Annotated in this window: 43 protein-coding genes, 4 tRNA genes and 2 riboswitches (2 of these 49 running past the window's edge); of the genes, 32 read left to right on the forward strand and 15 right to left on the reverse strand. The window is 38.2% G+C overall.

Going from position 1 to position 57,671, the window contains the following annotated elements; all coding sequences use genetic code 11:
• From thrS to KGF34_RS00560, 6 genes are all read left to right on the forward strand, one after another.
• A protein-coding gene (thrS, locus tag KGF34_RS00535; protein WP_252559466.1) for a threonine--tRNA ligase crosses the window boundary here: on the forward strand, positions 1-1,673 show its 3' portion. The gene continues 271 nt to the left of window position 1, outside the view; only the last 1,673 of its 1,944 coding nucleotides appear in the window; the start codon falls outside the window, past its left edge; it ends in the stop codon at positions 1,671-1,673.
• Positions 1,674-1,841: 168 nt separating this feature from the next.
• A complete protein-coding gene (rpmE, locus tag KGF34_RS00540) occupies positions 1,842-2,045 on the forward strand; it encodes a 50S ribosomal protein L31 (RefSeq protein WP_022235323.1) in 204 nt (67 codons plus the stop codon).
• A gap of 383 nt (positions 2,046-2,428) precedes the next feature.
• Positions 2,429-3,064: a YigZ family protein gene (locus KGF34_RS00545; protein WP_186935079.1), complete on the forward strand. Its 636-nt coding sequence runs from the start codon at positions 2,429-2,431 to the stop codon at positions 3,062-3,064.
• A gap of 91 nt (positions 3,065-3,155) precedes the next feature.
• The gene (gene dnaG, locus KGF34_RS00550; protein WP_252559468.1) at positions 3,156-4,922 is read left to right on the forward strand and encodes a DNA primase; all 1,767 of its coding nucleotides are present in this window, start codon (positions 3,156-3,158) and stop codon (positions 4,920-4,922) included.
• A gap of 59 nt (positions 4,923-4,981) precedes the next feature.
• Entirely contained in the window at positions 4,982-6,067 is a 1,086-nt protein-coding gene (gene rpoD, locus KGF34_RS00555) for an RNA polymerase sigma factor RpoD (RefSeq protein WP_252559469.1), read from the forward strand.
• A 13-nt stretch (positions 6,068-6,080) separates the two neighbouring features.
• Complete coding sequence (locus KGF34_RS00560) at positions 6,081-6,458, forward strand: metallopeptidase family protein (RefSeq protein WP_249376508.1); 378 nt, start codon at positions 6,081-6,083, stop codon at positions 6,456-6,458.
• 186 nt (positions 6,459-6,644) lie between these two features.
• Here KGF34_RS00560 and KGF34_RS00565 read toward each other — a convergent pair whose 3' ends face one another.
• On the reverse strand, positions 6,645-6,950 hold the full coding sequence (locus KGF34_RS00565; protein ID WP_022235328.1) for a LysM peptidoglycan-binding domain-containing protein: 306 nt from the start codon (positions 6,948-6,950) through the stop codon (positions 6,645-6,647).
• Positions 6,951-7,058: 108 nt separating this feature from the next.
• Here KGF34_RS00565 and eno point away from each other — a divergent pair, with 108 nt between their 5' ends.
• The 3 genes from eno to pulA (KGF34_RS00580) all read left to right on the forward strand — a co-directional run bounded on the left by eno (position 7,059) and on the right by pulA (KGF34_RS00580) (position 14,823).
• Positions 7,059-8,315: a phosphopyruvate hydratase gene (gene eno / locus KGF34_RS00570; protein WP_252559471.1), complete on the forward strand. Its 1,257-nt coding sequence runs from the start codon at positions 7,059-7,061 to the stop codon at positions 8,313-8,315.
• Positions 8,316-8,719: 404 nt separating this feature from the next.
• Positions 8,720-11,593 carry a type I pullulanase gene (gene pulA, locus KGF34_RS00575; protein ID WP_252559473.1) on the forward strand — a complete coding sequence of 958 codons (2,874 nt, stop codon included), beginning with the start codon at positions 8,720-8,722 and terminating at the stop codon, positions 11,591-11,593.
• A gap of 59 nt (positions 11,594-11,652) precedes the next feature.
• Positions 11,653-14,823: a type I pullulanase gene (gene pulA, locus KGF34_RS00580; RefSeq protein ID WP_252559475.1), complete on the forward strand. Its 3,171-nt coding sequence runs from the start codon at positions 11,653-11,655 to the stop codon at positions 14,821-14,823.
• A gap of 731 nt (positions 14,824-15,554) precedes the next feature.
• On the opposite strand, the gene KGF34_RS00585 is transcribed toward pulA (KGF34_RS00580), so the two are convergent.
• Together KGF34_RS00585 and gltB are read right to left on the reverse strand one after the other, a co-directional pair.
• Complete coding sequence (locus KGF34_RS00585) at positions 15,555-17,039, reverse strand: glutamate synthase subunit beta (RefSeq protein WP_252559477.1); 1,485 nt, start codon at positions 17,037-17,039, stop codon at positions 15,555-15,557.
• Between the two features lie 15 nt (positions 17,040-17,054).
• Positions 17,055-21,593 (reverse strand): glutamate synthase large subunit, encoded by a 4,539-nt coding sequence (gene gltB, locus KGF34_RS00590; RefSeq protein WP_354667452.1) that lies wholly within the window; start codon positions 21,591-21,593, stop codon positions 17,055-17,057.
• 229 nt (positions 21,594-21,822) lie between these two features.
• On the opposite strand from gltB, the gene KGF34_RS00595 reads away from it, so the two are divergent.
• The 3 genes from KGF34_RS00595 to KGF34_RS00605 all read left to right on the forward strand — a co-directional run bounded on the left by KGF34_RS00595 (position 21,823) and on the right by KGF34_RS00605 (position 26,023).
• On the forward strand, positions 21,823-22,086 hold the full coding sequence (locus KGF34_RS00595; RefSeq protein ID WP_252559481.1) for a hypothetical protein: 264 nt from the start codon (positions 21,823-21,825) through the stop codon (positions 22,084-22,086).
• 30 nt (positions 22,087-22,116) lie between these two features.
• Complete coding sequence (locus KGF34_RS00600) at positions 22,117-24,210, forward strand: glutamine synthetase III (RefSeq protein ID WP_022233938.1); 2,094 nt, start codon at positions 22,117-22,119, stop codon at positions 24,208-24,210.
• A 112-nt stretch (positions 24,211-24,322) separates the two neighbouring features.
• On the forward strand, positions 24,323-26,023 hold the full coding sequence (locus tag KGF34_RS00605) for an ammonium transporter (RefSeq protein ID WP_022233937.1): 1,701 nt from the start codon (positions 24,323-24,325) through the stop codon (positions 26,021-26,023).
• Positions 26,024-26,219: 196 nt separating this feature from the next.
• Here the strand turns inward: KGF34_RS00605 and KGF34_RS00610 are convergent, their stop codons facing one another.
• Positions 26,220-27,200, reverse strand: a complete 981-nt coding sequence (locus KGF34_RS00610) for an asparaginase domain-containing protein (RefSeq protein WP_252559483.1) — start codon at positions 27,198-27,200, stop codon at positions 26,220-26,222.
• 39 nt (positions 27,201-27,239) lie between these two features.
• Complete coding sequence (locus KGF34_RS00615; protein WP_252559485.1) at positions 27,240-28,463, reverse strand: chloride channel protein; 1,224 nt, start codon at positions 28,461-28,463, stop codon at positions 27,240-27,242.
• A 54-nt stretch (positions 28,464-28,517) separates the two neighbouring features.
• A riboswitch (Fluoride riboswitch) is annotated at positions 28,518-28,588 on the reverse strand.
• A gap of 268 nt (positions 28,589-28,856) precedes the next feature.
• On the opposite strand from KGF34_RS00615, the gene KGF34_RS00620 reads away from it, so the two are divergent.
• Both KGF34_RS00620 and KGF34_RS00625 read left to right on the forward strand, forming a co-directional pair.
• Positions 28,857-29,402: a DUF3793 family protein gene (locus KGF34_RS00620; RefSeq protein ID WP_252559487.1), complete on the forward strand. Its 546-nt coding sequence runs from the start codon at positions 28,857-28,859 to the stop codon at positions 29,400-29,402.
• Between the two features lie 23 nt (positions 29,403-29,425).
• Positions 29,426-29,851 carry a flavodoxin gene (locus KGF34_RS00625; protein ID WP_252559489.1) on the forward strand — a complete coding sequence of 142 codons (426 nt, stop codon included), beginning with the start codon at positions 29,426-29,428 and terminating at the stop codon, positions 29,849-29,851.
• Positions 29,852-30,253: 402 nt separating this feature from the next.
• On the opposite strand, the gene KGF34_RS00630 is transcribed toward KGF34_RS00625, so the two are convergent.
• The gene (locus KGF34_RS00630) at positions 30,254-30,796 is read right to left on the reverse strand and encodes a stage V sporulation T C-terminal domain-containing protein (RefSeq protein WP_186935064.1); all 543 of its coding nucleotides are present in this window, start codon (positions 30,794-30,796) and stop codon (positions 30,254-30,256) included.
• Positions 30,797-31,016: 220 nt separating this feature from the next.
• Between KGF34_RS00630 and KGF34_RS00635 the strand changes: the two genes are divergently transcribed.
• The 18 genes from KGF34_RS00635 (at position 31,017) to KGF34_RS00720 (ending at position 47,281) form a co-directional block, all read left to right on the forward strand.
• Positions 31,017-31,286, forward strand: a complete 270-nt coding sequence (locus KGF34_RS00635) for a transposase (RefSeq protein WP_252559496.1) — start codon at positions 31,017-31,019, stop codon at positions 31,284-31,286.
• A 306-nt stretch (positions 31,287-31,592) separates the two neighbouring features.
• Positions 31,593-32,222: a class I SAM-dependent methyltransferase gene (locus KGF34_RS00640; RefSeq protein ID WP_252559498.1), complete on the forward strand. Its 630-nt coding sequence runs from the start codon at positions 31,593-31,595 to the stop codon at positions 32,220-32,222.
• Positions 32,223-32,240: 18 nt separating this feature from the next.
• Complete coding sequence (locus tag KGF34_RS00645) at positions 32,241-33,044, forward strand: SDR family oxidoreductase (protein WP_249376487.1); 804 nt, start codon at positions 32,241-32,243, stop codon at positions 33,042-33,044.
• Positions 33,045-33,061: 17 nt separating this feature from the next.
• Entirely contained in the window at positions 33,062-33,784 is a 723-nt protein-coding gene (locus KGF34_RS00650; RefSeq protein ID WP_252559500.1) for a cohesin domain-containing protein, read from the forward strand.
• Between the two features lie 37 nt (positions 33,785-33,821).
• A riboswitch (cobalamin riboswitch) is annotated at positions 33,822-34,005 on the forward strand.
• Between the two features lie 100 nt (positions 34,006-34,105).
• Positions 34,106-35,572 (forward strand): DUF4430 domain-containing protein, encoded by a 1,467-nt coding sequence (locus KGF34_RS00655; protein WP_252559501.1) that lies wholly within the window; start codon positions 34,106-34,108, stop codon positions 35,570-35,572.
• Positions 35,573-35,593: 21 nt separating this feature from the next.
• Positions 35,594-37,006 (forward strand): hypothetical protein, encoded by a 1,413-nt coding sequence (locus KGF34_RS00660; RefSeq protein ID WP_252559502.1) that lies wholly within the window; start codon positions 35,594-35,596, stop codon positions 37,004-37,006.
• Complete coding sequence (locus KGF34_RS00665; RefSeq protein WP_022235100.1) at positions 37,006-37,518, forward strand: DUF4430 domain-containing protein; 513 nt, start codon at positions 37,006-37,008, stop codon at positions 37,516-37,518. The genes KGF34_RS00660 and KGF34_RS00665 overlap by 1 nt, the downstream gene beginning before the upstream one ends.
• Positions 37,518-38,381, forward strand: a complete 864-nt coding sequence (locus KGF34_RS00670) for an energy-coupling factor transporter transmembrane component T (protein WP_252559503.1) — start codon at positions 37,518-37,520, stop codon at positions 38,379-38,381. The genes KGF34_RS00665 and KGF34_RS00670 overlap by 1 nt, the downstream gene beginning before the upstream one ends.
• Entirely contained in the window at positions 38,354-39,952 is a 1,599-nt protein-coding gene (locus tag KGF34_RS00675) for an ABC transporter ATP-binding protein (protein WP_252559504.1), read from the forward strand. The genes KGF34_RS00670 and KGF34_RS00675 overlap by 28 nt, the downstream gene beginning before the upstream one ends.
• A 1-nt stretch (position 39,953) precedes the next feature.
• On the forward strand, positions 39,954-40,637 hold the full coding sequence (locus KGF34_RS00680) for an ECF transporter S component (RefSeq protein ID WP_195410819.1): 684 nt from the start codon (positions 39,954-39,956) through the stop codon (positions 40,635-40,637).
• 154 nt (positions 40,638-40,791) lie between these two features.
• Positions 40,792-43,347, forward strand: a complete 2,556-nt coding sequence (locus KGF34_RS00685) for an InlB B-repeat-containing protein (protein WP_252559505.1) — start codon at positions 40,792-40,794, stop codon at positions 43,345-43,347.
• A gap of 103 nt (positions 43,348-43,450) precedes the next feature.
• Entirely contained in the window at positions 43,451-44,560 is a 1,110-nt protein-coding gene (locus KGF34_RS00690; RefSeq protein ID WP_252559506.1) for an AAA family ATPase, read from the forward strand.
• 215 nt (positions 44,561-44,775) lie between these two features.
• Positions 44,776-44,852, forward strand: a tRNA-Arg gene (locus KGF34_RS00695).
• A gap of 4 nt (positions 44,853-44,856) precedes the next feature.
• Positions 44,857-44,933 (forward strand) — tRNA-His (locus KGF34_RS00700).
• 3 nt (positions 44,934-44,936) lie between these two features.
• A tRNA-Lys gene (locus KGF34_RS00705) sits at positions 44,937-45,012 on the forward strand.
• Between the two features lie 64 nt (positions 45,013-45,076).
• Positions 45,077-45,151 (forward strand) — tRNA-Gln (locus tag KGF34_RS00710).
• 532 nt (positions 45,152-45,683) lie between these two features.
• Positions 45,684-46,325 (forward strand): hypothetical protein, encoded by a 642-nt coding sequence (locus tag KGF34_RS00715; RefSeq protein ID WP_117704815.1) that lies wholly within the window; start codon positions 45,684-45,686, stop codon positions 46,323-46,325.
• A gap of 377 nt (positions 46,326-46,702) precedes the next feature.
• The gene (locus KGF34_RS00720; RefSeq protein ID WP_243240603.1) at positions 46,703-47,281 is read left to right on the forward strand and encodes a type III toxin-antitoxin system ToxN/AbiQ family toxin; all 579 of its coding nucleotides are present in this window, start codon (positions 46,703-46,705) and stop codon (positions 47,279-47,281) included.
• A 217-nt stretch (positions 47,282-47,498) separates the two neighbouring features.
• On the opposite strand, the gene KGF34_RS00725 is transcribed toward KGF34_RS00720, so the two are convergent.
• The 9 genes from KGF34_RS00725 to mobP3 all read right to left on the reverse strand — a co-directional run.
• Positions 47,499-48,050: a hypothetical protein gene (locus tag KGF34_RS00725; protein WP_195410814.1), complete on the reverse strand. Its 552-nt coding sequence runs from the start codon at positions 48,048-48,050 to the stop codon at positions 47,499-47,501.
• A 287-nt stretch (positions 48,051-48,337) separates the two neighbouring features.
• Complete coding sequence (locus tag KGF34_RS00730) at positions 48,338-48,976, reverse strand: hypothetical protein (RefSeq protein ID WP_243240602.1); 639 nt, start codon at positions 48,974-48,976, stop codon at positions 48,338-48,340.
• Positions 48,969-50,249: an ATP-binding protein gene (locus KGF34_RS00735; RefSeq protein WP_195410812.1), complete on the reverse strand. Its 1,281-nt coding sequence runs from the start codon at positions 50,247-50,249 to the stop codon at positions 48,969-48,971. The genes KGF34_RS00730 and KGF34_RS00735 overlap by 8 nt, the downstream gene beginning before the upstream one ends.
• A gap of 144 nt (positions 50,250-50,393) precedes the next feature.
• Complete coding sequence (locus tag KGF34_RS00740; RefSeq protein ID WP_252559507.1) at positions 50,394-50,825, reverse strand: single-stranded DNA-binding protein; 432 nt, start codon at positions 50,823-50,825, stop codon at positions 50,394-50,396.
• A gap of 434 nt (positions 50,826-51,259) precedes the next feature.
• Complete coding sequence (locus tag KGF34_RS00745; RefSeq protein ID WP_252559508.1) at positions 51,260-51,463, reverse strand: hypothetical protein; 204 nt, start codon at positions 51,461-51,463, stop codon at positions 51,260-51,262.
• A 166-nt stretch (positions 51,464-51,629) separates the two neighbouring features.
• Positions 51,630-52,970 carry a helix-turn-helix domain-containing protein gene (locus tag KGF34_RS00750; RefSeq protein ID WP_252559509.1) on the reverse strand — a complete coding sequence of 447 codons (1,341 nt, stop codon included), beginning with the start codon at positions 52,968-52,970 and terminating at the stop codon, positions 51,630-51,632.
• A 109-nt stretch (positions 52,971-53,079) separates the two neighbouring features.
• Positions 53,080-54,888 (reverse strand): type IV secretory system conjugative DNA transfer family protein, encoded by a 1,809-nt coding sequence (locus KGF34_RS00755; protein ID WP_252559510.1) that lies wholly within the window; start codon positions 54,886-54,888, stop codon positions 53,080-53,082.
• Positions 54,878-55,816: a DUF3991 and toprim domain-containing protein gene (locus tag KGF34_RS00760; RefSeq protein ID WP_252559511.1), complete on the reverse strand. Its 939-nt coding sequence runs from the start codon at positions 55,814-55,816 to the stop codon at positions 54,878-54,880. The genes KGF34_RS00755 and KGF34_RS00760 overlap by 11 nt, the downstream gene beginning before the upstream one ends.
• Before the next feature lie 12 nt (positions 55,817-55,828).
• Positions 55,829-57,671: the final stretch of a MobP3 family relaxase gene (gene mobP3 / locus KGF34_RS00765; RefSeq protein WP_252559512.1), read on the reverse strand. The gene runs 2,171 nt beyond the window's last position; only the last 1,843 of its 4,014 coding nucleotides appear in the window; the start codon falls outside the window, past its right edge; its stop codon occupies positions 55,829-55,831.

Genomic DNA, 57,671 nt, shown 5'->3' on the forward strand with positions numbered 1-57,671 from the left:
AGTGCGCTATCGGTCCTGCCGTTGACAACGGTTTTTACTATGATTTTGAAGTTGAAAAGCCGTTTACATCCGAAGACCTTGAGAAAATCAAGGAAGAGATGAAGAAAATCGTTAAGTCGGGTATTGAGATTGAGCGTTTTGAGCTTGCTCCCGACGAGGCGGTAAAAATGCTTGAAGAGATGAACGAGCCTTACAAGGTTGAACTTGCTAAGGAACATTCCGATAACGGCGAACACATCAGCTTTTATAAGCAGGGTGATTTTACAGACCTTTGCGCAGGTCCTCACCTTATGAGCGTTGCACCTATTAAGGCTGTTGAACTTACAAACTGCACAGGCGCATACTGGAGAGGCGACGCTAACAACCATCAGCTTTGCAGAGTTTACGGTGTAGCGTTCCCTAAAGCATCTATGCTTGAGGAACACCTCACAATGCTTGCAGAGGCAAGAAGCCGTGACCATAACAAACTCGGCAGAGAGCTTGAGCTTTTCACAACATCAGATGTAATCGGTCAGGGTCTTCCTATCCTTCTTCCAAAGGGCGCAAGAATCGTTCAGCTTTTACAGAGATTTGTAGAAGACGAGGAACAGCGTCGTGGCTGGTTACTTACAAAAACACCTTTTATGGCTAAGAGCGACCTTTACAAAATCAGCGGTCACTGGGACCACTATATGGACGGTATGTTTGTACTCGGTGATCCTGAAAAAGATGATGAAGTATTTGCACTTCGTCCTATGACTTGCCCGTTCCAGTATCAGGCTTATCTTAATCGTCAGCGTTCATACAGAGATCTTCCGCTCCGTTACAATGAAACTTCAACACTTTTCAGAAATGAAGCAAGCGGCGAGATGCACGGACTTATCAGAGTTCGTCAGTTCACAATTTCCGAAGGTCATCTTATGTGCTTGCCTGAACAGCTTGAGGACGAGTTCAGAAACTGTCTTGAGCTTGCTATTTATATGCTTAAAACACTCGGTCTTTATGAAGATGTATCTTACAGATTCTCACAGTGGGATCCTAAGGACAGAGATAAGTATATCGGTACTGCCGAGCAGTGGGACGAAGCACAGGGCATTATGCAGAAAATCCTTGACCACCTTGAAATTCCTTATGCTATCGGCGTAGGTGAGGCTGCTTTCTACGGCCCTAAACTTGATATTCAGATTAAGAATGTTTACGGCAAGGAAGATACACTTATTACAATTCAGATTGACCAGATGCTTGCAGAAAAATTCGGTATGGAGTATGTAGATAAGGACGGCTCAAAGAAAAATCCTTATATTATTCACAGAACTTCAATCGGTTGTTACGAGAGAACGCTTGCACTTCTTATTGAGAAATATGCCGGTGCATTCCCGATGTGGCTTGCTCCTGTTCAGGTTAAACTTCTTCCTGTTGCAGACAGACACCTTGACTATGTTTACGAAATCAAAAAGGCTCTTGACGCTTGCGGTATGCGTGTTGAGGTTGACTCAAGAAGTGAGAAAATCGGATATAAGATTCGTGAGGCACAGCTTGAGAAAGTTCCTTATATGTTCATTATCGGCGACAAGGATGTAGAGGCTAATACTGTTTCTGTTCGTCACAGAAAAGAGGGCGACCTCGGCGCAATGAAACTTGAGGACTTTATTGCAATGGCACAGAAAGAAATTTCTACAAAGGAAATTAAATAACTTGTAATAAGAATTATTTGATTTGTAAATATTATTTAAAAACTACAAAAGTAAGGAAAATAAAAAATATTGCGAAATTTTGAAAAAAGTTTTGAAAAACACTTGCATTTTGCTTATTTTTGTTGTATAATCTATCTGTTATTATGCAGAGTCAGGCAGGTGAGGAAAATGAAAGAGAACATCCATCCAGATTATCAGCAGACAACAATTACATGTGCTTGCGGTAATGTTATTGAAACAGGTTCAACAAAGAAGGACATTCGTGTTGAAGTTTGTTCAAAATGCCACCCATTCTTCACAGGAAAGCAGAAATTGGTTGATACCGGCGGACGCGTTGACAGATTCAAGAAGCGTTTCGGTATGAGCAAATAATTTTTTATATCGTAATTGTTGAGGCGGCACTTAGTGCCGCCTTTTTGACTGTTATCCCAAAAAGACGGTTATTTTTCAATAGTTGGGGTGAATTGTGGTTTAGCAAATTGATTTGCCAATCAATTATAAAAGTTTGGTCAACCTTTTCAAAGGTTGTGGGTGTGGGCAAAGCCCACAAATACTTTTCGCTTACGCAATCTAACGATAGCCAAACAGCTTGCTGTTTGGCGGCTTGAACACAACGGCGTTAGCCTTTAAAAAGGCTTGACCTAAATTTTTAAATTATTTTGCTTAACCCGTGTGTTAAACCACAATTTTATTATTTTTACCCCAAATATTTATAATAGAACCTTAATTAATAACATAAAACGGAGGTGTACTTGTTGGCAAAGGATTACAAAACCGTGCTTGAAAATGCAAGCGATGAATTTGTGGAAAAGCGTTCTCGGTTTATCGGATATTGCAAACCTGTTAAAACGGAGCAGGAGGCAATCGATTTTATTAATGAAAAGCGCAGTGAACATTGGAATGCTACACATAATGTATATGCCTATTCATTGAGAGAGGGCAACATAAAGCGCTACAGCGACGACGGAGAACCCTCAGGTACAGCCGGTATGCCTGTGCTTGATGTTATAGTAAAAAATGAAATTTTTGATGTCGTGGTTGTGGTTACACGATATTTCGGCGGTGTACTCCTTGGTACGGGCGGTCTTGTGCGTGCGTACTCTCACGGTTCAAAAATCGCAGTCGAGGCGGCAAAGCCTGTAATTATGCAGAATTGCCTTGTATGCGAGGCAAGATGCGCTTATAACCAATACGGCAAGGTATCATCTCTGATAATAGGTGTGGGTGCTGCCGTTGACGATACCGTATATGAAAGCGATGTACTTGTAAAATTTCACATTAAACCCGATTTGCTCGGTACGCTGAATAAAAAACTTGCGGACGCAACATCGGGTGAAGTTACGGTTGAACAGAAAGACGAACAGTATTTTGCTGTGCAGATAAATGAATAATACAAAATATTTAAAATTTTTTTGAAATAAAAAAGGAATATTTGCGAAAAAATCGTAAATAGCTAATAGGAAACAGAAAAGGGGGAGTTTTGTGCCTTTTCCGGACAGTTTTTTGCAGGAATTAAAGCTTAGAAGCGATATAACGGAAATTGCTTCGTCATATGTAAATCTTAAGCGCCACGGCAGAAATATGGTTGGATTGTGCCCGTTTCACGGCGAGAAAACTCCGTCTTTCAACATTTACACCGAAAGCGGCTCGTTTTATTGCTTTGGCTGCGGTGCCGGCGGAGATGTCATTACCTTTATAATGAAGATTGAAAATCTTGATTATGTCGAGGCGGTAAAGTTTCTTGCACAAAGGGCAGGTATGGAAATGCCTGAAAATACCTATGATGACAGCCTAAGTAAATTAAGAATGAGAATTTATGAGGCAAACCGTGAGGCGGCGAGGTTTTTTCACGCAACGCTGCTTTCACAAAGAGGGCAGAGCGGACTGAATTATCTTAGAGGCAGAGCTTTATCTGACCGTACGATAAGACATTTCGGACTCGGCTTTGCCGATGACGATTGGAACTCGCTTTGTAATCATCTGAAAAACAAAGGCTTTTCGGAATATGAAATTTACTCCGCAAACCTTGCTTTCAAAAGAAAAAACGGTAACGGAATTTATGACCGCTTTGTAAACAGAGTAATGTTTCCGATTATAGATTTGCGCGGAAATGTTATAGCTTTCGGCGGCAGAATTATGACCGACGAAAAGCCTAAGTATCTCAATACTTCCGATACTCCTGTATTTAAAAAGAGCGAAAACTTGTTTTCTCTTAACAATGCCAAAAGCTCGGGTACACGCACGCTGATTCTGTGCGAGGGATATATGGATGTTATTGCGCTTAATCAGGCGGGTTTTACGAATGCGGTCGCAACACTCGGCACTGCTCTTACAAATGAGCAGGCAGTCCTTATGAAACGTTATGCCGATGAGGTTATAATTTGTTATGACGCTGACGGCGCAGGTCAAAAAGCTACAGCAAGAGCAATAGACATCTTGCGAAACGCAGGACTTCCGATTAAAATTCTCACTGTGCCGAGCGGTAAAGACCCTGACGAGTTTATCCGTTCAAAAGGTGAAAACGGCCCTGCGGCATTTAAACTTTTAATAGAAAAATGCGGCAACGATATTGAATATCGACTTATGAAATTAAAAGAAAATTACAATCTCAACACAACTGACGGCAAGGTAGCTTTTTTAAACGAAGCTGTAAAAATAGTTGCGACAATTGAAAGCCCGATTGAAAGAGATGTTTTTGCATCGAAACTTTGCGCCGAACTTGAGATTGATAAAAATGCTTTTCTCGAGCAGATTTCAAAGGTCAAAAGGCGGGACAGACGGGAGAATATTAAAAAGGAAACCCGTCAGATACAGGCAGAACTTAACGGTCAGAGTGACAAGATAAACAGAGAGCACTACAAAAAACCGAGAAGTTCAAGTGCCGAAGAGGCTCTGCTCGTTTATTTAATCAATAATCCCGATTACGCAAACAGCATTTCGGAAAGGGTTACACCCGATAAATTTTCAAATTCGCTTATAAAACGCTATTATGAGTATGTACTTAGCAAAATAAAAAGCGGATACGAGCCGCTTACAAGCGTATCTTCGGATTTTAATTCCGACGAAGTTTCGTATCTTTATAAGCTGATTTCCACCACAATTCCCGCCGCATCCACAAGAGAGGCGGTAGAGGAATATATTAATGTAATTAATGAAGAGAGTAACAAGCTGACTTCGGACAAGCTTGCCGATATGTCGGCAGATGACATTAACGATTACATAATGAAGCTGAAACAAAATAAAAAATAGGAATATTTATTTTGTCTTTTAATATATAATCTTTTGTACATTCAGAAAGGAAAATGAGTATGAACGCACCTCAGGACAAAAAAGCAGTTGTAAAAGAGCTTTTAGAGCTTGGCAAACAAAAGGGACAGCTTAACAATCAGGATATTCTTGATGCTATCGGTGAGATTGACTTTGACCCCGAACAGCTCGAAAAACTTTATGACAACCTTGAACAGCAGGGTATTGAAATCGTTGAGGATATGGGCGACATCAAGATTGATGATATTGACCTCGGCGATGGCAAGGATTCTGATTTTGTTGCAGACGGTGCTGTCACCGTTGACGATCCTGTTAAAGTATATTTGAAAGAAATCGGCAGAGTACCGCTCCTTTCATCCGAAGAAGAAATTGACCTTGCCATCAGAATTGCCAACGGCGATGTACAGGCAAAACAGCGACTTTCAGAGGCAAACCTTCGTCTTGTTGTAAGCATTGCAAAGCGTTACCTTGGCAGAGGTATGCAGTTTCTCGACCTTATTCAGGAGGGCAACCTCGGTCTTATCAAGGCGGTTGACAAGTTTGATTATACAAAGGGATTTAAGTTCTCAACATATGCCACATGGTGGATCAGACAGGCAATAACAAGAGCCATTGCCGACCAGGCAAGAACAATTCGTATTCCTGTTCATATGGTTGAAACTATCAATAAGGTAAAAAAAGTTCAGAGCCAGCTTTTGCACCAGAACGGTCATGAGCCTACCCCCGATGAAATTGCAGACGAGCTTGACTTGCCAGTTGATAAGGTAAGAGAAATTATGCGTGTGGCTCAAGAACCTGTATCTCTCGAAACACCTATCGGTGAAGAGGAAGACAGCCACCTCGGCGATTTTATCCCGGATGACGGTGCACCCGCACCTGCCGATGCCGCTTCACACACAATGTTAAGAGAACAGCTTTCTGATGTTCTTTCAACTCTTACTCCGAGAGAGGAAAAGGTTTTAAGACTTCGTTTCGGTCTTGAAGACGGCAGAAGCAGAACGCTTGAAGAGGTAGGCAAAGAGTTTAATGTAACCCGTGAGCGTATCCGTCAGATTGAGGCAAAGGCATTAAGAAAGCTAAGACATCCGTCAAGAAGCAGAAAACTTAAGGATTATCTTGATTATTAATTAGGTATTGATTATGGTTACTTTTGAAGAATGTGCTCAAATGCTTGATGAAATTGCAGACTCAATGCCGCAGGAACTTTTCCGTGACCTTAATGCGGGAATGTCGCTTGAACCGCAAGCAAAGTTACATCCGCAAAGCGTGAGGGGAGAGCTGTATATCCTCGGAGAGTATGTAAGAAATTCAATAGGCAACTCAATTGTGTTTTACTACGGCAGTATTATGAAGGTGTACGGAGGTTTGTCAAATGACAAGCTGTACACGGAGCTTGAGAAAATAATGCACCACGAAGTAAAGCATCATAACGAACATCTTGCAGGTTGTGATGACCTCGGAATCTGCGATGATGAACAGATAGAATCATATCTTAGAAGTAACGGTATAACCGGATAATACATAAAAGCTGTATCGAATTTATCGGTACAGCTTTTGCTTTTTGTAAAGTGTTGTGGTGAGTTATGGTTTGGCAAAAAGTTTGTGTTAAATAATTTGAAAATTTAGGTCAAATCTTTTTAAATGTTGACCAAATTTTTATAATTGTTTGGTAATATATTTTTTTAAAAGCTAATTTAATAATATTTACACATTCAATATTTGTCCCGGATAGAGAACATTGGGATTGCCGAGATTGTTTTTATTCATAAGATCCTCTACCGTCATATTGTACATTTTTGAGATATACCAAAGGGATTCTCCCGGTCTTACAATATGTGTGCGTGGCGATTGTGAAGTTCCTGCCGGAATTGCCAGAGTTTCACCTACATAAATTCTGTTTGCGTCAGCAATGTTGTTGTATCTTAAAATGTCGTTTACCGTAGTTTGAAAAAATTGCGCAATGCCAAACAAAGTATTTCCCGGTCTGACAGTATAGTAAACAATATCCAAATTATTTCCTCCTTTGCTTTTTTTAATATAATATGCTTTTTTTACCTCTGTGCCACTGCTCTGAATATTTTTTGACAGTTACGGCAAAATATATTTGGAGGTAATAAAATGAAAATAACCATTAATTCTGTAGTCGGCAGAGAAATTATTGATTCAAGAGGTAATCCTACCGTAGAGGCTACCGTAGGACTGACAGACGGAACTTTTGCAAATGCGGCAGTACCGTCGGGAGCATCAACAGGTGCTTATGAAGCTGTTGAACTGCGTGACGGCGGTGATAGATTTAACGGCAAGGGAGTAAAAAAAGCAGTTGCAAATATCAGCAAAATTATTTCACCCGAAATTTGCGGTATGTCGCCGTTTGACCAATGTGCAGTCGATAACAAATTATCAGAGCTTGACGGGAGCAAAAACAAGAAAAATCTTGGTGCAAATGCGATACTTGCCGTGTCAGTCGCAGTTGCAAAGGCAGCGGCAAAATCGCTAAGACTTCCGCTTTACCGTTATCTCGGAGGTATTTATTCGGTAAAACTTCCCGTGCCTATGATGAATATTCTCAACGGCGGCGCTCATGCAGCAAATAACATTGATATACAGGAATTTATGATTATGCCTGTAGGTGCGAATACTTTTTCCGACGGTTTGCAGCAATGCTGTGAAATATACCACAGTCTTGGTAAAATTCTTTCACAGAAAGGTATGGCTACTTCTGTTGGCGACGAGGGCGGTTTTGCACCGAATCTTGAGACCGACGAAGAGGCAATTGAGTTGATTATTCAGGCGGTTTGTGATGCGGGATACAATACAGAGAATACTAAGATTGCTATTGATGCGGCGGCATCCGAATGGTTTAACGACGGCGTTTATCACTTGCCGAAAAGAAAATCCGTACTCAAGACAAGTGACCTTATTAATTATTTTGAAAAACTTTGCGACAAATATCCGATATTCTCAATCGAAGACCCTCTTTCGGAATACGATTGGGAGGGGTGGAAAGAAATCACGGATCGCATCGGCAAAAAAGTTCAGCTTGTAGGCGACGATTTATTTGTTACAAATTCAGAAAGACTTTACAAGGGCATTTGTGTCGGCGCAGGTAATTCTATTTTGATAAAAATGAATCAAATAGGAACTCTTACAGAAACTTTTGGGGCGATTGATATGGCACAAAAGGCGGGTTATACAACGGTGATTTCGCATAGAAGCGGTGAAACAGAGGACACTACAATTGCGGATATTGCGGTTGCGGTAAATGCCGGGCAGATAAAAACGGGAGCACCTTGCCGTACCGACCGAGTATGTAAATATAACAGATTATTAAGAATTGAAAGTCTATTTAAAGGTTCGTCCGTATATGGGCTTTAAAATATAATAATTGTCAAAATTTTGTCAATATTAAAAGGTTATTCGATTATTGTACGAATCGAATGACCTTTTTTGTCTTTATTTTGTTATTTGGGACTTTATTTGAAAAAATGCATAAAAATCTGAGCTGATATGTAGCAAGTTGCACAATAAAAGCGTTTAAAATTCTACATCGTGAATCCTCATATTTAAAATATAATTCTTTAAAAGATATAAAATCGCTTGGAAATTATGTTAAAATTATATAAAAGAAAATATAATTATTTATTATGTTCAATACTGTTCGTATATTAAACAGTATGATTTCGGTCAATACTAAAACTGAATATTTTGTTTCTGATGGCGGCTTGGTAAGCAGACAAGAATTCTGAAAGGTATTGCCGCAGAGTCAGGAGGCATTTTTATTGTTATTAAAAAGATTAATTACAGGAGTATTAACGGCAATGATTATGGCAGGCATGTGCGCATCGGCAATCAGTGCGGCGGAAGAAAAGAAAGTTGAAAACAAAAAGGTTAATTATCAGACTTATGCAGCCGAACTTGATAAAACAGCTTATTCGGGCAGTGACCTCGGTGCGGTTTGGTCTGAAGATTCAACTACTTTTAAAGTTTGGGCGCCTAAGGCTGCTACGGTAAAGTTAAATCTTTACGAGCACGGCAGTGACGAAGAGGGCGACGGCGGTTCTATTGCCACAAAAACAATGGAGCTTGACAAAAAAACAGGCGTATGGAGCATAAAAGTAAGCGGTAATCTTGCGGGAAAGTATTATACTTACAGCGTTAAAAACGGCGATACGGTTACCGAAACAGGAGATGTTTATGCAAAAGCCTGCGGTGTAAACGGCAAGCGCAGTATGGTAGTAAACCTTAACAGTACAAATCCGGATGGTTGGGAAAACGATGTTCATGTAACTGTTTCAAATCCTACCGAGGCATCTGTATGGGAAGTTTCCGTTGCCGATTTTTCATCTTCGGAATCAAGCGGCGTATCTAAATCAAACAGAGGTAAATTCCTTGCTTTTACAGAGGAAGGTACAACTGTAAACGGTATTCAGGGCGGTACACCGACATGCATTGATTACCTAAAAAGACTCGGTGTTAAGTATGTTCAGATTATGCCTTTCTGCGATTTTGGCTCTGTTGACGAATCAAAAGACATTATGTCGCAATACAATTGGGGCTATGACCCTGTAAACTATAACTGTCCCGAGGGTTCGTATTCTACAAATCCTTATGACGGTAATGTTCGTATCAAAGAATGTAAGCAGATGATACAGGCACTTCATAATGCAGGTATCGGCGTAATTATGGATGTTGTTTACAATCATACTTATTCAACGGATTCCGTATTCCAAAATACAGTTCCTAACTATTATTACAGAATGAACGAGGACGGTACATTCTCAAACGGTTCGGGCTGCGGCAACGATACTGCATCCGAACACAAGATGTTCCGCAAGTATATGATTGATTCTGTTACTTATTGGGCAAAGGAATATCATATTGACGGTTTCCGTTTTGACCTTATGGGTCTTCACGATGTTGAAACACTTAATCAGGTAAGAGATGCGCTTGACAAACTCTATGACAACGACATCGGCAAAAAGATTATTATGTACGGTGAGGCTTGGAATATGCCGACTGCTTGCAATGAAGGCACGGTAATGGCTAATCAGGGTAACCTCAAGCAGCTTAACGACCGTATAGGTGCTTTTGACGATACTATCCGTGATGCAATCAAGGGCAGTACGGGCGGTACAGACGGCGCTTTCGTACAGGAGGCAAGCAAAAAATCTAACCTTAAGATTGGCATATCGGGTCAGTCCGACCGTACTTCGGGTTGGGCAAATGTTCCGTCACAGTGTGTAACATATGCGTCTTGTCATGATAACCTTTGTCTTTATGATAAACTTGTTGATTCGGTTTACGGCAGAGATTCCGAATACAGAAAGCGTTATGAAGATTTGGTGGCAATGAATAAACTTTCAGCCGCTATTGTAATGACATCTCAAGGTATTCCGTTTATGCTTGCCGGTGAGGAATTTGCAAGAAGCAAAGACGGTGACGAAAATTCCTATGCTTCAAGCCGTGAAAAAAATATGCTTGATTGGAACAATATCAATGAATACAGCGATATTGTTGAGTATTACAGAGGTTTAATGCAAATCAGAGAAGAATTTGCGGCATTTAAAGATTGCACGACACAGAGTGCAAATGCAATTGATTATTTAAACGACTTGCCAAAAACAGTTGTAGGTTACAAACTTAACAATACAGAGCAGGGCAAATGGAATCAAGTTTGCGTTCTCTTTAACGGCGGTGATGAGTCACAGAATGTTAAAGTTGACGGCAAGTGGGTAATCGTTGCGGACAACGAAACAGCAGGATTAAGAAACCTCGGCGAAGTTGACGGCAGTGTAGAGGTTAAAGCTCATTCGGCTGTTGTTATGGCTGATAAGCAGGGCTTTGACAATGCACAGCTTACAATCCGTGAGGGTGCGGTAGTTGTAAATTATTATGACAATAAAACACATGACCTTATTTCTACCCAAACCGTAACAGGCGGTATCGGTAAGGCTTATGACCTTGCTGAAAATGCTTTTACTCTTAACTATGACATAAAGAAAACCGACGGTGACGCAAAAGGGTTCTTTACAGACGGAGTTCTTCACGCTAAGGTTTATGTTGAAAAGTACGATGGCACTTTTTCAACAGTTACTTACCACTTTGTAGATAAAGAGAGCGGTAAAGATTTAGTTGACAGCTATTCAATTAAAAACAGAACAGGGGTTGAGTATTACACTCCCGAAATTCCCGGTATTGAAAATTACAGACTTATACTCGACGAACTTCCGAACAATGCTTCCGGTGTTCTTCCTAACAAAGATTTTGATGTAACCTTTAAATACGAAAAGATTGCGGATGATGACAAGTCAAAGGACGAATGCAGAGTAAATGTAATTTATATGGACGGCAGCGGTAAGGTTGTTGAAAAGACAACTCTTACAGGTGCAGAAGGAGAGGCTTATACAGCAGAAGAAAAAGAATTTGAAGATATGACATTAAGATTTGTTCCGTCAAATGCGAACGGTAATTTTACAAAAACAGAAATTAATGTAATTTATTCATATTCAAACGACCCTGACCCCCTTAAGTCGGTTATGGTTGTTGTATATATTGCCGCAGGTCTAATTCTTGCAGGATGCGTTGCAAGCACTCTTTATACAAATATTAAAAGGAAAAAGGCTTTTGCCGAGTCTATGGATATAGACGAATGATTTTAGGTAGTTATTCCCACAAGGGATAGATTATAAAAATAAAAGGAGGAAATAAAACTATGAAAAATACAAAGAAATTTGTATCTGTTGTTCTTGCATTTTGTATGCTCGGTACAACAACAGCAGTTACTTCAATGGCTGCAACAACCGATGCGGAAACAGTATCAGGCGGTTCTGTAGCAGTAGATACAACTGCTACAAAAGCACTCGAAGAACTTGACGCAAATTACAGATATGATGGAGATGACCTCGGCGTTACATACACTAAAGATGCCACAACTTTCAAAGTTTGGTCACCTACAGCAACTGAAATTAAGGTAAATATTTTTACAAAAGGTTCAGACGATGAACAGGGAGCAAGTAAGGTAGCCTCTTACCGGCTTGAGAAAGAAGACGCTACAGGCATTTGGAAGATTAAGCTTACTGGCGAATGGAAAGACTACTACTACACCTACACAATCACAGTAGTTAATCCTACAACAGGCGAAACAACAACAAGTGAAACACAGGATGTATACTCAAAGGCAGTCGGTGTAAACGGTAACCGTTCAATGATTGTTGATCTCGACTCTACAGACCCTGACGGTTGGGACAAGGACACTCATGTATTCCAGAATGAGGTTACAGACAGCACTGTTTGGGAACTCCATGTAAAGGACTTCTCATATGACGCTTCTTCAGGTGTTTCTGAGGCAAATCGTGGTAAATTCCTCGCATTTACAGAAAACGGCACAACACTTAACGGTGAGGGCAACATTTCTACATGTATTGACTATCTAAAAGAACTTGGTGTTAATACAGTACAGCTCAATCCATTCTATGACTATGCTTCAGTAAACGAGGCAGGCAACGATGAGCAGTTTAACTGGGGCTATGACCCACAGAACTACAATGTTCCTGAAGGCTCTTATTCTTCAAATCCATATGACGGTAATGTAAGAATTAAGGAATGTAAGGAAATGATTCAGGCACTCCATGATGCAGGCATCAGCGTTGTAATGGATGTTGTTTACAACCATACATATTCAACAGACTCTTGCTTCCAAAAGACTGTTCCTAACTATTACTACAGACTTAACAGAAGAGGCAAATTCTCAAACGGATCGGGTTGCGGCAACGAGTGTGCAACAGAGCGTGCAATGTACAGAAACTATGTTATTCAGTCTTGCCTCTACTGGGTAAATGAGTACCATGTTGACGGCTTCCGTTATGACCTTATGGGTATTATGGATGTTGAAACAATGAATCAGATCAGAGATGCTCTTGATAAGGTTGATAATAGGGTTACAATGTGGGGCGAAGCATGGACAGGCGGCGATTCATACCACCCAACAAACACTTGTGACGGTACAAAGTTTATACCGGCTATTCAGTCAAACGCAGGCTCACTTAGCGAGAGAATCGGTATCTTCAATGACTCTGTTCGTGACGCTATCAAGGGCGGTGCTATGAGCATTGCAAACACAGGTTTTGTTCAGGGCTCAAAGGGTGCTGCTAAGGGTATTTCTTTCGGCTTGTTCGCTAACTCAAACGGTAACTACAAGTGGAAAGCTAAAGCTCCTTCACAGTCAGTTACATACGCTGACTGCCACGACAACGCTGCTCTTTACGATCAGCTCGTTGCTTCTACAGTTTCAGGTGACTACGGCAACCGTTACGAAGACCTCGTTAAGATGAATAAAATGGCAGGTGCTATTGTAAATACTTCACAGGGTATTTCATTTATGCTTGCAGGTCAGGAAATGGCTCGTACAAAGTACGGCGATACAAACAGCTACAAGTCTTCACCTGAAATCAACAAGATTAACTGGAACAACATTCTGGAGTATCAGGATCTTGTATCTTACTACAAGGGACTTTACGAAATCAGAAAGAACTTTACACCATTCACAGCAATGGATAAGTCATATTCATCAGCTTACACACTTAACAAGTCAATGGGCAGTGCATTCTCTAACCAGGTAGCGTTTACTGTTAAGAATGATCAGCCTGACGAGTGGCAGACAATGGCTGTTATCCACAACTCAGCTAAAAAAGCAGAAGAAGTTAAGCTCAAGGATGAAAGCTGCACAGAGTGGGTAATTATTGCTAACGATAAGACAGCCGGCTTAAAGAACCTTGGTGAGGTTTCGGGTTCAACATTTACAGTGCCTGCAATTTCAACAGTAATTGCTGTTGACAAGGCAAGCTTTGATAAGCTCGCTCTTGACGACGGTATGGGTCAGGTAACTGTAAACTATGTTTACAAACCAACAGGTGAAAACCTTGTTGATCCTGAAGTTATTCAGGGTACAATCGGTACAGGTTATACAACAGCCGAAAACTCAAGCATTAGTAATACATATATATTGAGCAAGGTTGAGGGCCCTGCAACAGGCACTTATTCAGAAACACCGGCAGTTGTAACATACTACTATGATGACTATGTTCCTGAATCATTCAAGAACGCAGACTTTAATAATGACGGTGCTATTGATGTTCGTGATGTAACATTAATGCAGTCTATTATTACAGATCCTGCAAGTGTAGATGCTGACACATATGCAAAGATAGATGTAAACTACGATACAAGGAAAGATGTAAATGATGTTACAGCTCTTCAGACTTATACTACCGGTAAGCCGGTATCATCGGGCAGTGTTACAGTAAACCATTTCTACACAGCTGAGGACGGCACAGTCGAAAAGATTACTCCTTCAACAGTAATTTCGGGCAGAGTAGGCGATGAATACACAACAACAAGCTACCGTACAATCGGTTATACTGTTGATACAACAAAAACACCTAAAAATGTAAACGGTCACATTCCTTATGGTGTAGATATGAGCGTTGATTACTACTATGTAGCGTCAAGTATGGATGTTAAACTCCATGTTAAGCACAATGGTTCACTTACTTGGAATCCGTCACTTTGGCTCTGGGGTTCAGATACAAACGGTGTTGATGCTGACAACTACACAACATCAGGTGAATGGCCGGGCGATACACTTACAGAAATGGATGAAAACGGTTGGTATGTTAAAGACTTCACTTGTACAAAGGCAGGTTCTTACAATATAATTGTTTCTGACACAGGTACAAATCAGACAATTGACTATAAGGGCTTTATTGACAACGAGCTTTGGATTGTAATCGATGACTCTAATGTAATGGGTGGTACATACCTCACATTCTATACAGAGAATCCGGATAATAACCCAAATGCACCAATCGCAGTTCCGATCGCTTAATCTAAAATAATTCAAGCCGGCCTCGTAAGGGGTCGGCTTTTGCTTTTGGTGTATTTTAAATTAGGAACACGCTTTGTTCTTATTTTTGTCAAACAATTATGTCTATTTATAAAAAAGTTTTTGGAAAAATTATGGTTTAGCAAATTGTTTCGACAGGTAATTATAAAAGTTTGGTCGACCTTTTCAAAGGTCGTGGGTGTGGCCAAAGCCCACAAATACTTTCTGCTTACGCAATCTGACGATAGCCGAACAGCTCGCTGTTTGGCGGCTTGAACACAACGGCGTTAGCCTTTAAAAGTTGCGATAGCAACAAGAAAGCCATTCATTAAACAATAAATAAGTAAATTCTTTTCTAAAAGGCTACCGCCTGTTTTTTCAAACTCGGTGCAAGCACGCAAACAGCGTGGCTGTTTGCACCTGATAAATTGTTGTATCGGAAGATTTTATGGGCGCTGCCCAAACCCGCAATTTTTGAAAAAATTGAGTAAACTTTTTTGTTTTTGGGTGGATAATTTAGCGTTAGCTAAATTTCAATGCCCGACCGACACTCCGCTAAACCATAATTTACCCCAACTTTTGATAAAGAACCTTTATAATCACTTAGCAAAGTAGTTTGCTAAAAACTAAAGATAATCAATGTTTCACTCTTATAATCATAAAAAGCAAATGCACAACGATTAAAAACCGTTGTGCATTTTTTTAGATAATGGAAGATTTAATTATTATTAAAATTAAAGATTTGTGTAACCTATAAGGCTTAAATCAACCTCTTTGGCAACATCTCTGCCTTCACGAATTGCCCATACTACAAGTGACTGTCCTCTGTGCATATCTCCGGCTGTAAATACATTTTTAACATTTGTTGCGTGAGAGCCTTCTGCGGTTGCTACATTTGTTCTTGCGTTTACTTCAACGCCAAATGCTTTTGTAACATAACTTTCCGAACCTAAGAAACCTGCCGCAATGAGTACAAGCTCAACATCAACAGTGTATTCCGAACCCTCGACTTCTTTCATCATAAGTCTGCCTGTCTTTTCGTCCTTTTCAGGCTTTAACTTAACAAGAACAGCACCCTTAAGGTTGCCCTTGTCATCGGAGATAAATTCTTTTACCGTTGTCTGATAAACTCTTGGGTCATGACCGAATACCTCAATAGCCTCTTCCTGACCGTAGTCTGTTTTACAAACTCTCGGCCACTGCGGCCATGGATTGTCGGCAGTACGCTTGTCGGGTAATTTTGGCATCATCTCAAGCTGGAGAACTGATTTAGCGCCGTGACGAATACTTGTTCCGACACAGTCGTTACCTGTATCACCACCGCCGATAACCATAACATTTTTTCCTTTAGCGGAAATATAAGTGCCGTCCTTTAAGCCGTTGTCAAGCAATGCTTTAGTAGTTGATTTAAGAAAATCAACAGCAAAGTAAATGCCTTTAGCTTCTCTGCCTTTAACCTTAATATCTCTTGGGTTGGATGCGCCGCAGCAGAGTATAACTCTGTCGTATTCGTCAAGCAATTTTTTAGCTTTTACATCTTTGCCTACATTGACGCCTGTTTTAAATTCAACGCCCTCTTCTTTCATAATAGAAATTTTACGGTCTATAACTTCTTTTTCAAGTTTCATATTCGGAATACCGTACATAAGCAAACCGCCTACACGGTCGGAACGCTCGAATACAGTAACAGAGTGACCTCTCTGATTGAGCTGGTCAGCGGCGGCAAGTCCCGAAGGACCTGAGCCGATGATTGCAATTTTTTTACCTGTTCTTACCTTTGGAGGATTTGCCTCTGCAAGTCCCTGTTCGTAAGCATTTTCGATAATGCCGTACTCGTTTGCTCTTACGGTAACAGCATCACCGTTAGCGCCGCAAGTGCAAGCCTTTTCGCAAAGGGCAGGGCAGACACGGGAGGTAAACTCCGGGAAGTTATTTGTAATTTTAAGTCTGTTATATGCCTGTTCCCAACAACCTTTGAAAATAAGGTCATTCCATTCAGGGATAAGATTGTTAAGAGGACAGCCGGAGAATGTATTGCCAATCTGCATACCTGCCTGACAGAACGGAACACCGCACTCCATACATCTTGCACCCTGCTTTTCCTGATCCTTTTTGCTTAAAGGTGTGTGAAATTCATTATAGTTTTGTATTCTTTCTTTGACTGAAAATGCCTCGGCATCTTCACGATTGTAATCCATAAAACCTGTTGGCTTTCCCATTATTGTGTGCCCTCCTTACTTATTGTTGATAATCTGATAGAATGCTTCAATTTGAGCCTGTTCACTGCTAAGACCTTTTTCTTCCATAGAAGCAATCGCAGACATCATTTCTTTGTAATCGTGAGGAACTATTTTCTTGAACTTTGGAAGATACTCGTCAAAGTTATCAAGAATTTCTTTACCCTTAGTTGAGCCTGTTGCGGCTGTGTGTTCCTCAATGAGGGATTTAAGCTCTATAATATCGTACTTTTCTTTAACTTCGGAGAAGAGTACCATTTCTTTGTTAAGCTTTGTATAAAGATCTCTGTCCTCGTCAAGTACATAAGCTACACCGCCCGACATACCTGCGGCGAAGTTTTTACCTGTTTTACCTATAACTACAACTCTGCCGCCTGTCATATATTCACAGCCGTGGTCGCCTACACCCTCAACAACTGCTACGGCACCGGAGTTTCTTACACAGAAACGCTCACCTGCAACACCGTTGATAAATGCTTTACCGCTTGTAGCACCGTAGAAAGCAACATTACCGATAATGATATTATTTTCAGCCTTAAAGGTTGAACCCTTTGGAGGATATACAATAAGTTTACCGCCTGACAAACCTTTACCAAAGTAGTCGTTGCTGTCGCCGACAAGCTCAAGTGTAAGTCCCTTTGGAATGAAAGCACCAAAACTCTGTCCGCCAGAACCGTTACAGATAATCTTAAATGTATCGTCTTCAAGCTTATCGTCAAATGCTTTCGTAATTTCAGAACCGAGAATTGTACCGAATGAACGGTCTGTGTTCTTAACATCAACAGTAATTGTCTTGCTCTTACCGTTTGCAAGGTTAGACTTAAATTCCTTTAAGAGTACCTTTTCATCGAGAGTTGCGTCAAGCTTAAAGTCATAAAGATTCTTTTTCTTGTATTCAATCTTATTTGAAACAAAGTCAGTGTTGAGAATATTTGAAAGGTCAACTTCGGCAGCCTGTCCCTCAATATTGTCTTTTCTCTTGATAAGGTCAATTCTGCCGACAAGCTCGTCAATAGTTTTTACGCCGAGCTTAGACATATACTCTCTAAGCTCCTGAGCAACAAAACGCATAAAGTTCATTACATATTCAGGCTTACCCATAAATCTCTTTCTGAGTTCAGGGTTCTGGGTAGCCACGCCGAACGGGCAAGTATCAAGATTACATACTCTCATCATAGCACAACCGAGTGTTATGAGCGGAGCGGTAGCAAAGCCGTATTCCTCAGCACCGAGAATTGCGGCAATCGCAACATCTCTGCCGTTCATAAGCTTACCGTCTGTTTCGATAACAACCTTGTTTCTAAGGTCATTCATAATAAGAGTCTGATGAGCCTCGGCAAGACCAAGCTCCCATGGAAGACCAGCATTATAGATTGAACTTCTCGGAGCAGCACCTGTACCGCCGTCATAACCCGAAATAAGGATAACGCCTGCGCCTGCTTTTGCAACACCTGCTGCAACTGTACCTACACCACATTCAGAAACAAGTTTTACGGAAATTCTTGCGTCTGTGTTAGCATTTTTAAGGTCATAAATAAGCTGTGCAAGGTCTTCGATTGAATAAATATCATGATGAGGAGGAGGGGAGATAAGTGATACACCCGGAGTTGAGTGTCTTGTCTTTGCAATCCAAGGATATACCTTTTTGCCCGGAAGATGTCCACCCTCGCCCGGCTTAGCACCCTGTGCCATTTTAATCTGAATTTCGTCGGCAGATGTGAGGTACTTTGAAGTTACACCGAATCTGCCCGACGCAACCTGCTTGATAGCTGAGCAACGGTTGTCGGCTGTGCCCTTTGTGAGAAGTCTTTCAAGGCTTTCGCCGCCCTCACCCGAGTTTGATTTGCCGTGTAATCTGTTCATTGCAATAGCAAGAGCCTCGTGTGCTTCCTGTGAAATTGAACCGTATGACATAGCGCCTGTTTTAAATCTGCGAACAATTGAATCAACGCTTTCAACTTCATCAATCGGAACAGGAGTTTCGGCATAGTTAAAATCGAAAAGTCCTCTGATATTAACAGGGTCCATTTCCTCTGAAATCATATGCGAATATTTCTTATAAAGCTCATAGTCGCCTGTTCTTGTTGACTGCTGGAGCATATAAATTGTCTGCGGGTTGTAGAGGTGTTCTTCCTTACCGCTTCTGAACTTATGACTGCCTCTTGATTCGAGTTCAGGGTTTGTGTTAAGTCCGAGTGGGTCAAATGCGGAAGTATGAAGTCTGTCAACATTCTTTTCGATATCTTTTAATGTGATACCGCCGATTCTGCTGACTGTACCTGTAAAGTAGTTATCAATAACATCCTTGCCGATACCGATTGCCTCGAAAATTTGTGAGCCATGGTATGACTGGATTGTTGAAATACCCATTTTAGATGCAATCTTAACTATGCCATGAAGAATAGCGTCATTGTAGTCATTAACAGCCGCATAGTAATCCTTGTCGAGAAGGTCATCTGCGATAAGCTCGTGGATAGTTTCCTGCGCAAGGTATGGGTTAATAGCACTTGCACCGTAGCCGAGAAGTGTAGCAAAATGATGTACCTCTCGTGGCTCGCCACTTTCAAGAATGATAGCGCATGATGTTCTTTTCTTGGTAACAACTAGGTGCTGGTGAACTGCCGAAACCGCAAGCAATGACGGAATAGCAAGGTGGTTTTCGTCAACGCCACGGTCCGAGAGGATGATGATGTTTGCACCCTCGCTGAAAGCCTTGTCTGTTTCAATGAAAAGTCTGTTGATAGCCTTTTTAAGGCTTGTGTTTTTATAATAAAGAATCGGAACGGTGGCAACCTTAAAGCCGTTGATATGCATATTTTTGATTTTAAGAATATCCGTAGAAGTAAGAATTGGATTATGAATCTTAATTACCTTACAGTTTTCCGGCTTTTCTTCAAGAATATTGCCGTCCTCGCCGATATAAATTGTTGTTGATGTTACAACTTCCTCACGAATTGCGTCAATAGGTGGGTTTGTAACCTGTGCGAAAAGCTGCTTAAAGTAATTGAAAAGCGGCTGCGGCTCTTTTGAAAGTACGGCAAGAGGACTGTCTGTACCCATTGCCGAAATCGGCTCGCTTGCATTTTTAGCCATAGGGAGGATAGATGTCATAACCTCTTCATATGTATAGCCAAATGCTTTCTGGAGGCGTTGTCTTTCGTCATAAGAATGTTCCTCAACCTTTACATTAGGAATCTTGAGGTCTTTAAGACGAACAAGGTTGCTGTCGAGCCATTCGCCGTACGGCTGTTTTGATGCATAATATTCCTTAAGCTCGTCATCGTCGATAAGTTTGCCCTGTACAGTATCTACAAGGAGCATTTTACCGGGACGAAGTCTTTCCTTAGTGACAATCTTTGCGGGGTCAATAGGAAGTGCACCGACTTCTGATGAAAGAATAAGGTTGTTGTCATCTGTAATGTAGTATCTTGACGGACGAAGACCGTTTCTGTCAAGAACCGCACCCATAATATCACCGTCAGAGAAAAGAATTGATGCAGGGCCGTCCCATGGTTCCATCATTGTAGCGTAGTACTGGTAAAAATCTTTCTTTTTCTGAGAAATTGTGTGGTTTCTGTCCCAAGGCTCAGGAATTGTAATCATAACGGCAAGAGGAAGCTCCATACCGCTCATTACTAAAAATTCAAGAGTGTTATCGAGCATTGCGGAGTCCGAACCCTCGGTATTTACAACAGGGATAACCTTGTCGAGGTCGCCTTTGAGGTGCTCCGACTTCATTGTTTCTTCACGGGCAAGCATTTTGTCTGCGTTGCCTCTGATTGTATTGATTTCACCGTTGTGAACAATCATTCTGTTTGGATGCGCTCTCTGCCAGCTTGGGTTTGTATTGGTAGAGAATCTTGAGTGAACCATAGCGATTGCAGATTCATAATCAGGATCCTGCAAGTCTGTAAAGAATCTTCTTAACTCGCCTACAAGGAACATACCTTTATATACAATAGTTCTGCTTGAGAGAGAAACTACATATGTATCCTCGTTACTCTGCTCAAATACTCGTCTTGCAACATAGAGCTTGCGGTCGAAAGGCAATCCTTTTTTAACACCCTTAGGGCGCTTGATAAAGCATTGCATAATATGAGGCATACATTCTACTGCTCGTTTGCCGAGTATATCAGGGTTTGAAGGAACATTTCTCCAGCCGAGAATCTCAAGTCCCTCTTTTTCCGCAATAATTTCAAACATTTTTTTAGCCTGATTTCTTGCAAGCTCGTTTTGAGGGAAGAAGAACATACCTACAGCATAATCTCTCTCCGCAAGAAGCTTGATTCCGAGATCTCTCTGGGCTACTTTTTTGAAAAACTTGTGTGAAATCTGGAGCAAAATACCTACGCCGTCACCTGTTTTTCCTTCGGCGTCTTTACCTGCTCTGTGCTCAAGGGTTTCTACTATAGTAAGAGCATTTGCAACAGTATCGTGAGTTTTGATACCGTTAATGTTTACAACCGCACCTATACCGCAGTTGTCGTGCTCAAACTGAGGAGAGTAAAGTCCCTTAAAGTCTTGTCTGTTTGAGATTTGTTCCAATTTAATTCACCCTTTCCCGCTCAATTCTTCAACATTTGTTCTACACAGCATACTATATAATATAGTATAGTAAATGGAGTACGATAAATGGATTGAGCTGTTAAATACATTTTATATTTTTGCTAAAACATATTAATTATATGTAAAATGTATGCTTTGAAATATTCTGTCGCAAAACAGCACATTTGCAATAACTTTATTATATAGCCTGTTACTATAGTTGTCAATAGAAAAATGCAACTTTTTTATAACAAACTTTCATATTTTGCAAGAAACCCGACGAAAAATCAATAAACTAATGTTTAAAAGTAAAATAAGTGCAGGAAAATTACTTAAACTTGCAAAAGCTGAGATATTTTTTGAAAAAATTTTAAAAAAGCTATTGACAAATAACGCAAAAGGGTTTATACTACAGTCAATGACAAACAGCAAGGGCGCTGTGAGCCGAAAGGTTCGCAGTGCCTTTTTGTTTTCTAAAAAATGATTTCATTAAAAACGGATAGGAGAGATTAAAATGGCAAAAGTTCCTGAATTATTTGGCAGTATGGTATTTAACGATCAAATGATGCTTGAGCGTCTTCCTAAGGCTACTTACAAGGCACTTAAGAAAACAATCCAGAATGGTGAGCCTCTCGACGAGAGCGTAGCTAATGTAGTTGCAAGCGCAATGAAAGATTGGGCTATCGAAAAGGGCTGCACACACTATACACACTGGTTCCAGCCAATGACAGGTATCACAGCAGAAAAGCATGACAGCTTTATCACACCGAACGGTGACGGTCAGGTTATCATGGAGTTTTCAGGTAAAGAGCTTGTAAAGGGCGAGCCTGATGCATCTTCTTTCCCAAGCGGCGGTATTCGTGCTACTTTTGAGGCAAGAGGTTATACAACTTGGGACCCGACTTCATATGCTTTTGCTAAGGACGGTACACTTTACATTCCAACAGCATTCTGTTCATACACAGGTGAGGTCCTCGATAAGAAAACACCTCTTCTTCGTTCAATGGAGAGAATCAGCACAGAGGCTTGCAAAGTTCTTAATCTTCTCGGCAAAACAGATGTTACGAGAGTTACAACAACAGTAGGTCCTGAGCAGGAATACTTCCTTATAGATAAAGATGTTTATGACCAGAGAAAAGACCTTATCTACACAGGCAGAACACTCTTTGGTGCAAAAGCTCCTAAAGGACAGGAACTTGACGACCATTACTTCGGCGCAATCAAGACAAGAGTTGCAGCTTTCATGGCTGACCTTGATAATGAGCTTTGGAAACTCGGTATTCTTGCTAAGACAAAGCACAACGAGGTTGCTCCTTCTCAGCACGAGCTTGCTCCTATTTTTACAACTACAAATATCGCAACCGACCACAACGAACTTACAATGGAAGTTATGAAGAAGATTGCTGAAAAGCACGGTCTTGTTTGCCTCCTTCACGAAAAGCCTTTTGCAGGTGTAAACGGTTCAGGTAAACACAACAACTGGTCAATTTCTACTAATACAGGTGAAAATCTCCTTGATCCGGGTAAAACACCTGAAAACAATATTCAGTTCCAGCTCTTCCTTGCAGCTATCGTAAAGGCTGTACACGAGTATCAGGATCTTTTAAGAATCTCTGTTGCATCGGCAGGTAACGACCATCGTCTTGGCGCTAACGAAGCACCGCCTGCAATCATTTCAATGTATCTCGGTGATGACCTCGGCGCATTGGTTGAATCAATCATCAACGGTACAGAGTATATAAGCAAGGGCAAGGTTAAGATGTCAACAGGTGTTGATGTTCTTCCTGACTTCAAGAAAGACACATCAGACCGTAACAGAACATCACCGTTTGCTTTCACAGGTAACAAGTTTGAGTTCAGAGCACTCGGTTCGGCTCTCAACATTGCTTGTCCTAACATAATGCTTAACACAATGGTTGCCGAGGAACTTTCAGAGTTCTATGATGAGTTGAAAGACGCATCCGATCTTGACGCAGCGGTTAAGGCTCTTATTAAAAAGACATTTACAGAGCATCAGGCAATTATCTTCAACGGCAACAACTATGCACCTGAATGGGTTGAAGAGGCAGAGAAGAGAGGTCTTCTTAACCTTAAATCACTTCCTGATGCAGTTGAGCATTACATTGATCAGAAGAATATTGACCTCTTTACAAAGAACAAGATTTATTCTGTAGATGAAATTCATGCAAGATATGAGATTGAGCTTGAAAACTATGCTAAGATTATCAATATCGAAGCACTTACAATGATTGATATGGCTAAAAAAGATATGATTCCTGCCGTTACTTCATATGTAAGAGAGCTTACAGATACAGCGCTTGCTAAGAAAGCTCTTTCAGACGCAATCCCAACATCAGTTGAGGAAGACCTCATTACAAGTCTTTCAAACAAACTTGTTTGCTTCAGCAAAAAGACAGCAGAGCTTGAGAACGCTGTTATCGGCGCAAGCGAATATGAGGGCGATGTTCTTGCTTATGCTAAGTATTACAGAGAGAGCGTATTCTCGGTAATGACTGAACTTCGTGCAATCGGCGACGCTATGGAAACAGAAACAGCCGCTGATTACTGGCCATATCCTTCATACGGCGAAATGCTTTACGGTGTATGATCGATTGACTGATTTTTAAATTTTAAATTTGGTGACACAATGGCGTGTAACGAACAGACAAAAACTGTTTGGTACACGCCATTTTTGTTATTTAAAAAAAGGGGAGATCTATATGGCAGAAATGATTTTTGGCAGTACAGGCGTATGGTATATGATAGGCGCCTTGCTCGTATTCTTTATGCAATGTGGTTTTGCGATGGTAGAAACCGGTTTTACAAGAGCGAAAAACGCCGGTAATATCATTATGAAAAACCTGATGGACTTCTGTATCGGTACAGTAGTATTCAGTTTGCTTGGTTTTGGACTTATGATGTCGGAAAACTATATTGCAGGTTTCATCGGCGTTCCTAATCTTACAATGTTTACAGATTGGGCAAGCTTTGATTGGAACTCATTTGTATTCCAGCTTGTATTCTGTGCTACAGCCGCAACAATTGTTTCCGGTTCTATGGCAGAGCGTACAAAGTTCTCTGCATACTGTGTTTACAGTGCAGTAATTTCATTGGTTGTTTATCCTATCGAGGCAGGTTGGGTATGGAACGGTCAGGGTTGGCTTGCACAGCTCGGTTGTATTGACTTTGCAGGTTCAATCGTAATTCATATGGTTGGCGGTATCTCTGCTCTTGTAGGCGCAATCATCCTCGGACCTCGTATCGGTAAGTATGGCAAAAACGGTAAGGTAAACGCTATCCCGGGTCACAGCATCACACTCGGTGCTTTAGGTGTATTCATTCTTTGGTTTGCTTGGTACGGCTTTAACGGTGCTGCTGCAGAAGACGGTTCAAGACTCGGTCAGATCCTTCTTACAACAACAATCGCTCCGGCTGTTGCTACAGTAACATGTATGCTCTTTACTTGGATTAAGAACGGTAAGCCTGATGTTTCAATGTGTCTTAACGCTTCACTTGCAGGTCTTGTTGCAGTAACAGCAGGTTGTGCAGATGTTGATGCTATCGGTTCTGCAATCATCGGTATTGTTTCAGGTATCCTTGTAGTAGTTGCAGTAGAATTTGTTGATATTAAACTCAAGATAGATGACCCGGTTGGTGCATTCTCAGTACATGGCGTAAACGGTATGTGGGGCGGTCTTGCAGTAGGTCTTTTTGCAACAGGCAACGGTCAGGACGGTATCACAGGTCTTTTCTACGGCGGCGGTTTTGCACAGCTCGGTAAGCAGGCTCTTGGTATCCTTTGCGTAGCATCTTGGACAATCGTTTGTATGATTATCGTATTTACAATCATCAAAAAGACAATCGGTCTTCGTGTAACTAAGGAAGAAGAAATGAAGGGTCTTGATATTTGCGAGCACGGTCTTGTAAGCGCATATGCAGACTTTATGCCAATCGGTGTTGGTACAGCTTCACTTGACGAAACATTTGATGTTGAGGGCAATGTTCCTGTAACTAAGGCAGTTCCTGTTCAGCTTGCAGGCAAGTATGATATGGCTACCGACGGTACAAAGATTACTAAGATTGATATTCTCCTTAAGCAGTCAAAACTTGAGGCACTCAAGGAAGAAATGGATAAACTCGGTATTACAGGTATGACAGTATCACAGGTACTCGGTTGCGGCGCTCAAAAGGGTAAGGCAGAGTATTACCGTGGTGTTGCTATTGAAAGTAATCTCCTTCCTAAGATGAAGGTAGAAATCGTAGTTTGCAAAGTTCCTGTAAAGGCTGTTGTAGATGCCGCTGTAAAGGCACTCTATACAGGTCATATCGGTGACGGCAAGATCTTCATTTATGATGTTGAAGATGTTGTAAAAGTAAGAACCGGTGAAACTGGTTACGATGCAATGCAGGATATTGAGTAATCCTATTAAAATTACCTATCCTTTTTAATTCACATAAACCGAGAGGGTCGACACGAGAAATTGTGTCGGCCCTTTTGGCATAACGCACATCAAAACAGCACCGCTTTTTTGAGTTGTCCCCAAAAAGTCAGACTAAGAATCTAACGGTTTGGAGGTCACATCACTTTGTCGGTGCTGTAGTTTTATGTTTATAGATTTATAATATATCTCCGCCGATGGATTTTGAAAAGGCTTTATAAATGTCTTTTTCATTGTTTTCGCATAATATCCATAGCTTAATATAAGCAGAAATCGGAGTGACAGTAGGGAGTACCTGAATGCCTAATTTTGAATAAAGTTCTTTGCTTTCGTAAAAAAATCCTGTCTCACTGCCTGTTAAAAATACAGGAATGTTAAATTGTATGGCTGTATTGCAGAATTTCTCCAAATCTTTGCTTGCGGTATTTACAGTTCCCGAATGATAGCTTTCCATCAATACGGCTTTAATATTTTTATTAAGCTGCGGATAAGCCATTCCCACATACGGTGTAATTTTAAGTACAGGGGAAGTTGACTTGAAAACAGGCATATTCTCAAATTTTATTTCATCTTGCTTTTCTGTATAATTGATATTTTTAATAAAATTGCCGTTAATGATTTCACCGTAGTAAATATTATTAACGCTTTCGATTTTATCCGAATAAGCAAGGTGTTTTTGCAGGCGAGAGGCACGGTGAATGTTTGTATGCTCGCCGTTATTTTTGTATGCGACAAATACGCCTTTATTATTGCCTGATTTAATGAAATCCACGGCAGCGGAAAAATTCTCGAGTCCGTTTGATTTTTTGCTCTCGAGCGGATAATTTGCAGACACAAGCACAATAGGAGTATTACACAAGCCGAACATATAAGAAAGCACAGCGGAAGTGTATTGCAGTGTATCTGTACCATGGGTAACAATGATGCCGTCATAATTATTTATATTTTCTTTGACGGAATTATAAAGTAAATTAAAATACTCGCCGTTTAAGTTTTCGCTAAGTACCGTGTAAGGAGAGATCGCATCGAATTCAGCATAACCTCCGTTTTGTTTGTACATTTCGATTAACTTGTAACGGGTACTTGAATCGGGAGAAATTACACCGTCATTGTAGCAGCTGCCTATAGTTCCGCCTGTAAAAACAACTAAAATTTTCATACAGCACCTCCGATTATTTCTTTTTATATTGTACCATATTTATTCGGAAAAATCAGCCTTTGCTGAAAACAGACTTTTACTTAGCTTTCTTTCCTGTGAAGAGTAAATTCCAGATTTGCCCGACGCTATAAAACTTATCAGACTTGCAAATACAAAATAAGGCGCGGCTTCGGCGCCGAAAAGCTCAATACCGAGCATAATTGTGGTAATCGGTGTGTTTGCGGCAGAACCGAACACGCAGATTAAGCCAATTGCCGCAAGAAAACTCGGTTCAATGCCGAATAAATTTGCATACCAGCCGCCGAATGACGCCCCTATGTCAAACAACGGAGTTACTTCACCGCCTTGAAATCCTGCTCCGAGTGTGAACGCTGTCAAAATGAATTTTACGGGCATATCGTACCAATTTGCATTGCCCTCGAATGCGGTTGTTTGCTGCCAAGTGCTAAGTCCTTCATATTTGTTGAGATTTAATAAAATGATTAGCAATGTGACAACAACAGAGCCTGCCAATGCAGAGAGAACGGTATTTTTAAAAATTTTTGCGTATAATAATTTTAAATATTTGACCGCAAGAGCAAATAATTTTCCGAGAAGTCCGAAAAATACAGATGCGGAAACAAATATCAATATAAGTTTAAAATCAAAGTTAGGAATGCTTGCGATAGTATGGACTTCGTGTGTTGCGCCGAGCAAAAGCGTAACAGCATTTGCCAGATAAGATGATAAAAAGCATGGAATAACAGCGCTTGCGGAAAGCTGACCTATGCAGCAAACTTCCATACCGAAGAATGCACCTGCAAGCGGAGTGCCGAATACGGAGCCGAATGCCGAACTTAATCCGCTTAAAATGATAGTTTTTCTGTCCTCTTTTTTAAATCCGAACTTGTCGGCAACATTGCTTGTAAGAGCGCCGCCGATTTGAACGGCAGTGCCCTCTCTGCCTGCCGAGCCGCCCGAAAAGTGTGTCAGCAGTGTAAAGAAGAATGTAAGAACTGCAAGCCTTTTAGGTACTTTTACACCCTCGTTTGCACTCTGAATTATAAGATTGTTGCCTTTTGAGGACTCACCGCCGTATTTCTTATATACAAAAGCGGTAAGTATACCCGAAAGTGGCAAAAACCATATGCAATAAGGAAAAGACTCCCTGAATACGGACGATAATCCGAGCATTTTTAAAAACGCGAAAGAAATTACGCCCATAACAACGGCACAGCAAAGAGATGCCGTCAATACCTTGAAATCAACAAACTTTCTTTTCATAATTCACCTCAAAATTTTGTAATAAAAATGGCATAAAAAAAGCCAATGCCCCTGTATAAAACAGAAGTCATCAGCAAAAGCGGTTTCGGAAAAATCCGTGGGAGAACCTCATTCCCATACATATATTATGCATTTATGGATATAGTATATACTGTACCGACAAAAAATGCAAGAGCAAAAAATAAATTTAAAAAATTTAAAAATAGGTGTTGACAAATAGAGAAAGATGTTGTATTATAATTATGCAAAAGGTTAGTGACAACTAACTTAAAGCAAGAATCTTTCCATTATTGTAATTGTGCCTCTATAATTACAGAAATAAATGTAAATCAACGCCTGTAAGGGCGTTAATTATGAAATAATAGTTAGTTAAAGCTAACTAAAAGGAGTATTATGTCTGAAGAAATTTTAGTCCGCCACTGCTCACCGACATTGGCGAATATAAAAACAGGAAATTTGGTTAATTGCCGAATTGACAGCATATATAGGCTGAAAAAAGATATTATCTCCCTAAACTCTGTTCTCAACGCAAAAGGTGTGTCAATCCGTGTACTGTACTGTTCGTCCGAAAGAGCGTTGATTTATGTTTATCGTCCGGAAAAATTAAACGCAGATATGCAAAACGGCAAAAACAAAAAGTTTTTAAATTCAATAGGGTATAGAGGAACTACCAATGATGAGCTTATAAACGAGCTTTCGGCAAGAGTTTATTCTTGCGGCGGATTTCCTCACGAGATAGGATTGTTTTTAGGCTATCCGATTGACGATGTAATAAGTTTTATTGAAAATAAAGGAAAAAACTTTAAATGCTGCGGATGTTGGAAAGTATATCACGATGAAGATAATGCTAAAAAGACATTTGAAAAGTACAAAAAATGTACTAATATATACTGCAAAAAATATTTGCAGGGTTCGTCGCTTAAACGACTTACCGTATAAATTTACAAAGGAGTAATTAATTTATGAGTAAAATAGCAGTAGTGTTCTGGAGTGGAACAGGCAACACAGAGGCAATGGCTGACGCTGTTGCAGAGGGCGCAAAAGGCGCAGGCGCAGAGGTTTCTGTATTTAATGTAACAGATTTTTCTGCAGATAAAGTAGACGGATTTGACGCAATTGCATTTGGTTGCCCGGCAATGGGTGCCGAAACACTCGAGGACAGCGAGTTTGAGCCTGTTTTCAATGAATGTGAACCAAAGCTCAACGGTAAGAAAATTGCCCTCTTCGGCTCATACGGCTGGGGTGACGGCGAATGGATGAGAACATGGGAGGAAACCTGTAATTCGGCAGGCGCAGTTCTCACAGCAGAAAGTGTTATCTGCAATGATGCTCCCGATGACGAAGCCACGGCAAACTGTAATGCACTCGGTGCAGCACTTGCAGGCTGATAAATTAACCAATCCCTTATACATTTCATATTTTTTCTTAAAGACTGCCGCTTGTAATGAGCGGCAGTTTTTAATTGTAAAAAGTTTATTTAATAGGGTAATTAGGGTTTAACAGAATACTTCGTCAGTCAATTATAAAAGTTTGGTCAACCTTTTCAAAGGTTGTGGGTGTGGGCAAAGCCCACAAATACTTTCCGTTTATGCAATCTAACGATAGCTGAACAGCCACACTGTTTGTGCCCGATAAATTGTAATATCGGAAGATATTATGGGTTTTGTTTAAACCTGCAAGTCTTTAAAAAGCCTTGACCTAAATTTTTTATTATTTCACTTAACTCGTGTGATAAACCATAATTTCATATAATAAGGGTTGTCACACAAGCCTGTGGCAACCCTTATATTTTATTCTTCCATTTGTTTTCCTAAAAAAGCGGCCGCTGAATGAGCAAGTTTAACCTCTGTTTCAGTAGGAACTTTATTATCTTCGCCCATCAGCATTACAACTGCACCCGTAACATCGCCTGCGGCAATAATAGGGTATATGACTGCCGCTCTGTGTTCCACACCTTCAACCGGTTGAATATCACCGACCGTAGCCTGTGTTGCAGTATAACTTTTACGGCTTTCCATATAATTTTCAAGAACAGGTGAAACCCGTCGTTCAAGTAATTCTCTTTTAGATACTCCCGATGCGGCAATAACATGGTCTTTGTCGCAAATAATAACGGGTAAACCGCTTACTCTTGAGAGAACTTCCGCATATTGTGAGGCAAATGCCGATAATTCTCCTACAGGTGAATATTTTTTAAATATAACTTCGCCGTCGGTAGCAGTATATATCTCAAGCGGGTCGCCCTCACGAATACGCAGGGTGCGACGAATTTCTTTTGGTATAACAACACGACCGAGGTCGTCAATTCTTCTGACAATACCTGTTGCCTTCATATCAAAACTCCCCTGAATTTGTAATATTTGCAAAATATTGCATTAATATTGTTTGACTTGTAATCTCTTTTATTCCGCTTTTTTACAAAATAAAGCCGTTTTGATTTTGTTAATTTATGGGAAAATAAAAGTGTAGAATTTTTATTGCTACACCTGAGCTTGTAAAATAAAGTGTGTAAGTTAGAAAAATAACTAGCACACTTTTTGCAATTGGGAAAAAGTGTGCTACAATGAAAGAAAGGAAAAAGGAATGAACGAAATGGCAAAAAAGAGAGAAAGCACACCGGGCGAGAACCTCGCAAAGCAAATTATTGAACAGTACAATCCAAAAAGCGTAGCCGATATCTCAGATGACACCGACAAGCTCGAAGACTTCAACAACAACATCAAGGTCGCTAAACGAATCGGCTACGGTTACCTTGATTCGCTATCTTTCTATTCCTTCTGTCCGTTCACCATTCCACCAAAAATCTTGATGAGGGATTATTAATTAATTCGGAAAATGATAATAAAGCGGTTTCGGTTGAATGGGACGGAAAGAACATAGTATTGTAAAATTAAATATGATTTTGGCTTTTGACAATAAAACCTAAAAGGGTATATCGGATATGTATTGTATGAGTGACGATTATTTGGTGCAGGAACTTATTGATGAACAAAAATCAAATAAAATAAATCAATAAGTAATTGTAAAATGTATAAATATGTGTTATAATCGATAGCACAATAATGAGTTTAAAGCAAAATTAATATATTTGATAAAGTTAATATGTGTTTTACGGAAAGGAAGATTCTTGTGAAATATCATAAGCTGTTGGAAAATGCCAAGAAGCCGAAGGGCTTTTGGGGCAAAAAAATGATTAGTTCCATGAATGAAGGACATTACGAGCTTACCGGTTGGGCGCTTGATCATATAAATTTTGAAAGACATTATCGTGTGCTTGATGTTGGCTGTGGCGGCGGTCTTACCGTGTCGAGAATAGCAGAGAGAATCGGTAACGGCAAGGTTTACGGAATAGATTATTCTGCGCTTTGTATCAAACATTCAAAGGCACAGAACAGAAAAAACATTCTCTGTAATAAGGTTAAAATCGTACTTGCCTCGGTTTCGTCTTTGCCGTTTGAGGATTGCAGCTTTGATGTTGTAATTGCGGTAGAAACCTATTACTTCTGGCCGGACAAACTTAATGATTTAAAAGAAATTTATAGAGTGTTAAAGCAAAACGGCAGGATTATGCTTGTATTTGAAATGCTGAAAACTCCCGAAGAACCTGATAAATGGAAGGCTGTAGAGGACAAGGTAGGCATAAAAACAGTGACAGAGGAGGAGATACGGGAAATGCTTGCAAAGGCAGGCTTTGAAGACATTGAAACCCATAAAAAGGACGGCACTACATGGCTTTGTGCCATCGGTGTCAAAAAATAAATAAAAGCAGGTGAATATATGAAGGCTTTAATTACAGGAGCAAGTTCGGGGATTGGTAAGGAAATTGCGAGAATCTTGGCTGCAATGGGGTATGATTTGATAGTTGCGTCAAGAAACTATGATAAGCTGACAGAGCTTAAGGCTGAACTTAAAAATGTAAATGTCAGAGTAATCACCATTGATTTGTCACGGGAACAAGACGCTATTGATTTGTATGAGCATTTAAAAGACGAGGATATAGATTTTCTCGTCAATAATGCAGGCTTTGGCGCATATGGCAGATTTTTGGATGTACCGCTGAAAAAAGAGCTTGATTTAATTCACACAAATATAAGTGCAGTGCATATTCTGACAAAATGCTTTTTGCAGGATATGGTTAAGAAAAATAAAGGCTACATTCTTAATGTAGGCTCGTCAGCGGGCTTTTTGGCGGGTCCGACTTTTTCAAGTTATTATGCATCAAAAAATTATGTTGTAAGGCTTACAGAGGCTGTTCACGAAGAACTGAGGCGACAGGGCAGTAATGTTAAAATTTCCGTGCTTTGTCCCGGTCCTGTGAATACTAATTTTAATAATGTTGCGGATGTAAAGTTTTGCCTTAACGGACTTTCGCCGGATTTTGTTGCTAAGTATGCGATTGAGAAAACTATGAAAGGCAAAATGGTTATTATTCCCGGCTTTACAATGAAAGTAGCAAAAGTTGCTCAACGGTTTGTGAGTGAAAATATGCTTACACGCATTTCCTACAATGTGCAGAGCAAAAAAGAGGGACAAAGGTCAGATACCGAACAAAAAAATTTTAATAAAGCAGAACACGCTTAAAAAGGAGCGGAGAAAATATGAAAAGATTTGTATTATTAATGTTTACGGTTCTTTTCATAATTTTCTCCGCTGTTTCTGTTTTTGCCGCCGATACAAACGGCGTAGCTTTCAAAACAGAAGATATAAATTGTGATAAAGGCAGAATTTTTAAGGTTGATGTAAAGGCAAAATCGTCCGAAAAAATCTCTGCCGTATTATTAAAATTTACTTATGACAGAAATATAATAGAATACCGTTCAATCAGTTCCGATTCGGACAGTCTGGCTTATGCTTATGATAACGGAAGTACATTAAATGTATCTTACCTTTGCAAAGACGGCAAAAATATTGATAATGACACGGTAATACTTACTTTAGAATTTAAGGCAACAGCCGAAGGTCAGAGTAATTTGCAATATACAGCCTATGATTGTGTTAATTCTTCGGCAGAAAGCGTTGAAATTTCGCAATGTTCAAGCGGTAAGGTAAGTGTTACAAAACAAGGCAGTGAAAAATCAAATGATAATGAAAAATCGGATACAACGGAATATAAATCCGAAAGCAATGAAAGTACAGGAAATTCAGAAAAAAGCAGTATTGACGAACTCGGTTCATTAAACGGCAAATTTTCAGACAACACTGTATTTATGCTTATAGTTGGAGTTATTTGCGGACTTGCTGTCGGTGTTTTGTGTTTTATGCTGTATTTATCTGTGATAAAGCGGAAAAATAAGGCAAAAGAGGAAAAAGACAGGCATTAACTTGACATAACACCGATTATGCTATAAAATTTAATTTGAACTTAATATTTGTTATGGTTTATTCATTTAATTAATAGGGAAGACGGTGCAAGTCCGTCACAACCGCCATTACTGTAAACAGTTATAGCCTTGGCTCATGCCATTGGGAAACCGAGAAGGCGCCTTGGCTGCTTTAACGCAGACTGTAAGTCAGGAGACCTGCCATAACATAGTTTGAAAAACTTTCTTGGGCAGTGGGAGAATAGTTATTGGGTAAATTATTACCCTTTATATAGCTATGCCTCTTTTAAGGGGCTATTTTTTTATTTAAGGAGAATGTTTATGAAAACAACAGCAAAATTTATTTCTGCTTCACTTGCTACTTTGCTTGTTTCTGCATCTGCAGTTACGGCATTTGCGGCAGAAACAAAAGACATTACAGTTTCACTCCGTATTGAGGGTGTGAATTCTTGTGTGCTTTATGACAATTATGAAATTCCACAGGGTAGTACGGCAGCTGACTTAATTCAGTATGCAGACAAGCTTTCTGATGATGTTACGGTAACAGGCGCCGAAAATAATTACATAACAGATGTAAACGGCGAAACAGCAGGCAAATTCGGCGGCTGGGACGGCTGGCAGTATATTGTAAATTCAGTTTCACCAAATGTTGGCGTAGGTGATTACACACTTAGCGACAATGATACAGTTGTTCTTTATTACGGTGATTTTCCTTGTCTTCTTCCGCAGATTGACACTTCGGCATTAAACAGTGACGGAAAAATCAGTTTTAATGCAGAGTCAACTACATATGACAGCGACTGGAATCCGACCGTAAGCACAGTTGCTATTGCAGATATGACAGTAACTTTTGACGGTCATACTTATACAACAGATGAAAACGGTACAATTTCACTTAGCAAGGCTGATTTTACATCAGGTGAGCACAGTGTTCAGGTTGAAAAGAAAAATTCAAACGGTGCTCCTGCCGTACTTCGTTATGCTGACGACTTTACAGTTAATATTGCAAGAGAAAACACAATTAATGTAAATCTCAGAATTGAAGGTCCGGAGGCTTGCTACCTTAAAGACACATTTGAAATTGCAAAGGACAGCAATGTCGGTCAGCTTATCTCATATGCAGACGAAGTTTCTGATAATATCGAAGTAGTAGGTGCAGATGCAGGCTATATTTCAGAGGTAAACGGCATTGCAGCAGGTTCATTCGGCGGCTGGGACGGCTGGTATTATGCTGTAAACAGCGTAGTTCCTAATGTAGGAGTAAACGATTATACACTTAATAATAATGATACAGTAGTTCTTTATTACGGTGAGTATCCATGCTACCTCCCGATTGCAGATACTTCATTGCTTACAAGCGAGGGTAAAATTACATTTACAGCAAAGGCTACATTCGGTGACGCTGTTCTTCCGATTGATAATATGACAGTATATTTTGACGGCAAAGAATACACAACAGATTATAACGGTGTAGTTGTAATTGATAAGGATCAGCTTACATTCGGCGACCACAGCTTACAGGTTGAAAAGTACGGTTACAGCGGTGCTCCTGCAGTTCTTCGTTACGCAGATGACTACACAGTATTTGTAGATACAAAGATTGTCAATGATGTAAACCTTGACAGTAAGGTAGACATTAACGATGTTACAGCTATTCAGACATACCTTAGCAATTATAACAATATTAGCGAAGAACAAGTAAGAATTGCTGATGTAAACAAAGACGGAAAAGTTGATGTAAATGATGTTACAGCACTTCAGACAATTCTTTCGGGTGAAACAGAATAATTCTAATAAGGAATGATAATTATGCTGAAAAAACTGACAGCTTTACTTATATGCGCAGTAATGTTATCTTTATCGGTAACAGTAAATGCGGCTGAAAACTACACAAAAGAAGATATTTCAAAAACTATAGACGGAATTATCTCGTATAAATCGGCAATTTTAAAGGCTGACGATACAGCTTCGTTTGTACAAAAACTTTCTGAAACCACAGATAATTCTGAAACACAGTGGTATATTATTTCTTTGTCAAAATACGGTACAGATGTAACTGCTGTACAAAGTTCTATGATAAAATCTGCCGAAAAGTTATATAAATCAAAAAGCAAAGCTACAGATTTTCAGCGTACCTCACTTGCACTTTATGCCTGCGGACTTAATCCTGAAAATATCAACGGCAAAAATTTGCTCAGTGACGGAGTTTATAACAGTGAAAATGTGAACAAGCAAGGTATAAATGCATATGTTTATGCCTTGCTGTCACTCGACTGTGCAAATGCAAAAGTTCCGAGTGACGCAAAATATGACAGAGAATATTTTATTAAAAAAATTATAGGCTTACAGCTTTCGGACGGTGGTTTTACACTTATGGGAAAGTCTGCCGATACCGATGTTACCGCAATGTGCTTACAGGCACTTGCTCCTTATAAATCTGACAGTACGGTAAAAGAATCTATTGACAGAGCACTTAATGTTTTGTCAAAAAAACAAAATGAAAAAGGCGGATATTCTTCTTTCGGCACAGTAAATTCCGAGAGTGTTTCCCAAGTTATTTCTGCGCTTGTTGCACTCGATATAGATGTGCAGTCGGATTCAAGATTTATTAAAAACGGCAACACTCTTGTTGACAATCTCATGACTTTCAAAAATTCTGACGGCGGTTTTTCTCATATTGAAAACGGAAAATCGAATAATATTGCGTGTTATCAGGCATTAAACTCACTTGTTGATTTATATAAATATATGTCAAAGGGCAATACCGAGATTTTTGAATTTGACGATACAAAGAAAAATAATTCTAATAGCGAAAATTCCCGACAGAACACTGAAAATTCAAACACAGACAGTTCTGAGGTTAATATAGACAGCAACAATAAAAATAATTCTGTAAATACAGGTGATATTACAGAAAAACATAATTCGCAAGTTGACGAAGGACAGCAGGAAACAACTGTAAAGCCCGAATCCAATAATGCGGAAAATTATGATGATCAGGTAATGGCTTTGGCAGATGACAATTACGAGCCTTTTACGCTTGCATCTACTCCGGATTCCGTAGCGGCGGCAAATTCGGATGACGACAATAATTTTATTTTCTATGTTTCTCTTATCGGACTTGTGGCAGTAGCGGCTGTGCTTTTAATTATAAGATTAACAGTGCTGAAAAAAGACGGTGAGCCGTTCAGATTATTCGGCAAAAGAAAAGGTGACAAATAATGAAATTAAAACTTTTATTACTTGTATTGATAATTACTGCCGTGCTATGCGGCTGTTCGGTTCAAACTCCCGATGACTACTATTCCTCTTCATCTCAAAAAGAGGGGATGGAGGTTACTTTTTCAATCAACTGTTCAACCATTTTAAATAATATGGATCAGCTTGAAAGCGGTCTTGAAAGCTATGTTCCGAGTGACGGCGTAATTCTCAAGCCTACAAAGATTACTCTTGACGAAAATGCTACCGCATATGATGCGCTTAGTGAAGCCTGCCGTCAGAATAAAATTCAATATGAATACGAGGGAACGGACGCAGATATTTATATCGAGGGTATTGCAAATCTTTATGAATTTTCTTGCGGTCAGCTTTCAGGTTGGGAATACTGCGTAAATGATGTTTTTCCGTCGGTAGGCTGCAATTCTTATGATTTGCATGACGGAGATACAATTAAATTCTTATATACCTGCGATTTGGGCGCAGATATCGGAAACGAATTTACAGGAGAAGAATAATGCTAAGATTTAATTCCTTTAATCCGCTGGCACAGCTTATATATTTTGTATCTGTGCTGTTGGTATCAATGTTTACATGGAATTATATAATTTTACTGCTGTCGCTTTTCGGAGCGGCGGCTTATTCTGTATTACAAAAGGGTTTTAAATTATTTTTAAAATCCTTTTTTGGTTATGTGCTGATTTTTTTACTTGTAACAATAACCAATCCGCTTTTCTCACACAAGGGAGTAACACCGCTTATATTTATAAATGATATTCCTGTTACGCTTGAGGCTATAGTTTACGGTGCGGTGCTCGGACTGATGCTTTTGAGCGTAATACTTTGGTTTTCGGTATTCAACAGCGTGTTTGATTCCGAAAAACTTATATATATTTTCGGAAGATTTTTACCAAGACTTGCATTATTGTTTTCAATGGTACTTCATTTTGTGCCTAAATTTATTCTTGTGTTTAAGCGCACATTGGCGGCTCAATCCGATTTTTGCGGTAAAAATAAATTTAAACAATACATAGGTGCATTTTCTGCTTCGGTTTCCGTAATGCTTGAGGGTTCGGTTCAAACTGCCGATTCAATGAGCGCAAGAGGATACGGAGTTAAAAAGCGCAGTTTTTACTGCCGCTTTCCTTTTACAAAAGCAGATACGGTTTTTACTGTACTTTCTCTGGGAATGTTGACTACAGTGCTGTTTGCTTTAGCGACAGGTCAACTTGATTTTCTTATATATCCGCATATCGAGATGTGTGATATTACAATATTATCCGTACTCGGAATGTCGGCTTTCGGTGTACTATCATTTATGCCGTTTATCATTGAGTTAAAGGAGGAGCTTGTATGGAAATTTTCTCTGTCAAAAATTTAAGTTTTACTTATCCGCAGATGCAGGAAAAGGCTTTGGATAATGTGAATTTCACTGTGAAAAGGGGAGAGTTTTGTGTTATCTGCGGTCAGTCCGGCTGCGGAAAAACAACACTGCTAAGACTTTTAAAGCCGCAGGCAGCTCCTCACGGCACAAAAACGGGAGAAATATTTTTCTGTTCCGAAAATATTGAAAAATGCAGTGAAGAAGATACGGCTTTTAAAATTGGCTATGTTTCGCAAAATCCCGAAAATCAAACAGTAACCGATACCGTACTCCATGAACTTGCCTTTACGCTTGAGAATATGGGAATGTCGAGTGAAGAAATAAATATTAAAATAAGTGAAACGGCTACTTACTTTGGACTTTCAAAAATAATAGAACAAAAGACAAACTCACTTTCTGGCGGTCAGATGCAAATTCTTAATCTTGCGGCGGCATCTGTTGCCGAGCCTGATGTATTAATTCTTGACGAACCCGCAAGTCAGCTTGACCCTGTATCGGCAGAAAACTTTTTTACAATTCTTGACAAGCTTAATAAAGACTTGGGTATCACTGTAATTATTACCGAACACAGACTTGAAAAACTGTTTCCCGTTGCAGACAGAATTATTGTTATGGAGCAAGGAAAAATAATTACCGATACAGCACCTAAAGATACTTGCAATGCTCTTAGCAAAATTTCAAAAAATCATCCTATGATGCTCGCTTTGCCCGTGCCTGCACGGCTTTATTCCGTAACGGATTGTAAATCGCAATGCCCCGTTACGGTCAAAGAAGGCAGAGAACTTTTTGCAAAATATAGCAAAAATAATTCTTTTACAGAACATACATTGCAGAATAATAATTCCGACGATGAAATATTATCGGTTAAAAATGTATATTTCAGATATGATAAAAAGTCTGATGATGTGCTCCTCGGTCTTAATTTATCGGTAAACAGAGGGGAAATTTTTTCGGTTGTCGGTGCAAACGGCAGCGGAAAATCAACTTTGCTTTCCGTAATAGGAGCAAGGCTTAAGCCGTACAGAGGCAAGGTGAAACTAAATGAAAAAACAGCTACTATGCCTCAAAATCCACAATTGTTATTTGTTAAAGACAGCTTGCTTGAAGACTTTAAAAGCGTGAGCGGGGATTTGGAAAAAATTAATAAATTGTCAGAAAAGTTTAATGTACACCGTCTTTTAAATCACCATCCGTATGACCTTAGCGGAGGTGAAATTCAGCGTGCAGGTTTTGTAAAACTTTTACTTCTCGAACCGAAAATATTATTGCTTGACGAACCGACAAAGGGTTGTGACAGTTTTTCAAAAGCAGAACTTGCAAAAACTTTAAAAGAACTTTCCGACAACCAAATTACAATATTACTTGTTACACATGACCTTGATTTTTCGGCTGAAGTTTCCACTGTATGTGCAATGCTTTTTAACGGTACTCTTTCAAAAAGACTTGAACCGCACGAATTTTATTGCGGAAAACGATTTTATACGACTTCTGCAAATAAAATTTCACGAGGTATAAAAGACGGCATTATAACAACGGAAGAGTTGATTTCCGCTGTTAAGGAGGAGTAAAATGACTGCTAAAAAGATAATAAAATACTTATGTGTTTTTGTGGTTGCACCGCTTATTGTACTTTGCGGAGTGTTTTTCTTCGGCGACCGCAAATATGCCTTTATATCGCTTGCTTTGTCGGTGGTTGCCTGTATTCCGTTTTTTATTTCTTTTGAAAAAGGTAAAAACGATGCACGCAGAATTGTTATAATAGCTGTTATGACGGCATTGTCGGTAGCGGGCAGGTTTGTATTTGCTCCCATTCCGTTTTTTAAGCCCGTTACTGCAATTGTAATTATTACCGCTATTTATCTTGGCAGTGAAGCAGGTTTTATTACAGGATCTTTTTCTGCTGTGGTTTCAAATTTCTATTTTGGACAAGGACCATGGACTCCGTTTCAAATGCTTGCGTGGGGACTTATCGGATTTTTGGCGGGCTTGCTTGCTAAAAAACTTGTTGAGAGTAAGGTGTTGCTTATTATTTACGGCGCTCTATCGGGCATAGCATTTTCTTTTATAATGGATGTATGGACAACTCTCTGGGCTGACGGCACATTTAATATAGCAAGATTTGTGGCAAGCATTACAACCGCAGCACCGTTTACCGTTGTTTATATGGTTTCAAATGTAATATTCCTGTTGTTGCTTACAAAACCAATCGGAAGTAAATTGCAACGATTAAAAACTAAATACGGAATTTTTTAGGACAAGGGGAAGTTTAGCTTTCCCTTTTTATTTTGCCGTGTATTATTTGCCTGTCTTCTGCATATAATCATTTGCATGGAGGTAATATATGGCAATGTTAAAAAAACACAAAAAAACGTTGTTGTCAGCATTGCAGAGAGTTTTCTGCTTTATATTGGCAGCAACAATTTTGGGTGCGGTGGGTGTTCCCTCGGCCGTACTTGCACTTGACGGTGCAAATCCGACAGTAGAAATTGTCGGATTTATGAGGGGCGACAGTAACGATCTTCGTTCAAGTGAGCTTTTAATGGCAAAAGTAAGCAATTACGACGGTAATCCTCAAGAGCTGACTTACGAATGGAAAAATAAGCTTGGCACTTATCTGTATGTATTTGACAAGCACGATATGGCTGTGGTGCGTGGCACAAAAAGCGAAATTGAAATTTACAATTCGGATAAAGGCTTGTTCGCTTCTGATAATATGAGCGGCAGATCTTATAACCGCAGCTATTCGCACAAAGGCTTTGCTTATGCGGCAGTTTACGGTGCATCTGTTAACTCTGAAAAATTAAAAGGCGGCATTTCCGTAACAGTAAAGGATTCTGACGGAAATATCATTGCGACAGCGTCGTATGATGACGATTTCAAAAATTATGACCTGTCAAAAGATATGGCAAACGCAGTGTTTGGTGTGTTTGAGGGTGAGAGCGTTGATATTCTTAACCTCTTAGGTCAAAGCTCGGTTGTTCATGTTGTATGTCCTGCCTGTTATGTAAGTCAGGGAACAATAATTTCCGGCAGCGATTGCATAAGTTTAAGCAAGTCAGAAAGCGGTTACTCAATAACCGGTTTAAAAGCCGGTGAAGGTGTAATTAAAATTAATCTTCAAAAGAGAAACTGCAAATTCCATAAAAACTCGGAAAACAGTTCGACTACAACCGTAATAGTATTTAAAAAACCTAACACTTCCACAACTGCAACAACACTCACTCTTACAAATCTTGATGACAGATGCGAATATTATCTTGAGGGTGTTAAGGGTGAAGTAATTGACGGCAAAATAACTTTTAGCAGTCTTACTCCCTCTACTGAATATAACATAGAGGTACGGGGCAGTTATATTGACGAGAACGGTACAACTAAAACTGCATACGCCTATGTAAAAGACACAACAAAGGACTGCTATACATCAAGTGTGGTTTTCAACCTTGATGATACTGTAGCGGATACCGAAAGCATATTCGGTAAACCGTACGAGGTTGCCGTAAAGTCTGACAGTGATTACATTGTCTTGCAGAGCGGTGATAACGGTTATACTGCAGAACTTGCTAAAGGCAATTATAAAGTGCTTTTAAAAGACGGTAATGATTATAAACAGATTGATAATGCGGTTCTTACCATTGACAGTGATGATAACAGCATAGAGATAAAATATTACTCTGTAGTTTATAATCTTGATGGTGGTACACTCAACGGCGATACAAAATTTGTTTACCGTGAGGGTGAATTCGTAAAAACAATTGATAATAAACCAACTAAGTATGAGTATGTATTTGACGGTTGGAAGTGCGGTGAAAGCACTTATAGCAACAGCCAACAAATTACAGATTCAATTGACAGAAAATATGAATTCACAGCAATATGGGAAGTAGATAAGATAGGCAACGGAGAAAAGCCTGACGGAATCCCCGATAAATATCAGAAGAAAGTAACCTTTAAAGTAGTAAACGGTACTTGGGAAGATAAGACTTCAAATGATATTTCATACTATGTAACTTTGCTTGACAAAGAGGGTAAGTGGAATGTCAACGGTACTGCAAGAATCAATATTCCAACAGGTATGACAGCAAATTACGGTTATGAAAACGGCAAGTGGGATATTGAACCAAAGTCACCTGTAAAGGGAACAAATGCGGAAACTTACACTTATACTTTTACAAAGAAAACCGACCCGAAAGTTGATTACAAAGAACCAAACGAAAACGATAAACCAACACCTGCTACACAGGTAGTAGAGTACGGAAAGAAAATACAGGTAAAGCCGAACGGCGGTGTATGGGTTCACGATAACAAAACCTATTCGGGTGATGATGTAGCAACATTTGTTCTTGAAAAGAATATAAAACTCGAAGATCCAACGAGAACAAACTATGTATTTATGGGTTGGGATAAGCAGAAAGGCAAAGACGATGTAGCCTATATCTTCACGGCAATATGGGAAGTAGATAAGATAGGTGACGGAGAAAAGCCTGACGGAATACCGGATAAATATCAGAAGAAAGTAACCTTTAAAGTAGTAAACGGTACTTGGGAAGATAAGAGTGCAAATGATATTTCATACTATGTAACTTTGCTTGACAAAGAAGGTAAGTGGAATGTCAACGGTACTGCAAGAATCAATATTCCAACAGGTATGACAGCAAATTACGGTTATGAAAACGGCAAGTGGGACATTGAACCGACTGAAATTGTATCAGGAATTGAAGATGTTGTTTATGTTTATTTGTTTGACAAAATAGCAGAAACAGAGCCACAACCGCAACCGACAACTGTACAGCCGACTCCTACAGTTAAAACCGTTGTTCAGGAAAAAAGGGTTTATAAAACACAGTATGTTGAGCCTATTACCTTAAAAACAGGTGATAATCTCACTTTCTTAGGTGTGCTTGTCGGTTTGTGTGCAGCAGGTTTTGCAGGAACAATAATTTTCGGTAAAAAACGAAGTAAGTAATATTAAAAAGGCGATTGCAGATTAATTTTGCAATCGCCTTTTTTCAAATACAGAATAATAATAAATATTTCAAAGGTTATAATAAATTAAATGAGGTGAATTTATGGCAGAGGTAATTAAAATAGTTTTGACTGGCGGTCCATGTGGCGGTAAAACAACTGCTTTGAATTTTTTGAAAGATGAACTTGAAAAGTTAAATATAAAAGTTTTTATATTAGAAGAAATTGCAAGTAATTTATTGAGCAACGGCATTACTCCGCAAAAACTTGGTGTATATGAGTTCCATAAACAACTTTTTGAAACTCAATTAAAAGAAGAAAATTCTCTCGAAGAGAAAGCTAAGGCATACAATGGGGAAAAGGCTGTAATTTTATTTGACAGAGGATTGCTTGACAGCAAAGCATATGTTACCGATGCCGAATTTAAAAAATATATTTCAATAAGTAATAAAAATGAAGATGTATTAAGAAATTCGTATGATGCTGTATTTCATTTAAAAAGTGTTGCTTGTACAGATGAAAACACTTACATTAAAAATTGCAATTCTGTCAGAAAAGAAGATGTAAAGCTCGCCAAGGAACTTGACGAAAAATTACTTTCTATATGGACAGGCACATCACACCTACGAGTTATACCAAATAACAGTGATTTTAATAAAAGGCTCGATAATTTGCTTAAAGAAGTATTAGGGTTCATCGGTGTTCCGGAACCTCTTGAAATTGAGCGTAAGTTTTTGATAGAATACCCTGATATTGATTATCTTAATAATATGACTGCTTGCAGAAAGGTTGCGATTACTCAGGCATATTTAAACACTCCCGAGGAAGGAATGTTCAGAATACGGAAGCGTGGTTACGGCAAAGACGCAGTATATATTAAAACGGTAAAAATCAAGATTAATGATTTGAAAAGGATAGAAAAAGAATCTTATTTGACACAAGCCGAATACAATAATTATCTTTCAAGAAAAGAATGTATAACGGGTATTATTTCAAAGGACAGATATTGCATAGTGTATGATGACGAATATTTTGAACTTGATATATATCCGTTTTGGAATGACAGAGCAACGCTTGAGATAGAATTGCTGTCAGAAGATCAGCCTTACAAACTTCCTCCTTTTATTAAACTTATAAGAGAAGTAAGTCACGAACCCGAATACAGAAACATTGCACTTGCGCAAAGAATGGTTCATAACAAAGGGACTGATTAAGATAACTTAGTTGATAACAACATTTCGATATTAATACCAAGTGATATTGACATTATTATCTGCAATGTGTTAAAATGCCAATATCATTAACTTCATTATCAAATTAAAACAGGAAAATAATTATAAAAAATTAAAAAAAGTGTTGACAAATGGAGTTTGCTGATGTATAATAATGAAGCTGACTTAAGGGAAAAACAAATTTTTAAGTTAAGTATGCGGCAATAGCTCAGCTGGATAGAGCAACTGCCTTCTAAGCAGTAGGTCAGGGGTTCGAGTCCCTTTTGCCGCGCCACATGGTGGGATTAGCGTAGTTGGTTAACGCGCCAGTTTGTGGCACTGGAGACCGACGGTTCGAATCCGTCATTCCACCCCATTTGACTCATTAGCTCAGTTGGCAGAGCACTTGACTTTTAATCAAGGTGTCCGGAGTTCGAATCTCCGATGGGTCACCATAAAGCCGCACATTTTACTTTTGTGCGGCTTTTGATTTAAAAACCACGAGTTGGGTTTAAATGGTGGGCTGTCGCCAAGCGGTAAGGCAACGGACTTTGACTCCGTCACCCGTGGGTTCGAATCCCGCCAGCCCAGCCAAAAGTAAAGTGATTTAAATAGTTAAGCAAAACTACTTAAATCGCTTTGCTGTTTATTTAACAGTAATAGGTTTCAGATAGTCGCTTCCTCTCGTTGGATTGTCGCATTAGCTAACATCAGTTCAAGCCGATAACAACCACGAGGTAACTACACAAAGGGATAGGTGGTTGCACACCGATTCCGCAGTGGAAAGAAATACCCCTATCTGTCCTTTATTAACTTTTATTTGCAAAAAAGTAAGACCTGCACCACCGGATAAATAGTACAGGTCTTGACAAAATATCTAAAAGCGTATAGAATTAAGCAATACGCATGTTTAGCTTCTCAAGTTCTGAGTACATGGAATACTCGGGGCGCACGCTTATCAGCGATTGCAGTCGTTGATAAGCTGAGGGGCTTATTTTATTTGCACTCACATTTTACCATTTTAAGAGAAAAATGTCAATATGTAATGGAAAATATAGTTAAATTTAGTTTTACTATTTAATTAAGTGTCCCACCGTGGGACACTTATTATAAATAAAATATAGTGATGAAAAATCACTATATAGTAGGAGTGATAATTATTAAGACGATATTAGTTAAGGCGAATGGTCAAAAGTTTCAAGTTTATTCGGCTGAAGAAGTTAATAATAAAATATGTGTAATATTTAACAAGGACGGGAAAAAGTATTATTACAATAAGCAGAGTATTGAAATTTTGGAAAACAAGAGATCAAACTTTGTATTGGAGTCATATATAAAAGGGAAATTACCTTTTACCGTATATACATTTAAAAAAGAATGTTTCAGATGTCACGGATTGACAAATGTTATAACTTACATAAAATATAAATATAGCCCTTACGATGATTTAACTTATCCTTGGGATATAAATAGGCTTACTAATAGTCAAGATATTTTTGCTCACATAATGGATCCGTCTATCGAATATTTTGGATTAAGTGTTATAGGCAATTTACCAAAATTTGACAGTATTCTTATGAACGCTTTTCCTGATAGAATTGATGTAAGATATAGTAATACTACAAAAACATCTTATCCAATGAATTTATGTGAGCACTGCGGAACACCACAGGGAAATTATTATATTTATAGGCAAGTCAATGAAATGATTGATGATATGCAACAAATTGATATTTTGGAATACACTACATTAGAAGATGAAAAATAGATAGTAATTAGACAGTTTATTTTATCACAAGTGTCCCACCGTGGGACACTTGCAGTAATACGGTTTTATTATTGATGATTGCTTTTCATAAGACTATAATAAAAGCGGTTCTCTCAACCAACCAAAATGAGAATTTAAAAAGTATTTTCAAAAATTATTGATTTTTTTATAAATATATCATATAATATAAGTGGACACAATGATGTCTTTAATGAGGAGTGCCTTGCAGCTCTAAATGCAAGTGATTTATGTTGAGTGCCCTGCAGCTCTAAATGTAGGTGATTTATGTTGAGTGCTCTGCAGCTCTAAATGCAGACCGTAATGTATAAAAAAGGGAGCGAATTTTCGTTCCCTTTTTGTTTTAAGGAGAAATGCATTTGAAAGACCTTGATTTTTATATTGTACCAAATAGTTATATTACATACTTACAAAAGGCCGAGAGTATAAAGCGGGGTTTTACTCGTGTTCCGAATATGGATTATGGTAAAAATCATAAGCCTAAGTTTATATGTGGTATTGTACTTAAGATTAATGATGTAAGTTATTTTGTCCCGGTATCATCTTATAAATTTAAGAAACCTGATAATTTTCTGATTTGCGATAAGAACGGAAATACAATCTCATCTTTAAGGTTTAATTATATGTTTCCTGTTCCGTTAGAAATTATTAAACAGCGAAGAATTGATATTGAACCGGACTTAAAGTACAGAGCTTTGTTGGCCCAAGAACTTAAATATTGTAAAGACAATCAAGATACTATAAGAAATTTAGCTAAAAGAACGCATAAAAGGGTAATGCTTGCAAAAAGCCCAACACTTGTTAAAAACAGTTGTGACTTTTCTTTTCTTGAGCAAAAGTGTCAAGAATATGAAAATCAGTTATTGCAAACCCAACAACCAATCTTACCAAATCAAATACCACCTGTTCCTACAAATGAATTTACACAAGGAATATAATATAAGCCTTCTGCCGAATTTGGCAGAAGGCTTTTTTAGTACAAGTGTCCCACGGTGGGACACTTGAAGTATCAAAATAACAGCATTTGATGTTTTAAAATAGCAGGAAATAAATTAACTGTCCCACGGTGGGACACTTGCGGTATCAAAATAACAGTATTTGATATTTTAGAATTGCAGGAAAAACAAATTAACTGTCCCACGATGGGACACTTATTTATATGTTTTGATTAAAATTATTTAAATGTTGTGGTGATTGTATTTGATTAGGTAGAAGTATATTCTGTAATTGTAATTCATTTATAAGATAATTCTTTATATCGGTTATGTGTTGTTCAAGTCTATTTGGAAAACGACCTTCATAAGACAGAATACGCAGTAATTTTTTATGTATAGTTTCAATTTCTTGTTTATTTTTTAAGCAAAGGGGATTGCCTTGCGAAATGTATGCTTTAGCAATATATTTATCTGTGATAGGAAAGCAGTTACTAATTCTATATAGTGCCGGTTTATTGGTGTAACCAATATGATAATACGCAGAACGAATATCATTTTTTGGTAGTTGTATGTAGTTATTATACTTGGCAATTTGATTTTGAGTTCTGTGAGAAATATCACTTGTTGGTATAGCCCAAAATAATCCGTTAATATTTTTATCTTTAATACAACAATAAATTGGACGCTGTTTACTGTCACCGTATTTACCACCCAAATTATTGATTAATTTAATATAAGAGTTATCAATTAAATAAAAACTGTTTTCCTTCATTTTTTCTCCTTTGTCTTTTACAAAATAAGCCTCCTACCATTAAGGTAAGAGGCTTTTCGTCAAACCGCCAATTTAGGAACGCCGAACGGTAGGCATATTCAATCAAACCGTCAATTTAGGAACGCCGAACGGTAGGCATATTCAATCAAACTGTCAATTTAGGAACGCCGATCAGTAAGCGTATTTTCTCTGGGATTTCTCCCTACAATATTATTATACACATTGCAGAATAATATGTCAATGATTTTCTGCAAGTGTCCCACGGTGGGACACTTGCGGATAAATGATTATTCAGTTTCAACTATAAGTCTTTTGTTTATTTCTTCAATCCAGCTACTATTGTCAGACTCCAAATATTTTAAAAATCTTTTAAAATTGCTGCTTCCTTTTATGCTGTCATCAGATTCTAAATTTTGAACTCTTCGCTTCATATCATAGTAGTTTTCCTTTGTAATAAATTGCATAGCTTTTTCTATTTGATTAGCTTTTGCTTTATAATTTTCTACGCCTGTAAAATGCTTAATTAACGGAGCATTTACAGGTTTGGCAGGGGTGTTGAGATTTTCATCTGTCCAATGTTTTGAAACAATTTGCATAGTACACGGATTACCGAATATGATTAGTGAGTCAGCTATATTGTCAATTCCATGAAATTCATTGATTTTACGCTTTATGTCATTGTACTGTTCATATGGCTTTTTTTCTGTATCGCAGAATACAAGAACAATATCATATGAGTCACTATTATAGCGGTCTTGGTATCTTGCAGGTATGTTACCGTTTCCATTAGCATTAACTAATTCTATATGGTATTGGTCGTTCCATACTTGTAACTCTTTAAGTCTGTCAAGGTAAAAGTATTCTTCGTTTCCTTCACAAATAATACATATTCTTTGCTTGTCAAAAAATATAGGTAGGTTATTCATCATCAGATGATGTACCTCCTTTCACTGTATCATTATGAATACTTATTAGCGTATTGATTAAATCAGGTTCCGGTATTGCACCGAGAGCACCTTTTTTGTATTTTTCAATAATATCTGTGGTTTCACGCACACCTTGTTGAGCTGTAAAATTAGCAAGTGAATAAAAATAAACATTGTACTTATCTTTGTGAACAAACCATATTTGTTCTTTTCTAAACAGCTTTTTGCAATCCATTAAACTAATGTCGTGAGCAGTAAATATCATTTGTGCCTTAGTATTTAATTCATTATTGAACATAGCTACTATGGCTCTTGTAAGTTTAAAATGAAGGCTGCTGTCGAGTTCATCTATAATTAAAATTCGGCCTTTTTCCAACGCTTCAATAACATAGCTTGCTAATGCTGCTATTTTCTTTGTTCCGGTGGAATCAAATATCATACTTGGTACTTGAATACCTTTATATGTTGAAACTAAACGAATTTGATCCATAATGCTGTCAGGTAAGTTTAGTGCATTTTCATCAGCTTTTCCTTCATCTTTTTTGGAAAATTTTATTTTATCCATATCAACAAATTCAAAATTATCCATATATAAATCTGCGTTTTTAATAAATTCAACAATCTTGTTTTGAAGATTGTTTTTATTTTTCATTAGCTCAATAGTATGCTTGATAGGAATATTATTCATATTAACAATATCAATTTTATTTGCAAAGCTGATTAGTATTTTTTTCATTTCATCAAGATATTTGAATTTTGTTGTATCAATCTGATAAAAGAACAGACTATTATTTGATATAACGGGTAACATTGTATCTAAATTTTCATCTGCACAGTAATATTCTTTATTTTTCACATCTTTTTTGAACCAACATTGTGTTTTTTCGTTGCCGTATTGGTCTTTTATTATTTCTGAAAAACATTCATATATATATTCTTCTTTATTTTCATCAAATTTAAAATCAAATGAAAATTCTCTGTTAAATTCTAAGAAAGTAATGCCAAGTTCACATATTGAATTGTCTGTAAATAAATTAGACATTAGTCTTGATTTTCTGTTTAACAGGGCATTTTTAATATCAGCTATACATTTAATAAAGCGTGTTTTACCTGTATTATTTGAGCCATATATGCCGGCAGCTTTTAATATATTGAAATTGTTTTCTTTATGAACATTAGTGATAAATCTTTTATTACGCATATCTGCGTTCATTGAAAATACAACTTCTTGATTGAAAATATAGCAGTTATTAATTCTTATTTCAACTATCATACTTATTCTCCTTAATTCGCAATCAAATTTTTGCATTTGTTTTATATTAATATTATAGCTTATACTTATATTTTATGCAATATTATTGCACAAAATATTTTGATTTTTTAACAAGTGTCCCACGGTGGGACACTTGTTGCAGCTTCAGAACGGTAAATCATCATCAAGAGGCATATTTTCAAAATCGGGTTGTGATGGCAAAGGCGGCTGTTCAGATGTAGTTGAAGAAGAGTCTTTATTATTATTTGCTTTTTGCACACGCTCACCGGTAAATGATACTGTATCTGCGACAATTTCGGTTACATAGCGTGTACTTCCGTCATTGGCCTGATATGTACGACTTTGTCGTTTGCCTTCAAGAGCAATCATATTGCCTTTTGCAAAATAGCGACATACAAATTCTGCTGTGTAGTTCCAACAGACAACATTGAAAAAATCAACCTTTCTTTCTTCACCGGGTTTGTTGTAATTTCGTTCAACTGCGATACTAAAACTTGTTACGCTTTTTCCGGTAGTAGTTGATTTGAGTTCAGGGTTAGCAGTAAGTCTTCCCATGAGTACAATTCGATTTAACATATTTATGACTCCTTTTTTATTAATATATCAGTTAAGTGTCCCACCGTGGGACACTTGTGGATAAACAATAGGTTGTTTATTTATTTTTTCTCTGCTTTCGGGTGTTTAATTGTAGGCGAGTAGCTGCACAGGTTATGACTTTGCAAAAGTTATTTTACAGTCAACTTTAAAATAGTGTAGGGGAAGAGCTGCCGGCGTAAGTTATGCTGCATTTTTACGAGCAATCGTCTTGTTCTATTTTTTCTCTGCTTTAGGGGCTTTTGCCGAGCCTGAAAACCTTGCATATTTTAGCTTTTACGCTGTTGCCGTTGAGTATATTTTCTTTTTAACCTGCAATTATTTATCGGTAATTCTGATTTTGAAGTAATCTTTTGAGAAACAGCAGCTTTTCCCTAAGTTCAAGTGTCCCACCGTAGGACACTTGAGGAGGTAAGCTATAACTGTCCCACGGTGGGACACCAAAACAATATTTTGCCACGGAAAGTAGGGTAGTAAATTTTGCAGGATAAAGACTTAATATTGCAAGCAATATTAAGTCGGTCACAAATGTCGGCAGTGCCGACATTTTCGATAACATTAACTTTAATATCATCGACTAAGCCTTTAATATCACTTTTAGATTGCTGTTTTATTTTCATCAGATAAAAGCTGACTTTTTAGTAACATTGATTTTAATATTGCTAAAATTTCAAGACAAAAAGTTTACAAAATGCTGATAGCAGAAAAGAAAAAGCCTTGATTTTTGCGTAAATTCGATTTATTCCCCATAAGAGTGAAATTACATCAGCAGACAATAAAAAACGCTTACAAGTCAAATTTGGCTAAGTTAAACGCAAAGTTTGTAATGTTGTCAAAAAGTAACGCTTTGAGATAATTTGAACAATTACGGATTTCATATTCTTTGCTTGCTTCTTCATAATTCAAAAGTGTATCCGAAATCAAGTCACATAATGAATTAGCTTTTGCAATACCGTGCTTTGTAATGCAGTTGTTAATTGAATAAATAAGTGTACGCTGTGACACAGTAGTTTTATTATAGGTTTGAGATGTGTTGTTGGTTGCCATATCACAAAGTAAATCAACGGCTTTGCAGTATAATCTTGAATATATATCGTTCTCGTAAGCAACATAGCTTTGATATGCATTATAATCTGTCAATTCTTTAATCGATTCAACAATCTTGTCATTGTCAGTTGTAAAAGGTACAGTAAGGTTAATTCTGTCAATGATTAGATTATGATCTGATTTACTGTTATTTATGGTATTGTTATATATGGTATTGTTATAATGTCCGAAATTTTGGGACACGGTATTGTCCGAAGAATTAGGACACGGCAATGTCCTGCTTTTTAGGACACGGTTATTTTCATTGTCCTGTTTTTTAGGACATGGTGAGAGTGCAGATTTTATCGCATTTTTTACATTGTCCGAAAATTTAGGACACGGTTTATTACTTTCTTTTTGCTGTTTCTCTATAACGGTAGGATTAGTGTTAAGTATGTAGTTATTTACACAAAACTTACCGTTTTTACCCTTACGCTTAATTACGGATATATAGCCATAAGCTATAAGTTCATTTAGTGTATTGTAGTATGTCTGCTTGCTTATACCGAGAATTTCCATAGTATAATCTCTTGTAGGAAATACTGTGTTTGATGATTGAGCAAGTGAATAGAATAAAGCAATCATACCACGAGCCTTAACAGATAAACGAGTATCACACATAATTAGTTTTGGCATATTTCCGTAGCCGTATGAATAAATATTATCAAGCGAAAGTGTATGATGTTCTGCAGAAGCAGACGGTGGACAACCTATAGCATTAGGATTACTGCATATGGTGTACACATTTTTATTTAGAAAGCCTTTAGCTTTTGAAATTGAAATATAACTCTTTTCAACAAGCCTGTTCAGATATTTGTAGTAGGTATCCTTGTTCATATTTAGGTCACGAAGTATTGTGCTGCGTTTTGGATAAATTTTACCTGAACCTGCATAAGAAGCTAAGTAGGCATAAATAGCCTTGCTTTGTAAAGGCAGTTCTTTGTCAAGCATAACTTTTTGAGCAAGCATACCAAATCCCTGTGCATATACGCCGTCAATTTCTACTGCGATTTCTATGTCTTTGTTATTTAATTTTTTCATTATAATTCCTCCGTATTTTGAAGCTGCTTGAAACGGACTTTTTTAATTGTTCAAGACCGTGTGAATTAAGCAATTAAAAAAGTCTGCTGCAAGAGCAACAGACTTAGTTTTAAATATATGTTTTTAGTACAGGCTTTTTTTCGTGAGTCTGCACCGGTTCTGAAGATGAGCCTACAGGTGGGTTATATGCCTTTGCTGTAGGATATTTTCTCAATAGAGCCGAAAATAATCTTGTGCGGTCGGCATAGCTTACCTCTCTTATAGTGCTTTTCTTTGCTTTATAGGGTTCTTCGTTAAGTGATAGTCCCCAGTCCTCGCTTTTGAGGAGTTTCATTTGTGCCGGGTGCATACCTGTTTTCATAAGCACCCAGTCACCTTTTTTCATTCTTTTAATTTGCCCCGGTGTCATTAAAGGCTTTTTTGTCATATTGTAAGTAACGGAATTTGCGTTGTTATTGTTTGAAAAGCTGTTTTGCTTTTGCGAAACAGAGCCTGACATTACAGTCTGATTATCAAGCATTTTTGAAAAAGTTTCTGCGTCAGGGGAAGTAGGTGCTATGTAACTGAACATTACATTCTGACAGCTTGATTTTATAACGCTTGCTGTATTCTGATCGTATTTTTGATCAAGCTGCGTTGTAGTTTGTAAAAACGGGCAGCAAATGATACCTCTTGATCTGCCTGCAGAAAACATCTGATCAACTCTCTCTATGGCTGTGTATGTGCCAAATTCATCAAGGTAGTAGTATACTCGATGTGGCAGCTTGTTGTTCTCAAAATGTTCAGAGGCACAAAGTAATTCGTTATAAGTTTGTCTTACAAGTAAGCTTACTAAAAAATTTTTAGTGCTTGATTTTTCATCAACAACAAAGAATATTGCTTGTTTGCCGTTAATAAAGTTTTCAATATCAAGATCGCTGTTAAAGCATATCATTTGTTCCATTTCTGTATCAATGAAGGAAAGCATACGGCTCATTGCTGTTGACATAACGCTTGCAGTAGTCTGAAAAGCACCGGAGGCTGTGGCAGACATAAACCATTTTGATTTGTGATTAGTCGGCAACATTGTATATAATTCAGTCAGATAAGTTGTAGGCATTACTCCTTTTTTATTTACTGTTCGTGGATCAATTTCAAGGAGCTGTTCAATTATTTTAAAAACTGATACTATGTGCTTTTCTTCGGGTTCACAAAGTTCGGATACAAGTAAGATAACGCCTGTAATAATGCCTTCTGCAGATTCGTAAAAGTATTGATTTTGTCCTGCACTTTTGAAACCGTCCATATGTACAATTGAGTTTGAAAGAACTTTTGCATATGTTTCAGCCCGTGCTTTGTCTGCAAGACTTTTTGTTGATTCATAGCGGTCATTGTATTTATTGACAAGATACATCAGATTGTAACTGTCACTGCGAGTAGGATTTCTTAAATCTATTACATAAGTTTTGTACCCGTAATATTTTTCCAAAACAGGTGCATATGTCTGATGAGCGTCACCTTTTGTATCTGTGGCGAAAAAAGGATTGCCAACGGCCGCTAAAAATTCAAGATTAGGATAGACGAAAGAAGATGTTTTACCGCCACCCGGAGCAGATACGGAGAGAGTATGATTATCAGATGTATCAATGTATGCAAATACTTTTTTGCCGCTTTTTACTGCACCGAGTATAATTCCCTCAAGCTGTGGCCTGTTTTCGCCATTTCTCCACTTTTCGGGTTCATATGGTATAATAACAAGATTATTATTTAATTCTTGTTTGGTGGCCCAGTGTTGGTCACCAAATTGGCCGTCACCGACAGGCTTGCTTTTAATAGAATTTAAATTTTTGCCGCTTGATGATATAAAGTACGCAGCTATAAGTACAACTAATACGATTATTGAAAATATAATAATTCCGCTTGTTGAGCTACTTACCATAACTTTGACTCCTTTGTTTTAAAATTTCGTTCCAATCTTTTAGCTTAGGGGTTATTATTTCAGTTTTATATTTGACCTGAAATAATTTTTGTGCTTTTTTAGCAAAGTCCTGTCCGTGATTTTTGCCGTCAGAACTGTTTATATCATTATCTGTACATATATAGATTTTCTTTATATGCGGGTAATCTTCAACACATTTTTTCAAAGCTTCTAAATTCAGCCCTCCTAAAGCTATATAGTTGTATGTGTGCCAGTTTTCGTCAAGCTGATACAAAGTAATAAAACTGAATAAGTCAATAAAAGCTTCAAAAACAAAAAGCACATCAGACAAACCAATGTGCTTAAAGCAGTATATTTTGTTACTTCCGGTAATCTCACCTTTAAAAGATTTAACAGTAAGCGTACCTTTTAATCCGGCATACCTGACTATTCCTTTTTTATCTTTGCCGAGAAATACAATGTTGTGGTTGCTTTTATCTTCATATATAAGACCTTTTTTTACAAAGTATCTGACGACACTGTAATCAATACAGCGTGAATTGCACAGATAAGCATACAAGCGTTTGTTGTTTGTGTTTTTTTGAGGTAAAACCACTCTGTCTTTTTTATGGTAAATATCAGGTTCATTTATAAAATCAACAGGCTTTGAATTGCTTGTAGCTTTGTAATTTCCGTCAAGCAAAGTTATTACTGCTTCTTGAAAACTAAAATCAAAAAATGTCATCAGAAAATTTACTGCCGTACCCGATTCACCTGTAGAATGTCTGTACCAAATATGACCTCGTATTTTTACGCTGTCATGTGTTTCCCACATATATTCTGTACCGCTATGTAAAACTTTTTCTCCTATACTTTCAAGATATTCTTTAATATCTTTATGATGAGCCTGATACAACTCTTCATCTGTAAACGGAATAAATTTTGACATTTTTTAACCTCCTTAACAGTCATAGCTGATTGGATTGTCAGATACAGCGTGACCTAATTGTATTTTTTGTATTTTTTCATCTCTTAGCTGTTTTGAATCAGATGTGTATTTTTGCTTTGCGGCGGCAATTGTTTCTGTATTTATAATTTTGCCCATATGAGCGGCTATAGAGGCAAGATTAAGCACTGTTATTTGCTGTTGCGTGTTAGTTTCTTCAATTTTTTGCTGTGCTTTTATATTTCCGAGTTCAACAGCCTTTTTATACCACAAAAGAGCCTTTTCAATATCTCGTTCGATTCCCAATCCGTATTGATAAAAAGTACCTATTCGCAAAGCTAATTCTGAATCTGTTTGATTGTTATTAAACCGGATAAGATAAGCCGATAATGCTTTTCTAAAATAATTACTTGCAAGCTCATTGTTTTGTAATCCGTATTTTTCGGAGTGATAGATATAACCGAGCTGATAAGCTGCATTTGCATTTTCAAATTTTTCAGCTTCCGAAAACCAATATATAGCTTGATTAATGTTCATATCGGTTCCTAACCCTTTTAAATACATATCACCAAGACGATAAGCAATATAATCATTAGGATTTTGCTTGTAATCTGTTATATAAAGATTTAGAGCATTACTGTAGCATAGCTGAGCTTTTGCAATATCATAATGGGCATAACTTTCGTTTAAATAAATTTTAGCAAGATTGAACCAAGCGTTAGATATATTTCCTTGTGCTGCATATTGAAAATGTTTTATAGCATTTTCAATATCATTATTTTCAAATGCTATTTTACCTAACTGATAGGCAGCATTTGTATTGCCGAGTTTTTCAGCTTGTGAAAACCAATGTATAGCTTTATTTATGTCAATATCAGTACCTAAACCGTTAAAATACATTTTTCCGAGTCTATAGGCTGTAAAGTCATCAGGATTTTGGGTATAATCTGTTATGTAAAGATTTAAAGCATTACTGTAGCATAGCTGAGCTTTTGAAATATCATATAGTCCGTAACTTTCGTCTGAATATATTTTACCGAGTTTAAACCAAGCGTGAGATATATTTCCTTTTGCTGCTTCTTGAAAATTCTCAACAGCTTTTTCAATTTCTCCCTTTTGAAGAGAAATTTTACCGACTTGATAGTTTGCGTAGAAGTTACCGAGTACAGCAGATATTTGATAATAACTGTATGCCTCTTCAATATTCTTTTCGATGCCTTCACCGTTTTCGTATAGCTTTGCAAGCGTGTATGCAGATGAAGCACTACCGTTTAATGTAGCCTTTTTTAGCCAAATTACAGCTTTTTGAATATCTTTCTCAACACCGTAGCCGTTTAGATACATCTTACCAAGTCTGCTTTCAGCTGTAACATTACTGTTTTCTTCTTCTGCTTTCTCATATTCCAAGCAGGCTCTTTTATAATTTTCGTTAGCCTTTTGTTCATCAATGATATTGTATTTTTCGGAAGAGTATATGTAACCAAGCTGATATGCTGCATTTGGATTATCTTGTTTAGCTGCTTTATTGAGCCACTCAATTGCAGAATTAACGTTAATATCTGTGCCTTTTCCTGCAAGATACATATTTGCTATACGCATTTCTGTAAAAGCATTTTGTATATCGTTTTCTTCTTGTTCTATCATACCCTCCAATGCTTTTTTATATAAGCCGTTAATATAATCTTTTGAAACATTATTAAAATCATCGGCATAATCCTCATACAGCTTTGCAAGGTCATAATTTGCAAGCACAACTGTTTTAGTTGCTTTTGAAAAATAATGCTCTGCCTGCTGTATATCAATATTTACACCCTCACCGGACAAACACATTTTACCAAGTCTGTATGACGCATATTTA

The sequence above is a fragment of the Ruminococcus sp. FMBCY1 genome (genome assembly GCF_023921805.1).
GTDB lineage: Bacteria > Bacillota > Clostridia > Oscillospirales > Acutalibacteraceae > Ruminococcoides > Ruminococcoides intestinale_A.

Bases quoted from the DNA above. Each gene is read 5' to 3' on its own strand.
- rpmE (WP_022235323.1), top strand. From the start codon at position 1,842: ATGAAAGAGAACATCCATCCAGATTATCAGCAGACAACAATTACATGT.
- rpoD (WP_252559469.1), top strand. From the start codon at position 4,982: ATGAACGCACCTCAGGACAAAAAAGCAGTTGTAAAAGAGCTTTTAGAG.
- KGF34_RS00560 (WP_249376508.1), top strand. From the start codon at position 6,081: ATGGTTACTTTTGAAGAATGTGCTCAAATGCTTGATGAAATTGCAGAC.
- eno (WP_252559471.1), top strand. From the start codon at position 7,059: ATGAAAATAACCATTAATTCTGTAGTCGGCAGAGAAATTATTGATTCA.
- pulA (WP_252559475.1), top strand. From the start codon at position 11,653: ATGAAAAATACAAAGAAATTTGTATCTGTTGTTCTTGCATTTTGTATG.
- KGF34_RS00585 (WP_252559477.1), bottom strand. From the start codon at position 17,039: ATGGGAAAGCCAACAGGTTTTATGGATTACAATCGTGAAGATGCCGAG.
- KGF34_RS00600 (WP_022233938.1), top strand. From the start codon at position 22,117: ATGGCAAAAGTTCCTGAATTATTTGGCAGTATGGTATTTAACGATCAA.
- KGF34_RS00605 (WP_022233937.1), top strand. From the start codon at position 24,323: ATGGCAGAAATGATTTTTGGCAGTACAGGCGTATGGTATATGATAGGC.
- KGF34_RS00610 (WP_252559483.1), bottom strand. From the start codon at position 27,200: ATGAAAATTTTAGTTGTTTTTACAGGCGGAACTATAGGCAGCTGCTAC.
- KGF34_RS00615 (WP_252559485.1), bottom strand. From the start codon at position 28,463: ATGAAAAGAAAGTTTGTTGATTTCAAGGTATTGACGGCATCTCTTTGC.
- KGF34_RS00620 (WP_252559487.1), top strand. From the start codon at position 28,857: ATGTCTGAAGAAATTTTAGTCCGCCACTGCTCACCGACATTGGCGAAT.
- KGF34_RS00625 (WP_252559489.1), top strand. From the start codon at position 29,426: ATGAGTAAAATAGCAGTAGTGTTCTGGAGTGGAACAGGCAACACAGAG.
- KGF34_RS00630 (WP_186935064.1), bottom strand. From the start codon at position 30,796: ATGAAGGCAACAGGTATTGTCAGAAGAATTGACGACCTCGGTCGTGTT.
- KGF34_RS00645 (WP_249376487.1), top strand. From the start codon at position 32,241: ATGAAGGCTTTAATTACAGGAGCAAGTTCGGGGATTGGTAAGGAAATT.
- KGF34_RS00650 (WP_252559500.1), top strand. From the start codon at position 33,062: ATGAAAAGATTTGTATTATTAATGTTTACGGTTCTTTTCATAATTTTC.
- KGF34_RS00655 (WP_252559501.1), top strand. From the start codon at position 34,106: ATGAAAACAACAGCAAAATTTATTTCTGCTTCACTTGCTACTTTGCTT.
- KGF34_RS00660 (WP_252559502.1), top strand. From the start codon at position 35,594: ATGCTGAAAAAACTGACAGCTTTACTTATATGCGCAGTAATGTTATCT.
- KGF34_RS00665 (WP_022235100.1), top strand. From the start codon at position 37,006: ATGAAATTAAAACTTTTATTACTTGTATTGATAATTACTGCCGTGCTA.
- KGF34_RS00670 (WP_252559503.1), top strand. From the start codon at position 37,518: ATGCTAAGATTTAATTCCTTTAATCCGCTGGCACAGCTTATATATTTT.
- KGF34_RS00675 (WP_252559504.1), top strand. From the start codon at position 38,354: ATGGAAATTTTCTCTGTCAAAAATTTAAGTTTTACTTATCCGCAGATG.
- KGF34_RS00680 (WP_195410819.1), top strand. From the start codon at position 39,954: ATGACTGCTAAAAAGATAATAAAATACTTATGTGTTTTTGTGGTTGCA.
- KGF34_RS00690 (WP_252559506.1), top strand. From the start codon at position 43,451: ATGGCAGAGGTAATTAAAATAGTTTTGACTGGCGGTCCATGTGGCGGT.
- KGF34_RS00715 (WP_117704815.1), top strand. From the start codon at position 45,684: ATGAAAAATCACTATATAGTAGGAGTGATAATTATTAAGACGATATTA.
- KGF34_RS00725 (WP_195410814.1), bottom strand. From the start codon at position 48,050: ATGAAGGAAAACAGTTTTTATTTAATTGATAACTCTTATATTAAATTA.
- KGF34_RS00730 (WP_243240602.1), bottom strand. From the start codon at position 48,976: ATGAATAACCTACCTATATTTTTTGACAAGCAAAGAATATGTATTATT.
- KGF34_RS00735 (WP_195410812.1), bottom strand. From the start codon at position 50,249: ATGATAGTTGAAATAAGAATTAATAACTGCTATATTTTCAATCAAGAA.
- KGF34_RS00740 (WP_252559507.1), bottom strand. From the start codon at position 50,825: ATGTTAAATCGAATTGTACTCATGGGAAGACTTACTGCTAACCCTGAA.
- KGF34_RS00745 (WP_252559508.1), bottom strand. From the start codon at position 51,463: ATGAAAATAAAACAGCAATCTAAAAGTGATATTAAAGGCTTAGTCGAT.
- KGF34_RS00750 (WP_252559509.1), bottom strand. From the start codon at position 52,970: ATGAAAAAATTAAATAACAAAGACATAGAAATCGCAGTAGAAATTGAC.
- KGF34_RS00755 (WP_252559510.1), bottom strand. From the start codon at position 54,888: ATGGTAAGTAGCTCAACAAGCGGAATTATTATATTTTCAATAATCGTA.
- KGF34_RS00760 (WP_252559511.1), bottom strand. From the start codon at position 55,816: ATGTCAAAATTTATTCCGTTTACAGATGAAGAGTTGTATCAGGCTCAT.